This window comes from Xanthomonas sp. SS, from assembly GCF_014236835.1.
Lineage (GTDB): Bacteria > Pseudomonadota > Gammaproteobacteria > Xanthomonadales > Xanthomonadaceae > Xanthomonas_A.
Window position 1 is genome coordinate 1,027,619 of the sequence record NZ_CP051190.1, and the last position, 56,710, is coordinate 1,084,328.

At 69.3% G+C, this 56,710-nt stretch carries 49 protein-coding genes and 1 other RNA gene (2 of these 50 cut by a window edge); 23 read left to right on the forward strand and 27 right to left on the reverse strand.

All coding sequences use genetic code 11. The features are described 5' to 3' along the window. Window positions 1–494 carry the 3' portion of an LON peptidase substrate-binding domain-containing protein gene (locus HEP74_RS04335; RefSeq protein WP_185815348.1) on the forward strand. 88 nt of this gene lie to the left of the window's left edge, so only the last 494 of its 582 coding nucleotides appear in the window; its start codon lies off the left edge, out of view; it ends in the stop codon at window positions 492–494. Window positions 495–796: 302 nt separating this feature from the next. On the opposite strand, the gene HEP74_RS04340 is transcribed toward HEP74_RS04335, so the two are convergent. Then, window positions 797–2,812 carry a bifunctional DedA family/phosphatase PAP2 family protein gene (locus HEP74_RS04340; RefSeq protein WP_185815349.1) on the reverse strand — a complete coding sequence of 672 codons (2,016 nt, stop codon included), beginning with the start codon at window positions 2,810–2,812 and terminating at the stop codon, window positions 797–799. A gap of 49 nt (window positions 2,813–2,861) precedes the next feature. Here HEP74_RS04340 and HEP74_RS04345 point away from each other — a divergent pair, with 49 nt between their 5' ends. From HEP74_RS04345 to HEP74_RS04360, 4 genes are all read left to right on the forward strand, one after another. Beyond that, window positions 2,862–3,536 carry a serine/threonine-protein kinase gene (locus HEP74_RS04345; protein ID WP_185815350.1) on the forward strand — a complete coding sequence of 225 codons (675 nt, stop codon included), beginning with the start codon at window positions 2,862–2,864 and terminating at the stop codon, window positions 3,534–3,536. 125 nt (window positions 3,537–3,661) lie between these two features. Beyond that, a complete protein-coding gene (locus tag HEP74_RS04350) occupies window positions 3,662–4,477 on the forward strand; it encodes an SDR family oxidoreductase (RefSeq protein WP_185815351.1) in 816 nt (271 codons plus the stop codon). 316 nt (window positions 4,478–4,793) lie between these two features. Next, window positions 4,794–5,954 (forward strand): ROK family transcriptional regulator, encoded by a 1,161-nt coding sequence (locus tag HEP74_RS04355; protein ID WP_524540763.1) that lies wholly within the window; start codon window positions 4,794–4,796, stop codon window positions 5,952–5,954. 166 nt (window positions 5,955–6,120) lie between these two features. After that, window positions 6,121–6,543 (forward strand): VOC family protein, encoded by a 423-nt coding sequence (locus HEP74_RS04360; RefSeq protein WP_185815352.1) that lies wholly within the window; start codon window positions 6,121–6,123, stop codon window positions 6,541–6,543. A 4-nt stretch (window positions 6,544–6,547) separates the two neighbouring features. Here HEP74_RS04360 and HEP74_RS04365 read toward each other — a convergent pair whose 3' ends face one another. Further along, window positions 6,548–7,417, reverse strand: a complete 870-nt coding sequence (locus HEP74_RS04365) for an ion transporter (RefSeq protein WP_185815353.1) — start codon at window positions 7,415–7,417, stop codon at window positions 6,548–6,550. A gap of 241 nt (window positions 7,418–7,658) precedes the next feature. Between HEP74_RS04365 and HEP74_RS04370 the strand changes: the two genes are divergently transcribed. Further along, a complete protein-coding gene (locus HEP74_RS04370; RefSeq protein ID WP_185815354.1) occupies window positions 7,659–8,891 on the forward strand; it encodes an acetylornithine transaminase in 1,233 nt (410 codons plus the stop codon). Between the two features lie 464 nt (window positions 8,892–9,355). Here HEP74_RS04370 and HEP74_RS04375 read toward each other — a convergent pair whose 3' ends face one another. Further along, entirely contained in the window at window positions 9,356–9,973 is a 618-nt protein-coding gene (locus HEP74_RS04375) for an HAD-IA family hydrolase (RefSeq protein ID WP_255427947.1), read from the reverse strand. Between the two features lie 288 nt (window positions 9,974–10,261). Here HEP74_RS04375 and HEP74_RS04380 point away from each other — a divergent pair, with 288 nt between their 5' ends. The 6 genes from HEP74_RS04380 to azu all read left to right on the forward strand — a co-directional run bounded on the left by HEP74_RS04380 (window position 10,262) and on the right by azu (window position 17,573). Continuing rightward, on the forward strand, window positions 10,262–12,958 hold the full coding sequence (locus tag HEP74_RS04380; RefSeq protein WP_185815356.1) for a TonB-dependent receptor plug domain-containing protein: 2,697 nt from the start codon (window positions 10,262–10,264) through the stop codon (window positions 12,956–12,958). 224 nt (window positions 12,959–13,182) lie between these two features. After that, window positions 13,183–14,757: an NAD(P)/FAD-dependent oxidoreductase gene (locus HEP74_RS04385; protein ID WP_185815357.1), complete on the forward strand. Its 1,575-nt coding sequence runs from the start codon at window positions 13,183–13,185 to the stop codon at window positions 14,755–14,757. Then, window positions 14,754–15,182 (forward strand): c-type cytochrome, encoded by a 429-nt coding sequence (locus HEP74_RS04390; protein WP_185815358.1) that lies wholly within the window; start codon window positions 14,754–14,756, stop codon window positions 15,180–15,182. Before HEP74_RS04385 ends, HEP74_RS04390 begins: the two co-directional genes overlap by 4 nt. 43 nt (window positions 15,183–15,225) lie before the next feature. Then, window positions 15,226–15,735 (forward strand): RidA family protein, encoded by a 510-nt coding sequence (locus HEP74_RS04395; protein ID WP_185815359.1) that lies wholly within the window; start codon window positions 15,226–15,228, stop codon window positions 15,733–15,735. A gap of 31 nt (window positions 15,736–15,766) precedes the next feature. Next, window positions 15,767–16,966 carry a pyridoxal phosphate-dependent aminotransferase gene (locus tag HEP74_RS04400; protein ID WP_185815360.1) on the forward strand — a complete coding sequence of 400 codons (1,200 nt, stop codon included), beginning with the start codon at window positions 15,767–15,769 and terminating at the stop codon, window positions 16,964–16,966. Between the two features lie 166 nt (window positions 16,967–17,132). Beyond that, a complete protein-coding gene (gene azu, locus HEP74_RS04405; RefSeq protein WP_185816500.1) occupies window positions 17,133–17,573 on the forward strand; it encodes an azurin in 441 nt (146 codons plus the stop codon). Window positions 17,574–17,776: 203 nt separating this feature from the next. Here azu and HEP74_RS04410 read toward each other — a convergent pair whose 3' ends face one another. Both HEP74_RS04410 and hemL read right to left on the reverse strand, forming a co-directional pair. Then, window positions 17,777–20,551: a winged helix-turn-helix domain-containing protein gene (locus HEP74_RS04410; protein WP_185815361.1), complete on the reverse strand. Its 2,775-nt coding sequence runs from the start codon at window positions 20,549–20,551 to the stop codon at window positions 17,777–17,779. Between the two features lie 221 nt (window positions 20,552–20,772). Continuing rightward, entirely contained in the window at window positions 20,773–22,065 is a 1,293-nt protein-coding gene (hemL, locus tag HEP74_RS04415; RefSeq protein WP_185815362.1) for a glutamate-1-semialdehyde 2,1-aminomutase, read from the reverse strand. 334 nt (window positions 22,066–22,399) lie between these two features. On the opposite strand from hemL, the gene HEP74_RS04420 reads away from it, so the two are divergent. After that, window positions 22,400–25,561 (forward strand): TonB-dependent receptor, encoded by a 3,162-nt coding sequence (locus tag HEP74_RS04420; RefSeq protein ID WP_185815363.1) that lies wholly within the window; start codon window positions 22,400–22,402, stop codon window positions 25,559–25,561. Between the two features lie 293 nt (window positions 25,562–25,854). Here the strand turns inward: HEP74_RS04420 and thiE are convergent, their stop codons facing one another. Beyond that, on the reverse strand, window positions 25,855–26,478 hold the full coding sequence (gene thiE, locus HEP74_RS04425; RefSeq protein ID WP_185815364.1) for a thiamine phosphate synthase: 624 nt from the start codon (window positions 26,476–26,478) through the stop codon (window positions 25,855–25,857). 74 nt (window positions 26,479–26,552) lie between these two features. On the opposite strand from thiE, the gene HEP74_RS04430 reads away from it, so the two are divergent. Then, window positions 26,553–26,744, forward strand: a complete 192-nt coding sequence (locus tag HEP74_RS04430) for a rubredoxin (RefSeq protein WP_185815365.1) — start codon at window positions 26,553–26,555, stop codon at window positions 26,742–26,744. Window positions 26,745–26,959: 215 nt separating this feature from the next. Here the strand turns inward: HEP74_RS04430 and HEP74_RS04435 are convergent, their stop codons facing one another. From HEP74_RS04435 to HEP74_RS04480, 10 genes are all read right to left on the reverse strand, one after another. Then, a complete protein-coding gene (locus HEP74_RS04435) occupies window positions 26,960–27,874 on the reverse strand; it encodes a SirB1 family protein (RefSeq protein WP_524540786.1) in 915 nt (304 codons plus the stop codon). 38 nt (window positions 27,875–27,912) lie between these two features. Beyond that, window positions 27,913–28,362, reverse strand: a complete 450-nt coding sequence (locus tag HEP74_RS04440) for a DUF192 domain-containing protein (protein WP_185815367.1) — start codon at window positions 28,360–28,362, stop codon at window positions 27,913–27,915. Window positions 28,363–28,557: 195 nt separating this feature from the next. Beyond that, window positions 28,558–29,205, reverse strand: a complete 648-nt coding sequence (gene rpiA / locus HEP74_RS04445; protein ID WP_185815368.1) for a ribose-5-phosphate isomerase RpiA — start codon at window positions 29,203–29,205, stop codon at window positions 28,558–28,560. 100 nt (window positions 29,206–29,305) lie between these two features. Then, window positions 29,306–29,776 (reverse strand): EVE domain-containing protein, encoded by a 471-nt coding sequence (locus tag HEP74_RS04450; protein ID WP_185815369.1) that lies wholly within the window; start codon window positions 29,774–29,776, stop codon window positions 29,306–29,308. Continuing rightward, window positions 29,773–30,366, reverse strand: coding sequence for a 5-formyltetrahydrofolate cyclo-ligase (locus HEP74_RS04455; protein WP_185815370.1), 594 nt, complete (start codon window positions 30,364–30,366; stop codon window positions 29,773–29,775). Before HEP74_RS04455 ends, HEP74_RS04450 begins: the two co-directional genes overlap by 4 nt. Before the next feature lie 78 nt (window positions 30,367–30,444). Beyond that, complete coding sequence (locus HEP74_RS04460) at window positions 30,445–31,224, reverse strand: acyl-CoA thioesterase (RefSeq protein ID WP_185815371.1); 780 nt, start codon at window positions 31,222–31,224, stop codon at window positions 30,445–30,447. 177 nt (window positions 31,225–31,401) lie between these two features. Then, a non-coding RNA gene (ssrS, locus tag HEP74_RS04465) (6S RNA) lies at window positions 31,402–31,587 on the reverse strand. 98 nt (window positions 31,588–31,685) lie between these two features. Continuing rightward, complete coding sequence (locus HEP74_RS04470; protein ID WP_003471552.1) at window positions 31,686–31,979, reverse strand: cell division protein ZapA; 294 nt, start codon at window positions 31,977–31,979, stop codon at window positions 31,686–31,688. Further along, complete coding sequence (locus HEP74_RS04475) at window positions 31,976–32,197, reverse strand: TIGR02449 family protein (protein ID WP_053836518.1); 222 nt, start codon at window positions 32,195–32,197, stop codon at window positions 31,976–31,978. Before HEP74_RS04475 ends, HEP74_RS04470 begins: the two co-directional genes overlap by 4 nt. 67 nt (window positions 32,198–32,264) lie before the next feature. Further along, window positions 32,265–34,484, reverse strand: a complete 2,220-nt coding sequence (locus tag HEP74_RS04480; RefSeq protein WP_185815372.1) for a putative bifunctional diguanylate cyclase/phosphodiesterase — start codon at window positions 34,482–34,484, stop codon at window positions 32,265–32,267. A gap of 161 nt (window positions 34,485–34,645) precedes the next feature. Between HEP74_RS04480 and HEP74_RS04485 the strand changes: the two genes are divergently transcribed. Together HEP74_RS04485 and HEP74_RS04490 are read left to right on the forward strand one after the other, a co-directional pair. Continuing rightward, a complete protein-coding gene (locus tag HEP74_RS04485) occupies window positions 34,646–35,191 on the forward strand; it encodes a YecA/YgfB family protein (RefSeq protein WP_185815373.1) in 546 nt (181 codons plus the stop codon). A gap of 3 nt (window positions 35,192–35,194) precedes the next feature. Continuing rightward, window positions 35,195–36,526, forward strand: a complete 1,332-nt coding sequence (locus HEP74_RS04490) for an aminopeptidase P N-terminal domain-containing protein (protein WP_185815374.1) — start codon at window positions 35,195–35,197, stop codon at window positions 36,524–36,526. 108 nt (window positions 36,527–36,634) lie between these two features. Here HEP74_RS04490 and HEP74_RS04495 read toward each other — a convergent pair whose 3' ends face one another. Together HEP74_RS04495 and HEP74_RS04500 are read right to left on the reverse strand one after the other, a co-directional pair. Then, complete coding sequence (locus HEP74_RS04495) at window positions 36,635–39,793, reverse strand: multidrug efflux RND transporter permease subunit (protein ID WP_185815375.1); 3,159 nt, start codon at window positions 39,791–39,793, stop codon at window positions 36,635–36,637. 16 nt (window positions 39,794–39,809) lie between these two features. Then, window positions 39,810–40,964 carry an efflux RND transporter periplasmic adaptor subunit gene (locus HEP74_RS04500; protein WP_221893160.1) on the reverse strand — a complete coding sequence of 385 codons (1,155 nt, stop codon included), beginning with the start codon at window positions 40,962–40,964 and terminating at the stop codon, window positions 39,810–39,812. A gap of 160 nt (window positions 40,965–41,124) precedes the next feature. On the opposite strand from HEP74_RS04500, the gene HEP74_RS04505 reads away from it, so the two are divergent. Together HEP74_RS04505 and HEP74_RS04510 are read left to right on the forward strand one after the other, a co-directional pair. Beyond that, a complete protein-coding gene (locus HEP74_RS04505) occupies window positions 41,125–41,859 on the forward strand; it encodes a response regulator (RefSeq protein ID WP_185815377.1) in 735 nt (244 codons plus the stop codon). Then, entirely contained in the window at window positions 41,856–42,947 is a 1,092-nt protein-coding gene (locus HEP74_RS04510) for an ATP-binding protein (protein ID WP_185815378.1), read from the forward strand. Before HEP74_RS04505 ends, HEP74_RS04510 begins: the two co-directional genes overlap by 4 nt. A 36-nt stretch (window positions 42,948–42,983) precedes the next feature. Here the strand turns inward: HEP74_RS04510 and HEP74_RS04515 are convergent, their stop codons facing one another. From HEP74_RS04515 to rph, 9 genes are all read right to left on the reverse strand, one after another. Further along, a complete protein-coding gene (locus HEP74_RS04515) occupies window positions 42,984–43,619 on the reverse strand; it encodes a cytochrome b (RefSeq protein ID WP_185815379.1) in 636 nt (211 codons plus the stop codon). 36 nt (window positions 43,620–43,655) lie between these two features. After that, the gene (locus HEP74_RS04520; RefSeq protein ID WP_185815380.1) at window positions 43,656–44,249 is read right to left on the reverse strand and encodes a TetR/AcrR family transcriptional regulator; all 594 of its coding nucleotides are present in this window, start codon (window positions 44,247–44,249) and stop codon (window positions 43,656–43,658) included. Window positions 44,250–44,444: 195 nt separating this feature from the next. Further along, the gene (pepQ, locus tag HEP74_RS04525; RefSeq protein WP_185815381.1) at window positions 44,445–45,773 is read right to left on the reverse strand and encodes a Xaa-Pro dipeptidase; all 1,329 of its coding nucleotides are present in this window, start codon (window positions 45,771–45,773) and stop codon (window positions 44,445–44,447) included. A gap of 272 nt (window positions 45,774–46,045) precedes the next feature. Beyond that, complete coding sequence (locus HEP74_RS04530; protein ID WP_185815382.1) at window positions 46,046–46,387, reverse strand: PilZ domain-containing protein; 342 nt, start codon at window positions 46,385–46,387, stop codon at window positions 46,046–46,048. Then, window positions 46,384–48,873: a DUF1631 domain-containing protein gene (locus tag HEP74_RS04535; RefSeq protein WP_185815383.1), complete on the reverse strand. Its 2,490-nt coding sequence runs from the start codon at window positions 48,871–48,873 to the stop codon at window positions 46,384–46,386. The genes HEP74_RS04530 and HEP74_RS04535 overlap by 4 nt, the downstream gene beginning before the upstream one ends. 87 nt (window positions 48,874–48,960) lie before the next feature. Next, complete coding sequence (gene hemW, locus HEP74_RS04540) at window positions 48,961–50,118, reverse strand: radical SAM family heme chaperone HemW (protein ID WP_185815384.1); 1,158 nt, start codon at window positions 50,116–50,118, stop codon at window positions 48,961–48,963. A gap of 103 nt (window positions 50,119–50,221) precedes the next feature. After that, window positions 50,222–50,815 (reverse strand): RdgB/HAM1 family non-canonical purine NTP pyrophosphatase, encoded by a 594-nt coding sequence (gene rdgB / locus HEP74_RS04545; protein ID WP_185815385.1) that lies wholly within the window; start codon window positions 50,813–50,815, stop codon window positions 50,222–50,224. Further along, window positions 50,812–51,204 (reverse strand): VOC family protein, encoded by a 393-nt coding sequence (locus HEP74_RS04550; protein ID WP_185815386.1) that lies wholly within the window; start codon window positions 51,202–51,204, stop codon window positions 50,812–50,814. The genes rdgB and HEP74_RS04550 overlap by 4 nt, the downstream gene beginning before the upstream one ends. Then, window positions 51,201–51,926, reverse strand: coding sequence for a ribonuclease PH (rph, locus tag HEP74_RS04555; RefSeq protein WP_046981340.1), 726 nt, complete (start codon window positions 51,924–51,926; stop codon window positions 51,201–51,203). Before rph ends, HEP74_RS04550 begins: the two co-directional genes overlap by 4 nt. 109 nt (window positions 51,927–52,035) lie before the next feature. Here rph and HEP74_RS04560 point away from each other — a divergent pair, with 109 nt between their 5' ends. The 5 genes from HEP74_RS04560 to HEP74_RS04580 form a co-directional block, all read left to right on the forward strand. After that, complete coding sequence (locus tag HEP74_RS04560; RefSeq protein ID WP_185815387.1) at window positions 52,036–52,896, forward strand: YicC/YloC family endoribonuclease; 861 nt, start codon at window positions 52,036–52,038, stop codon at window positions 52,894–52,896. 110 nt (window positions 52,897–53,006) lie between these two features. Further along, window positions 53,007–53,636, forward strand: coding sequence for a guanylate kinase (gene gmk, locus HEP74_RS04565; protein WP_185815388.1), 630 nt, complete (start codon window positions 53,007–53,009; stop codon window positions 53,634–53,636). Window positions 53,637–53,748: 112 nt separating this feature from the next. Beyond that, complete coding sequence (gene rpoZ, locus HEP74_RS04570) at window positions 53,749–54,048, forward strand: DNA-directed RNA polymerase subunit omega (protein ID WP_003470812.1); 300 nt, start codon at window positions 53,749–53,751, stop codon at window positions 54,046–54,048. A gap of 101 nt (window positions 54,049–54,149) precedes the next feature. Then, complete coding sequence (locus tag HEP74_RS04575) at window positions 54,150–56,321, forward strand: RelA/SpoT family protein (protein WP_185815389.1); 2,172 nt, start codon at window positions 54,150–54,152, stop codon at window positions 56,319–56,321. Between the two features lie 323 nt (window positions 56,322–56,644). Beyond that, window positions 56,645–56,710: the 5' end (the start) of a RidA family protein gene (locus HEP74_RS04580; RefSeq protein WP_185815390.1), read on the forward strand. 318 nt of this gene lie beyond the right edge of the window; the window shows 66 of its 384 coding nt (coding positions 1–66); its start codon is at window positions 56,645–56,647; its stop codon lies beyond the right edge, outside the window.

Genomic DNA, 56,710 nt, shown 5'->3' on the forward strand with positions numbered 1-56,710 from the left:
GCCGCTACCTGGACATGGTGCGCGACTGCGGTCGCAGCGGCAGCGGCTTCGGCGTGTGCCTGATTCTGGAGGGCGCCGAGACCGGCGTCCCGGCCGTGCCGGCGGCGTACGGTACCGAGGCGCGCATCGTCGATTTCGATGTCGGCGCCGACGGCGTGCTGGTGCTGAGTCTGCGCGGCGAACGCCGCTTCCACGTGTTGCGCAGCCGGGTCCGCGACAACGGCCTGGTGGTCGGCGACGTGCACTGGCGCGAGCCGGACGAGGACGACGAGTTGCGGCCGCAGCACGCGCTGTTGTCGACGGTGCTGGACAGCATCCTGGACCAGGCCGCCGACGTATATCCGGTGGTCGGTCCGCGTCTGCTCGACCAGGCCGCCTGGGTCGGCTGGCGCCTGGCCGAACTGTTGCCGCTGGACGAGCGCCAGCGCCTGGCGCTGCTGCAGGAAGACGATCCGCACGAGCGGCTGGAGCAGTTGCTCGGCTGGATTCCCTGAGGGCCGGGTGGGATTCGCAATGGGTGTCGGCGTGGCATGTGCGGCGAATGGCCATGCGTCTGCTGGACGCGGATGCTCCAGGCATGATCGAGCGTTTGTAGGAGCGGCTTCAGCCGCGACCTGAGCCATCAGCGACGGGGCATCGTTCCGCAGCATGGCGCCAGACTGGTGGGCGCGATACGAGGTAGCCATGAACCATCGGTCGCGCCAGGTTTTGCCGGCAATGTCTGTTGCGACTGACGCACTCCTCCATTGCTCCGCTACACGTTCCGCTGGCGGTGAACAGCTGAAGTGAACTTGCGTTATTGGGCCGCGGCCGGTGCCTCGCCCTCGCTGCGCACCAGCAATACCGGCACATCCGACGGGCGATGCATGTCCTTGCGGGTGGGCAGTGCGCGCAGCGCGTCGGTGACCGCGTTGAGTGCGGGATCGGCGCCGCGCAGCGGGCGCCACAGGCCGATCAGGTTGAAGTGGCGTTCGTAGCGCAGGCTCTGCGCGCTGCCCAGCCACAGCGGCACGTTGCCCGGTTGCAGCCGCGCCGGGGCCGGCCACAGGCGCAAGGCATAGAGTTCGCCGGGGCGCGGGCCGCGGCGCAGCATCAACAGCGATTCCACTCGGGTGTCCAGCGTCGCCGGCAGCACCGGGACGCGTTCGGCCTGGGTCTTGTAGTCGAGCAACTGCAGCGCCTGCTGCCAGCCGGCCTGCGGCTGCACGCGCCAGCCGGCGGCTTCGAGCTGGCGCTGCAGCGGCGCCAGCGGTCCGGCCACCTGCAGGTCCAGCGGCCAGCGCTGGTCGTCGTCGAACTCGTTGCGCCGCGACGGCAGCAGCCGCCACTCGTCCTGCCACCACGCGCTGGCGGTCAGGTCCATCAGCACCGGCGGCGGCGGTTCGAACTTGGCCAGCTTGCGTTCCAGATCGCGCGGCGCGTACCACAGCGCCGCGGCCACGAAGCCGCCATAGAACAGCCAGGCCAGCGGCTTCATCCAGAACGCGCGGTTGAAGCGGCGGCGGTAGGCGATGCCCAGGACCAGCAGCCAGAAGATGCCGAACAGCATGCCGCCGACCACGTCGCTGAGCCAATGCGCGCCCAGGTACAGGCGGGCGAAGCCGATCAGGGTCACCACCACGCCCGACAGCAGGTATGGCCACACCCGCGAGCGCCCGGGCAGTTCGCGCGCGATCAGCACGGCGAAGAAGCCAAAGCTGATCGTGGCCATGGTCACCGCCACCGAGGGAAAGCCGAAGCCGCTGCTGGCCGCCGGCGGGCGCACCACGTGCACGGTGGTGCCGAGCAGCTTGGTCAGGGCCAGGCCGAAGGCCAGTGCCGCCAGCCAGTGCGCCGCGGCCATCCAGCGCTGGCGCCAGATCAGGTAGACCAGGCCCAGCGTGGTGGCCGGCACCAATACCTGCCAGTCGCCGAGCGAGGCCAGCGCGGTCATCGGGTAGTCGGCCAGCGGATTGCGCAGCGCCAGCATCAGGTCGTGCACCGCCAGGTCCAGCCGCAGCGGCTCGCCGTGGCCGACCACCACCATAAGCAGCGCGAACCAGCCCCAGCCCAGCGCCAGCAGCATCACCGCCAGCATCGCCAGCGGCACCGACTCGCGCCGTTGCGGGTCGAACACCGCGATCGAGTAGCGGCCCAGCACCGGGTGCCGGCGCGACCAGTCCAGGCCGCGCGCCAGCAGCGCATCCATGTGCCCGGCCGACCAGCGATAGCCGTACAGCACGATCGCCCACACCAGGCCCAGCGCCAGCACCAGCAGGCCCAGCACCAGGAACAGGCGCCCGGCGACCGCGGCCACCGCGTCGTAGGCCTGGCCGAGCAGCCAGCCCGGGCCCAGGAACAGCAGCGCCCAGGTCACCGCGGCGACGCCGCTGGCGACGAAGTAGCGGCGCAGCGGCATCTTCATCATGCCCGCCACGGCCGGCACGAACGGGCGGATCGCGCCGACGTAGCGCGCCACCAGGATGCTCTTGAAGGCATTGCGGCGGAACATCGCCTCGCCGCGGTCCAGCAGCTGCGGATAGCGCCGGAACGGCCAGTAGTTGCGCAGCTGGTGGCCCCAGCGATGGCCGACCCAGTAGCTGAGCGCGTCGCCAGCCAGCGCGCCGAGGGCGGCGCTGACCACGGCGTACGGGCCGGAGATCTGGCCCAGCCCGATCAGCACGCCGATCGCGAACAGCAGCGGCAGCGCCGGCACGATGGTGCCCAGCACGATGACCGCGTCGCAGAACGCGATGCCGAAGATGACCGCGCCGGCCAGGAGGGGATGTGCTGCGACCCACTCCAGCGTGGCGTCGATCCAGGATGAATTCATGGGAAGGATTATAGGTGGGCAAGGATGGCGATCCGCTTAAACTGGCGTGATGACACGCGCGCCGGCCGCTACCACCCAGATCCTCAAGTCCGACAGCTTCGGCCGCATCCTGCTGGTACGCGAGGCCGAGGGCCACGGCGAGCGCGTGTTCGTGCGCCGCGACCTGACCGCCGCGCCATGGTGGCTGCGCCTGCCGGCCTGGTGGCTGGCGCGGCGCGAGGCGCTGGCGTTGCGGCAGCTTGCGGGCATGGCGGCGACGCCGCAGCTGCGCGGCTGGGACGGCACCTTCCTGGACCGCAGCTACCTGGCCGGCGATGCGATGTACCAGCGTCCGCCGCGCGGCGACCTGGCCTACTTCCGCGCCGCACGGCGCCTGCTGCAGCAGGTGCACCGGCGCGGCGTGGCGCACAACGATCTGGCCAAGGAAGCGAATTGGCTGGTGCTGGAGGACGGCAGTCCGGCGTTGATCGACTTCCAGCTGGCGGTGCGCGGCGCGCCGCGTTCGCGCTGGATGCGGCTGCTGGCGCGCGAGGACCTGCGCCACCTGCTCAAGCACAAGCGCATGTACTGCCGGCAGGCGCTGACCCCGGTCGAACTGCGCCTGCTCAAGCGCCACTCCTGGGTGCGCGAACTGTGGTTCGCCACCGGCAAGCCGGTCTACCGCTTCGTGACCCGGCGCATTCTGAAGTGGGAAGACAACGAGGGGCAGGGGCCGAAGCCCTGAGAGGCCGGGATTCGGGATTGGGGATTCGGGATTGGTAAGGCGCATGGCTGTGTCTGGGGCTGTCCTGGCGGGGACGACAAAGGCGCTAAGCTGCGGCGAATCTCCAATCCCGAATCCCCAATCCCATGACGTTGCAAGGCAAAACCCTGTTCATCACCGGCGCCTCGCGCGGGATCGGTCTGGCGATCGCGCTGCGTGCGGCGCGCGACGGCGCCAATGTGGCGATCGCGGCCAAGTCGGCGGTGCCCAATCCGAAGTTGCCCGGCACCATCCACAGCGCGGCGGCGGCGGTCGAGGCGGTCGGCGGCCGCGCGCTCGCGCTGAAGTGCGACATCCGCGAGGAGGAGCAGGTGCGCGCGGCGGTGGCGGCGACGGTCGATGCGTTCGGCGGCATCGACATCCTGGTCAACAACGCCAGCGCGATCTGGCTGCGCGGCGCGCTGGACACGCCGATGAAGCGTTTCGACCTGATGCAGCAGGTCAATGCGCGCGGCAGTTTCCTGTGCGCGCAGGCCTGTCTGCCGCACCTGCTGCGCAGCGCCAATCCGCACATCCTGACCCTGGCGCCGCCGCCGTCGCTGGATCCGAAGTGGTGGGCGCCGCATACCGGCTACACGCTGGCGAAGATGGGCATGAGCTTCGTGACCCTGGGCCTGGCCGGCGAATTCGGCCCGCAGGGCGTGGCGGTCAATGCGCTGTGGCCGCGCACGCTGATCGCCACCGAAGCGCTGAACATGATCCCAGGCGTCGATGCGGGCAACGGCCGGCGTCCGGAGATCATGGCCGATGCGGCGCATGCGGTGCTGACGCGCACCGCGGCCGGGTTCCATGGCCAGTTCCTGATCGACGACGAAGTGCTGGCCGCGACCGGAGTGATCGACCTGTCCGGCTACGCGCTGGATCCGGCGCAGCCGTTGTTGCCGGATCTGTTCCTGGATTGAGCGGGGCAGGCGCCGGCCGGTGCAGCGACAGTGCGTCCGTCGCGCCGCCTGCTTCAGGAGGGGCTTCAGCTCCGAACCTGACCGCAGACTGGAAACTTTCATTGGTCGCGGCAGGCTGATTTCTCTGCAGGATGTGCGGCCGAGGATTGGGCGCAACGTGGAGGTTTGATGCGAAAACGCTGCTGTCTTCTGGATGTTGGCAACTCCACACAGCAGCGATCTTCCGTAGCAATGGCGGAAATTTAATAACTAAAGGTGAATTAAATATTTCACCATTGCCCGCTATGCTTTCCCGACCTTCCTCCGACCCTCGCTCATGCCCGCTCCCGTCGCCGTCTCGCTGCCGCGCGCTTCCCGCTCCGTCCATGCCACGCATGCCGATCTGAGCGACAACGAGCGGCGCATGCTCGACAGCCTGCGCCTGTTCGGCACCGTCACCCGCGCCGACCTCAGCCGCATCACCGGATTGACCGTGCAATCGGCGGTGCGCCTGATCGACGGCCTGGCCGAACGCGGGCTGGTGCTGATCGGCGCCTCGCTGGCGCATGGCGGCCGCGGCAAGCCGGGTGCGGCGATCGCGCTCAATCCCGCGCACGGTCATACCGTCGGCTACTCGATCGCCACCGACGCGCTGTCGCTGGCGCTGCTGGATTTCAGCGGCCAGGTTCGCGCCACCGCCGAGCACCGATTGCGTTCGACCGAGCCGGCGGCCTTGCTGGCGCAGTTGCGCGAGGCCGACGCGGCGCTGCTGGCCGCGGCCGGGCGCGGACTCGGGCCGCGGCTGGGCGCGGGCGTGGCGATGACCGGCTTCTTCGTCGAGGGTGCCGAGCGCATGAATCCGCCCGATCCGCTGCGCGCGCTGGGCGAGCTGTCGATCGGCGACTGGCTGGCTGACGCGCTGGGCCTGCCGGTGTGGGTGGACAACGACGGCAGCGTCGCCGCGGTCGGCGAGAGCCTGCTCGGGGTCGGCCGCCAGTACCGCGATTTCGCCTATCTGTATTTCAGCTACGGTCTCGGCGGCGGCGTGGTGATCGACGGCGCCGTCCTGCGCGGTGCGCACGGCAATGCCGGCGAGTTCGCCGGCATGCTGCCGGGGCCGGGCCTGGAGCGCGGCACGCTGGAACTGCTGCGGCAGATGTTGATCGAGGATGGGGTGATGCTGGCCGACGTCAGCGCGCTGGTGGCGGCCTACGATCCGTCCTGGCCGACGATCGAGCGCTGGATCGCGCGCGCGGTGCCGGGCCTGTCGCTGATCGTCTCGGCGATCAGTGCGGTCTTCGATCCGCAGGCGGTGGTGTTCGGCGGGCGCCTGCCGCGCGATCTGGCGTTGCGCCTGATCCCGCAGCTGCGCGTCGACAACCAGCCGCGGCGCGGCCAGGCGCGGCCGTTGCCGGTGCTGCTGCCGGCCGCGGCGATGGCCGACGCAAGCGCGGTTGGCGCGGCCACGCTGCCGTTGAAGGCCTGTTATTTCCGCTGAAAGGCGTGGTGCACGGCGGCCGTGCCTGCGGCTTGCCCGCGTCTGCACGCGGCGGGCGCTACCCTATGCGCCTGTACAAGGACTTCGCTGTCGCGCCCCGTGTGGCGGCAGCGGCCGCGAGTCGCGGCGGTCCTGCCCGTTTCCCCCATCCATTGGAGTTGTCGCGATGAAATACCTGCATGCCATGATCCGCGTCCACGATCTGGAGAAGACCAGCAAATTCTTCACCGAAGGCCTTGGCCTGAGCGAGACCCGGCGCATCGAGAACGAAGCCGGCAAGTTCACACTGGTGTACTTCGGCGCGCCGCAGAACCCGGAGGCCGAAGTCGAGCTGACCTACAACTGGGGCTCGGACGAGGACTACGGCAGCGCCCGCAACTTCGGCCACCTGGCGTTCGAGGTCGACGACATCTATGCGCTGTGCGCGCATCTGCAAGCACAGGGCATCGTCATCAACCGACCGCCGCGCGACGGGCGCATGGCCTTCGTGCGCAGCCCGGACCTGATCTCGATCGAGCTGCTGCAGAAGGGCGAGGCGCTGGCCCCGGCCGAGCCGTGGGCATCGATGCCCAATACCGGCGTGTGGTGAGGAATCAAGGCGCGGTATCGGGCAACGCCTGGCCGCAGCCCCGGCAATAGCCGGCGCTGCGGTCATGGCCTTGCAGGCCGCAGCGCGCGCAGCTGCGTTGATCCGGCGCGCGGCTGCGGTCGACGTCGCGCAGGCTGTTGGCCAGTTCGGCGGTATAGATGCCGGTGGGCACGGCGATGATGCTGTAGCCGATCAGGATCAGCACCGAGGTGATGGCGCGGCCCAGCGGCGTGAGCGGCGCGATGTCGCCGAAACCGACCGTGGCCATGGTCACGACCGCCCAGTACATAGCGGTAGGGATGCTGGTGAAACCGTTGGCCGGCCCTTCCACCACGTACATCAGCGCACCGAAGATCACCACCAGGGTGATCACGGTGAACAGGAACACGAATACCTTGCGCCGGCTGCGCCATAGCGCGTCGACCAGCAGGCTGCTTTCCTCCACGTAGCGGGTCAGCTTGAGGATGCGGAACAGCCGCAGCACCCGCAGCACGCGCACCACCAAGAGCGTCTGCGCGCCGGGCAGCAGGAACGAGATGTAGGTGGGCAGGGTCGAGAGCAGGTCGATCACGCCCCAGAAGCTCAGCGCATAGCGCAGCGGCCGCTTCACCGTCATCAGTCGCAACGCGTACTCGGCGGTGAACAGCGCAGTGAACGCCCATTCCAGCACGTACATGGAGCCGGCGTAGCGCGCATGCAGCGCCGGCACGCTGTCGGCCATGATCACCGCGACGCTGGCCACGATCGCCGCGACCAGCAGCAGATCGAAATTGCGCGAAGGCCGGGTGTCGTGCCGATAGATGATGTCGAACCAGCGCCGCCGCCAGCCGTGCTCGGTCGCCGGGGCGAGTTGGGGATCCAGGAAAAGTCGCATCCGCGCATGCTAACCCGCCCTTGTTTCGGCGGGCGCGTGCTTGCGCGCGCTGGCGAAGGACCTGGGGCGTCTGCCGAGCGTCGCCCCCGATCGATCCTGCTGCGGCTGGTAGTGCGCTGGTGGATTCGTGTTCCTGGCCGTGCGCCGCCGCGGCGGCTGCGCGCGTGGGTCCGTTCGCGCCGGCCGCCACGCCGCGCAGCGGTCTTATACTCGTGTGCTGTCCCCCCCAGGAATCCTTTCGATGACCGCTTCCTCCGCCGCGGATCTGATGGCCCTCGGCCAGCACTATTACCTGCCGATCTACCGTCCGCGCCAACTGGTGCTGGAGCGGGGCCAGGGCGCCAAGGTGTGGGACAGCGAAGGCCGCGACTACATCGACCTGTCCGCCGGCATCGCGGTGTGCGGGCTCGGCCACAACGATCCTGACCTGACGGCGGCGCTGATCGAGCAGGCCGGCAAGCTGTGGCACACCAGCAACGTGTTCTACAGCGAGCCGCCGCTGCGCCTGGCCGAGGAACTGGTCGCCGCCTCGCGCTTCGCGCGCAAGGTGTTCCTGTGCAACTCCGGCAGCGAGGCCAACGAGGCGGCGATCAAGCTGGTACGCAAGTGGGCCGCCAGCCAGGGCCGCGCGCCGGACCGGCGGGTCATCGTCACCTTCCGCGGCAGCTTCCACGGCCGCACCCTGGCCGCGGTCACCGCCACCGCGCAGCCCAAGTACCAGGAAGGCTACGAGCCGCTGCCCGGCGGTTTCCGCTATGTGGATTTCAACGACATCGTGCAGCTGGAAACGGCGATGGCCGCCGGCGACGTGGCCGCGGTGATGCTCGAGCCGGTGCAGGGCGAGGGCGGGGTGATGCCGGCCGCGCCGGGGTTCCTGGCGCAGGTGCGCGCGCTGTGCGACCACCATGGCGCGCTGCTGCTGCTGGACGAGATCCAGTGCGGCATGGGCCGCACCGGCACGCTGTTCGCGCACTGGCAGGACGAGGTGACGCCGGACATCGTGACGCTGGCCAAGGCGCTGGGCGGCGGTTTCCCGATCGGCGCGCTGCTGGCCGGGCCGAAGGTGGCCGAGACGATGCAGTTCGGTGCGCATGGCAGTACGTTCGGCGGCAATCCGCTGGCCGCGGCGGTGGCGCGGGTGGCGCTGCGCAAGCTGGGGTCGGCGCCGATCGCGGCGAACGTGTCGCGGCAGGCGGCGGCGCTGCGGCAGGGGTTGGCCGCGCTCAACGATGAGTTCGCGCTGTTTTCGCAGGTGCGTGGGCGTGGCTTGATGCTGGGCGCGGTGTTGAATCAGGCGCATGCGGGGCAGGCTGGGGCGATCCTCGATCATGCCGCTGCGCAGGGGTTGTTGACGTTGCAGGCCGGGCCGGATGTGTTGCGCTTCGTGCCTTCGTTGAATATTACGGATCAGGAAGTGGGTGAGGGGTTGAAGCGGTTGCGGGTGGCGTTGCAGGCTTATGTCGGTAAGCGTTGAGGCGAATTGCTGTGTGGGTGTCGGTTGGCTTTTGATGCAACGGCAACGGCAACGGCAACGGCAATAGCAGAAGCAAAAGGCAATAACAGAAGCAAAGCTTTCGCCTTGCGGCGAGTTACTTTTCTTTGCTTGTGCAAAGAAAAGTAACCAAAAGAAAACACACCCTGCCTGCGCGCCCTCCGCGCTGCGCGCTCCGGGTCCGCGAATAGGCCGGGATTCGCGGAAGGGGCATCCTGCCCCTGCCGCGAACGGCGCACATCCATGTGCGCCGCCCCTTCGGGGTTTTTCCCGACCTATTCGCCGCTACGGAAGGGAACCCGGTAAAGCAAAGCCACGGCAACAGCAGAATCAACAGCAACAAGCGCAGCAACAACCGCAGCAACAGCAACAGCAACAGCAGGAATGGCCGCGAGCGTAGTGGCGGCTGCAGCGGACGCGGTTTCTGTCGGCGGTAGGCGCGTCGTCTAGCCCAGCCCGTGCCGCGCAAGTGCGCGGCGTAGGGCGCGTGCGCCGCTGGCGGTTTCGGCGGGCATGCCGATCGCGCGGGCGCCGCGGACGTTGACGAACAGGTCGTCGATGAACAAGGCGTGCCGCGCGGCGACGCCGAAATGGTCGAGCGCGCGGCGGTAGACCTCGGCCTGCGGTTTGCGTCCGCCGAGTGCGCCGCTGCACAGGACGCGCCCGCGCAGCAGCGGGAACAGGGTCGGCACGATCTGCGGGATCGCCTGGGCCATCAGTGCGCCGTTGTTGGTCAGCACGCCGATGTCGATCCTGTCGGCCAGCGCCAGCACGCGTTCGATCACGCCGGGATCGCCGCGACTGCCGGCCACGCGTGCGGCGATCCAGTCGGCTTCGTCCACATGCGCGCCCAACCCTTCGCCTAGCCGGTGCAGATAGGCGGCGGTGGCGATGTCGCCGCCGTCGTAGGCGGTTTCCAGTCCGGAGGCGAACAGGGCCTCCCGTACCCGCGCCGGATCGCAGCCGCAGTGGGCGGCCAGGTGTGCGATGCGTGCCGTCCGCGAGTAGGTCGCCAGCACGCCGTCGAAGTCGAGCAGCAGCAATGTCGGGACAGGATGGATCAACGCGGCCACCGCGTCTGGCGCTGCACGCAACGGCGCGGATGGGGCATGGGTCGGGTCCGAAGTGTCGGCGGCCGAGATTAACCCACTCGCCGCGGCGATGAGCGCCACTACCCGCGCCGTGATGCCCGTCCGCTCGCGCCCACCCGCTCGCTGCGCACCTACCCGTCGGATCCGGCCGCCTGGCGTCGTGCGCTGGCTATGGTCCCTGCACGCCGCGATCGCGGCGCCGCCGGTCGGGGAGCCGGTGCGCATCCGCGCCACATCCACGTCATCTCGGGGGTCTTGGACATGAGCAAGCGTTTGAACGCCGATGGTCTGGCGGAATCGGTATGCAGGGGATTGCGCAACGCACGTCACGGCCACGGGCTGGCCACGCTGACACTGCTGCTGGCCGGTGCGCAGGCGCTGCCGACGCTGGCGGAAGAGCCGGGTGGCGAGGCCAAGACGCTGGACGCGATCACCGTCATCTCCACCGGCACGCGCAAGACCAACATGGCGGTGACCGACAGCCCGGCGCCGATCCAGTTGGTGAGCGCGGACATGCTCAAGCAGTCGGCCGCGCCCGACCTGATCAACGCCATCGCCAACCAGGTGCCGTCGTACAACGCCAACCAGACCGGCAACGACATGGCGAGCCAGACGCTCACCGCGAGCCTGCGCAACCTGTCGCCCAACCACACGCTGGTGCTGGTCAACGGCAAGCGCCGCCACATCACCTCCAACGTCAACACCACCACCGGTGCGGCTTCGGCCGATCTGTCGTTCATCCCGGCCGCGGCGATCGATCACGTCGAAGTGCTGACCGACGGCGCCGCCGCGCTGTACGGTTCGGACGCGATCGCCGGCGTCATCAACATCATCCTCAAGAAGAACCACGACGGCGGCGAAGTGGACGCCGGTTACGCAGGCTACAAGGATGGCGGCGGCGGCACCGATGCGTGGGGCGCCAATATCGGCTTCGGCAGCGACGCGGCGTATTTCAGCCTCAGCGCCGAGGTCGAGAACCGCAAGACCGTGTACCGGCTCGGCTCGTACAGCTACGCCGACTGCGTGGCCAACTACGCCGACTGCTCGGCGGTGAATCCGGACATGGCCGATTTCCTGGCCGACGACGTCGAGGGCATGACCCTCAACGGGCGCTTCCCCAACGTCAACGCCTGGCTCAATCCGCCGGAAGTGCACCGCAAGGCGCTGTTCTTCAATTCGGGTGTGGTGCTCAGCGACACCCTGGAGTTCTACGCGTTCGGCAGCTACGGCAAGAAGACCGCGCAGTCGGAGGAGAACTACCGCCGTCCCAGCCAGGACGGCGGCTACGTCGATCCGGCGAGCGGCGAGGTCAGCCACAAGTATCCGCTGGGCTTTAATCCGTCCGAGGCCTCCGACGAGGTGGACTACGAGCTGAGCGCCGGGCTGAAGGGCGTGCTGGCCGATTGGTCCTGGGATTTCTCCAGCAGCTACGGCAAGAACGAGATGGACGTGTACACGCTGAACTCGATGAATTTCAGCCTGTGGCAGGACTACGGTTATTCGCCGGAGGATTTCTACGACGGCAGTTTCTGGGCCAGCCAGTGGACCACCAACGTCAACGCCACGCACGATTTCGACATCGGCCTGTCGCAGCCGCTGACCTTCAACGCCGGCGTCGAATACCGCCGCGACCAGTACGGCATCGATCCGGGCGATCCGACCTCGTACTACGGCGCCGGCGCGTCCTCGTTCCCCGGCTACAACCCGTTGTTCAACACCGGCTCCTACAGCCGCCACAGCTACGCCGCGTACGCCGACGTGGTGTTCAATCCGACCGAGAAGTGGCTGCTGGACGTGGCCGGGCGCTACGAGGACTACAGCGACTTCGGCAGCAAGGTGGTGGGCAAGCTGACCACGCGCTTCGACCTCACCGACACGTTCGCGGTACGCGGCACCGCCAGCACCGGGTTCCGCGCGCCGACCCTGCAGGAAGGCTATTACTCGGCGGTGCAGGTCGGCCCGACCAGCGCCACCCCGACCCTGCAGCCCAACAGCGCGGCGGCGGCGGCGCTTGGCTTCGGCAGCCTGAAGCCGGAGACCAGCACCAACTACAGCCTCGGCTTCGTGTTCCGGCCGATGCCCAACTTCGACAGCACGCTGGATTTCTACCGCATCACCATTTCCGACCGCATCGGCGTCGGCACCTTCGAATATTCCAAGGCCGGCCAGCCGGGCGACACCAACGGCGACGGCACGCCCGACGCCGCCTACAACGCCGCGCTGGGCCAGGCGCTGGTCGATTTCGGCTACCTCGGCGGCATCGATCCGGCCGCGCCGGGCGGCTCGCTCGACGCCAGCGCGCGGCAGGACATCTCGGTGGCGATCTTCAACAATGCGCTCAAGACCCGCAGCACCGGCGTGGACTGGGTGACCAACTACATCACCGAGTTCGACTGGGGCTCGATCGACTGGATGCTGGCGGCCAACTACAACAAGACCGAGGTGCTCAGCGCCAAGCCGGCACCGGAGGTGCTCGGCGGCGCCACCATGTACAGCGCGGCGACGCTGATCAACCTGGAGAACAACGCGCCCAAGTACCGGGTCAACCTGGGCGCCACGTTCAACGTCGGCAAGTTCAGCCTGCGCGTGACCGAGGCGGTCTACGGCCCGCAATACCAACTGGTGGCGCCGTACGACGAGTGGAACGGCGACATCTTCCCCGACAGCGTGCTGAGCCAGCTCGACGTGGTCGACGTCAACGGTGCGCCGTACTACAAGCACAAGATCGGCACGATGGCGCTGACCAATGTCGAACTGACGTTCCGGCCCACCGAGCAGCTGACCGTCAGCGTCGGCGGCGACAACGTGTTCAACAAATACCCCGACAAGGTGCCGGCAGCGGCGTACGACTACCTGGAGAAGAACTATCTCAGCTACTACAACTCGCCGTACCTGACCGGCAGCCCGGTCGGCTACTTCGGCGCGCGCTACTACGCCAAGCTGACCTACCGCTTCTGAGCTGTCGAGCCCCTCTCCCCCCCGGGAGAGGGGTTGGGGTGAGGGTCCGTCCGCTCGCGCTGCACGATGCCCACAGATCGAACCGTGCATCGCAACGGCCGCGCTCCTACCCGCTCCATCGCGACCTACCCGCCGCACGCAGCCTGCGCCGCCGTCGCGGCGGCTATGGTCGATCCGCAATCCGTGAGGCGATATCGACGATGCAAGCACCAACCAGGGCCGCCATGACCCGCCGCCAATTGCTCGCCAGGATCGGCTTGGCCGGTGGCGGCGCGATGATGTACCAGGCGATGCACAGCCTGGGCATGGCCGCCGAATCGCGTTTCAACGGCGTGCCGCGGCTGGACGGCGACGCCAAGGGCGCCTCGGTGCTGGTGCTCGGCGCCGGCCTGGCCGGGATGACCGCCGCCTACGAATTACGCAAGGCCGGCTATCGCGTGCAGGTGATCGAGTACAACGCGCGTCCCGGCGGCCGCAACTGGACGCTGCGCGGCGGCGATCGCTACACCGAGCTGGGCGGCTTCGAGCAGCAGTGCGGGTTCGACGAGGGTATGTACCTCAATCCCGGCCCGTGGCGCATCCCGCACCATCACAAGGCGGTGCTGTCCTACTGCAAGCAATTCGGGGTGGCGCTGGAACCGTTCGTGCAGGTCAATTTCAACGCCTTGCTGCACAGCCGCGCCGGGTTCGGCGGCAAGCCGCAGCGCTTCCGCGACATCGACGCCGACTACAAGGGGCACGTGGCCGAACTGCTGGCCAAGAGCACCCGGCAGGGTGCGCTGGACGCGCAGGTGCAGCGCGAGGACCAGGAGATCCTGCTCGAGTCGCTGCGCAACTGGGGCGCGCTGGACAAGGACTTCGGCTACGTCAAGGGCCGTGAGAGCAGCGAACGCCGCGGCTTCGCCAAATATCCCGGCGGCGGCCTGTCCGGCAAGCCGCAATTCTCCGAACCGTTCAGCACCCAGGACATCCTGCGCTCGCGGCTGTGGGCCACGCTGGCGGCGGGCAACAACTACGAAATGCAGACCGCGATGTTCCAGCCGGTCGGCGGCATGGACCAGATCGGCAAGGCGTTCGCGCGCGAACTCGGCGACGCGATCCGCTACAACGCGCGGGTCACCCGCATCGACCAGGACGCGCACGGGGTCAGCGTCGCCTACCAGGACGGCGACGGCGCCGAGCAACTGGCGAAAGCCGACTGGTGCGTGTGCACGATCCCGTTGTCGATCCTCAGCCGCATTCCGCTCGCGGTAGGCGAGAAGATGGCCACCGCGATCGGCCAGGTGCCGTACGCGGCGTCGGTGAAGGTGGGGCTGCAATTCAAGCGCCGTTTCTGGGAAGAGGACGAGGCGATCTACGGCGGCATCAGCTACACCGACCTGCCAATCACCCTGATCAGCTATCCGAGCACCGGCTTCCAGAGCGCCGGCAAGGGCGTGCTGCTCGGCGCCTACGTGTGGGGACTGGAGGCGTTCGAGTTCACCTCGATGACGCCGCAGCAGCGCGTGGCCAAGGCGGTGGAGTACGGCACGCACTTGCATCCGCAGTATCCGCGCGAATTCGACAACGGCATCGCTGTGGGCTGGCACCGGGTGCCGTTCACCCATGGCTGCTTCGGCATGTGGAGCGACGCCGCGCGCGCCGAGCATTACGAAAACCTGTGCCAGATCGATGGCCGCATCGCACTCGCCGGCGAACACGCCTCGTACATTCCGGCCTGGCAGGAAGGGGCCATCACCTCGGCGCTGGATGCGATCGAGCGCCTGCATCGCCGCGTCGTCAATGGAGCCCGCGTATGAAGCTCGATCGTCATTGGGTGCTCGCCGCAGCGGTCGCTGCCGGGGTGCTGGCACTGATGCTGCCGCCGGCGATCGGCCCGGCCGCGGCGCAGAGTTCCGATGCCACGCCGCTGTATCCGCAGGCCGCGTTCGCCACCGCCTCCGGCGCCACCGTGTACGCGGCGATCTGCCAGAGCTGCCACATGCCCGGCGGGCAGGGCGCGCGCGGCGGCGGCGAGTATCCGCCGCTGGCCGGCAACCCCAAGGTGGCGGCGGCGCCGTACGTGGCGATGATGGTGCTCGACGGCCGCGGCGGCATGCCCGGTTTCGCCGGCATGCTCAACGACCAGCAGGTCGCCGAGGTCGTGCACTACGTGCGCAGCCAGTTCGGCAACGACTATCCCGGCAAGCTCAGCGCCGACGAGGTGCGCACGCTGCGGCACTGAGCCGGTACCGTTTCACTCTCTTTTCGACCGCGAGGAGTTTCGCATGCGCCGTTCGTTCGTTTCCCGCCCGCTCCGTGCCGGCCTGTGCGCCGCGCTGTGGTTGCCCGCCCTGGCCGGCGCCGCCGAGATCGTGCGCCACAAGATTCCCAACAGCGATTTTCCGATTTCCGCGGCGGTGGAGATCCCGGCCGGCAAGACCACGGTCTATCTCAGCGGCGCGGTGCCGCGGCCGATCGATGCCAGCGCGCCGAAGGATTCGCCTGCCGCCTACGGCGACACCAAGGCGCAGACCGTCAGCGTGCTGTCGCAGATCGAGGCGCAGCTGCAAGGCATGGGTCTGGGCATGCGCGACGTGGTCAAGATGCAGGCGTTCCTGGTCGGCGATCCGGCGCTGGGCGGGAAGATGGATTTCGCCGGTTTCATGGAGGGCTACCGGCAGTTCTTCGGCACGCCCGCGCAGCCCAATCTGCCGTCGCGCTCGGCGTTCCAGATCGCCGCGCTGGGCAATCCGCTGTACCGCATCGAGATCGAAGTGGTCGCGGTGCGTCCGTAGGTTCTTCGCCCTGTCTTCCAAGGAGTCCGTCATGCAGCAGCCGTCGCGTTCGCGCCGCACGTTCCTCAAGGATTCGGCGCTGGTCGCCGCGGCCGGCCTCGGCGCGCCGTGGTTGGCGCAGGCCGCGCCCGGCGCGGTGCAGGCGACCAATGCCGAGCTGGCGCCGGTGCTGATCAACGCCAACGAATATCCCGGCGGCCCGTCGCCGGCCGCGCAGCGCGCGATCGCGGCGATCGCGTCCAGCGGCGGCCGCTACCTGGGCGAGCTGCAGCTGGAATTGCTGCAGACCCTGGCCGACCAGCTCGGCGTGGGCATCGATCACCTGATGGCCTACGCCGGTTCCACCGAGCCGCTGGACTACAGCATGCTGGCGTTCACCTCGCCCAGCGCGTCGCTGGTCACCGCCGATCCCACCTTCGAATCCGGCTGGCGCGCCGCTGCGCGCAACGGCGCCAAGGTGATCAAGGTGATCAAGGTGCCGCTGCGCACGGACGACGCGCACGACGTGCAGGCGATGTGCGCCGCCGACGCCAACGCCGGGGTGCTCTACATCTGCAACCCGAACAATCCCACAGGTTCGGTGACCGCACGCAAGGACCTGGACTACGCGCTGGCGCACAAGCCCAAGGGCAGCGTGCTGGTGGTCGACGAGGCGTATCTGCATTTTTCCGACAGCGCCAGCAGCATGGTCGATCGCGTCGCCGCCGGCGACGACGTGATCGTGCTGCGCACCTTCTCCAAGCTCTACGGCATGGCCGGTATCCGCCTGGGCTATGCGGTGGCACGGCCGGAGCTGTTGGCCAAGCTCAAGTTCTACAGCGTCAACAGCCTGCCGGTGACCGCGGTCGCCGCCGGCCTTGCCAGCCTGCGCGATCCGGCGCTGGTGCCGCAGCGGCGCGCGCTCAACAGCGCCATCCGCGACGACGTGGTGCGCTGGCTCGGCGCGCAGGGCCATGCGTGCACGGCGTCGGAAAGCAATTGCTTCATGGTCGACGTGAAGCGCCCGGCGCAGGAGTTCATGGACGCGATGGCGACCTGGGGCGTGTTCGTCGGCCGCAGCTGGAAATTGTGGCCGAACCGTTCGCGCATCACCATCGGTACCGCGGCGGAGATGGCACGGTTCAAGCGCGCGTTCGCGCAGGTTGCCGCCGGCAAGCGCGGGCCGTTGCCGGTGCCGCCGCCACGGATGGCGCTGCACGATCCGTTGCACGGATTCTTCCGCAACGCCTAGCGCTGCCTGCGCCGGATGCTGCAGTGCACGAGGGCTTGTCGTTGACAAACATTTGCGCAAAGGCAGACAGTCATGGCGACGCCGCTGCGCGCGTAGCGCGTGCTGGCGAGGTTCGCGTTGCTGTGCCATCCCCATTGCCAAGGAGTCCGTCTTGAAAGCGAAGTCGCTGTCCCCCTTACTGGTCCTCGCCGCGCTCGCGTTCGCGCCGGCTGCCTGGGCCAAGACCTGTGCGGTGACCATCACCGGCACCGACCAGATGTCCTTCGACCAGCCGCAGATCAAGGTCGCCGCCGACTGCACCGAAGTGGCGCTGACGCTCAAGCACAGCGGCAAGCTCACGGCCGCGGTGATGGGCCACAACTGGGTGCTGGCCAAGACACCGGACTTCCAGGCGGTGGCCAATGCCGGCACCAGTTCCAGCCTGGCCGACAACTACCTGCCGAAGAACGACGCGCGGATCATCGCGCACACCAAGGTGATCGGCGCCGGGCAGTCGGACACGGTCAAGTTCTCCACCGCCAAGCTGAGCAAGGGCGGCGACTACACGTTCTTCTGCTCGTTCCCGGGGCACTGGGCGATGATGAAGGGCAAGTTCGTGTTCGGCTGAGCGGCCGCGGTTGCGCTGCAGGTGGCGATCAGCGATCTGCAGCGCCTTTCGAACAGGATGGCGCCGCAGGCTTCGGCCTGCGTCAGCGCCGACTCAATTGTAGGAGCGGCTTCAGCCGCGACCTGGCTTTCCCGGTAAAACCCGGTCGCGGCTGAAGCCGCTCCTACAGGATCGCGAGGACGCTCGCGATTGCGGGATCGCACTCAGTCCAGTGCGGCATCCGGCGGCGCCATGCGCTGCAGCAGGCCGCGTTGCAGCGCGCTGGCCAGTGCGGCTTCGCGGGTGCCGGCTTCCAGTTTGCGGTACAGGTTCTTCAGGTGGAACTTGACCGTGTTTTCCGACAGCGCCAGGCGTCGCGCGATCTGCTTGTTCGCGTCGCCCTGCGCCAGCAGCGCCAGTACTTCCAGTTCGCGTTCGCTGAACAGGTCGGTGCCGCTGTCCTGGTCGTGGCGCAGCTTGTCCAGCAGCGCCTGGATGGTCATCGCCAGCGTGGTGTTCGGCGCGGCCTGCGGATCCTGCTGGCGCGCCATGCGCAGCAGCGCCTTGCCCGGCACGCCCAGTTCCAGCAGGCATTGCCAGGCCTGGGTGCTGGCCACGTGCTGCAGCGCGTGGCGCAGATAGGGCAGGGCGGCGGCGGATTCGCCGCGGTCGTGCAGCACCAGCGCGATGCGCGCGCGCACCCGCGCCAGCTGCACCTGGTTGTCGGCGGCCATGCAGGCCGCCTCCACGCCTTGCAGTACCGCCAGCGCGGCGCGGGTGCGTCCGCCCAGGCGGTGCCAGCGGGCCAGGGCGAAGCCGAGCGCGGCGAGAAAGCGCCAGTCCTGTGGCTGGCCCAGCGCGTGCGCGAACCGCGCTTCGCCGCCGGTGCGCGCGACCAGCACGTCGATCGCCGGCGACGGCGGCTGGTCGAGCAGCACGTGCAGCCGCCAGGCCAGCGCCAGGTCGGCGAGCCGGCCCAGGTGCCGCGCGTGCGCGATGCGGTCGATGTGGTCGAGCAGTTCCAGCGCTGCGCGGCCGCTGCGGTCGTGCTGCCGCGCCAGCACCAGCGCGGTCTCGTAGCCGGCGGCATAGATGTCTAGCCAGCCGTCGTGCTGCTCCAGGAAACCCAGCGCCGGCTGCAGGCAGTCGGCGGCCTCGTCGTAGCGGCCGTGTTCGCATTGCAGCTGCGCCAGCAGGCATTGGCTGACCGCCTGCAGGGTGGGATCGAGCTGCTGCTGGCGCTGGGCGATGGCCAGCGCCTGGCGGCAGGTGGCCTCGGCCCGCTCCAATTGGCCACGGTAGTAGTGGCTCTGCGCCAGGTGGATCAGCGCATAGCTGGCGCCGACCTCGCTGCCGCTGGCCTGCATCGCGCTGCCGGCCAGTTGCGCATAGCGCTCGGCGCCGGCGAAATCGGCGCGGCCCAGCGCGGTGGTGGCGCAGATACACCACAGCGTGCCGCGGCCCAGGCTGTCGTCCTCGTCCAGCGCCGCCGCCTGCGCGGCGATCTGCGCCAGTCCGCGCGGGTTGGCGCAGACCTGGTCGAGCAGGTCGCGCAGCAACGCCACCACCACCGTGTAGTCGCGCTCGAACGGCGCGCGTACCTGCTCGGGAAAATCGCGGAAGCGTTCCAGCAGGGTCTGCGCGTGCGCGAACTCGCCCAGCTTCATGTGCAGGTAGGCCTGGGTCAGGTTCAGCGCCGGCCGCTCGCCGATGCTGCTGCGCGGGAAGCGGCGCAGCAGCGCGCGGATCGGCGCGGTGCCGTGGCGCAGCAGCAACTGCCAGGTGCCGGCGCGGGCGATGCAGTCGGCGGCGCTGTCGATCGCGCCGCCGCGCACCGCATGCCGCACCGCTTCGGGCAACTGCCCGTGCGCGTCGAACCAGTGCGCGGCGCGCCGGTGCAATTGCGGCGCCAGTCCGGGCGTGTCGCGCTCCAACTGCTGGTACAGATAATCGGCGAACAGCGGATGGAAGCGGAACCATTCGTGCTCGCCGTCCAGCGCCACCAGCAGGCCCTGGAAGTGCGCCAGCCGCTCCAGCAGGCGGCCGCTGTCGTCGCGCTCGCGCACCGCGTCGGCGAGCGCGGCGTTGAACCGTTCCAGCGGAGAGAGCTGCAGCAGCAACGCACGCAAGGCCGGATCCAGGTCGTTGAGCACCTGCTCGGCCAGATAGGCCGCCAGCTCGGCGGTGCGTCCGGAGAACCGGCCCAGATCGTCGCGGCGGCGTTCGTCGCCGCCCAACCATAGCCCGGCCAGTTGCAGCGCGACCGCCCAGCCCTCTGTCTGCCGGCGCAGCTGGCGGGCCATCGCCGCCGGCACCTGCGGTCCCAGCAGCGCCAGCGTCTCGGCGTCGTCCAGCGCGAGTTCGCGGGCGCCGATGCGTTCCAGCTGGCCCTGCAGCGCCCAGCGCGCCAACGGCAGCGCCGGCGCGCGCCGGGTCGCCAGCAGCAGGTGCAATTGGCCGCCGGCGTGTTCGACCAACCGCGTCACCACCTCGTCGAGCGCGCTGGCGTGGCCGCGGTCGTAGTCGTCGAGGATCACCAGCAGGCGCCGCGGCGCGGCACGGATCGCGCGGATCAGCACCGGCAGCGTGCACGCCACCTCCAGGTCCTGGCCCTGCTGCTGCAGCGCGGCCTGCAAGGACGCGCCGAGGTCGATCCCGGCGCCGCGCGCGGCCAGCGCCAGGTAGGCGAGGAAGCGTCCGGGATCGGCGTCTTCCTCGTCCAGCGACAGCCACGCCACCGCGGCCTCGCCGCGCTCGCGCAGGCGCTGGTGCCATTGCCCGAGCAAGGTGGTCTTGCCGAAGCCGGGCGGCGCCAGCAACAGGGTCAGCGGCAGCTCGGCGGCGCGGTCCAGGTGCTGCAGCAAGGCCTCGCGCGGCACCGCGGCCACGCGCGAGCGCGGCGGCGCCAGTTTGTCGGCCAGCACCCAGTCGGGCATGGCGGGACTGTCGTGCACGGCCGCAGGAAAACGCGGATTCAACAGCGTGACAGGCTTAAGCATGTCGCCATGAGTGTCTGCAGCGGTCGCCCTCGCGCCCTCTGGCGGTTCGGGTGACGGTACGGAGTCGGACGCGTGCCGGCTTGCCACGCAGATCGCGGAAAGCTCGGGTGCGGCGCCGATTCCACGGGCCCCCGCCCTGATGCCGTCCGTTGGCCGTGAACGTTGAACTTATGACACGGCCGCGACAAAAGCAAAGTCGCGACCGGCTGCTCAGTTTTCGTTCAGCCGGCGGCGACCACGCCGAATGCCTCGCGCGCCGCGGCCAGTGTGGCTTCCAGCACGCCTTGGTCGTGCGCGCTGGACAGGAAGCCGGCCTCGTACGCCGACGGCGCCAGGAACACGCCGCGCTCCAGCATGGCGTGGAAGAAGCGGTTGAACGCGGCGGTGTCGCAGGCGGTGGCCTGGGCGTAGGTCTCCACCTTCTGCGTGGTGAAGAACAGCCCGAACATCGCCCCGACCCGGTTGGTGGTGACCGCCACGCCGGCGCTGGCGGCGGCCTGCTCCAGCCCGGCGCACAGCGCGGCGGTCGCCGCATCCAGGCGCTGGTGGAAGCCCGGCGCCTGCACCAGCTCCAGCATCGCCAGGCCGGCGGCCATCGCCACCGGATTGCCGCTGAGCGTGCCGGCCTGGTAGATCGGCCCGGACGGGGCGATCTGCCGCATCAGTTCGGCACGGCCGCCGTAGGCGCCGACCGGCATGCCGCCGCCGATGATCTTGCCGAAGGTGGTCAGGTCCGGCACCACGCCGTAGTGCGCCTGCGCGCCGCCCAGGGCGACGCGGAAACCGGTCATCACCTCGTCGAAGATCAGCAGCGCGCCATGCCGCGTGCACAGCGCACGCAGGTGCTGCAGGTAGCCGTCGCGCGGCGGGATGCAATTGGCGTTGCCGACCACCGGCTCGATGATGACCGCGGCGATCTCGCTGCCGATCTCGTCGAACAGCGCGGTGGCGCCGTCGAAGTCGTTGTAGCTCAGGGTGGCGGTGAGTTCGCTCAGGCCCGTCGGCACGCCCGGCGAGGTCGGCACGCCCAGGGTCAGCATGCCGCTGCCGGCCTTGACCAGGAACGAGTCGCCGTGGCCGTGGTAGCAGCCTTCGAACTTGACGATGCGGCTGCGCCCGGTGGCGCCGCGCGCCAGGCGCACCGCCGACAGCGTGGCCTCGGTACCGGAATTGACCATGCGCACCATCTCGCACGAGGGCACCAGGCGGGTGATGGTCTCGGCCATCGTCACCTCGGCTGGGCACGGCGCGCCGAACGACAGGCCGTCGCCGATCGCGCGCTGCACCGCCTCGCGCACCGCCGGGTGGTTGTGCCCGGCGATCATCGGGCCCCACGAGCCGACATAGTCGATGTAGCGGTTGCCGTCCACGTCGTACAGGTAGGGGCCGTCGGCGCGCTGCACGAAGAACGGTTCGCCGCCCACCGACTTGAAGGCGCGGACCGGCGAGTTGACGCCGCCGGGGATCAGCGATTGCGCCTGGGCGAAGAGGGCGTGCGAGCGGGCATGGTGCATGGGCGGGAATCCTTGGCGGGCTGGCCGGGCCGGTGGGCCGGGCGCGAAGCGATGCCGCCTATTGTCGCGGCTGCCGCCTGCACGTGCCATGTCGCCCGGGCTTGGGCCGCGTACCTACCCGCCCGCCGCGCACCTACCCGCCGCGACCGGCTCCGCCGTGTGATCCGCTGCCTAGTATCGGAACGTCCAGGGGCGCACGGCCCGATCGCCGACAGCGAGCGGCCGTGCGATGGGCGGAGTTTGCACAGGGTTCGCGGGGCGCGCCATCGGCCATTGGCGTCGCACCTGCATTTTTCGTTGGGTTGCCAACGATCTTCATCTTCGGGGAGAGAGCATGCACCGTACGATCCGCAAGAGCGCCTTGGCGCTCGCGTTGGCGCTTGCCGCCGGCAATGGCTATGCGCAGTCCACCACCGGCAGCATCGTCGGCAGCGTGCCGCCCGGCGCCGGCGAAAGCAGCGTGCTGATCACCAACACCAGCGGCTTCAGCCGCGAGGTCAAGGTGGACGAACGCGGCCGCTACGCGCAGGGCAATCTGCCGCTGGGCACCTACACGGTCACGCTCAAGCGCGACGGCCAGGTGGTGGAGACGCGCGAGAACATCAGCCTGGTGGTCGGCGCCGGCACCGAAGTCGGCTTCGGCGGCCCAGCGCAGACGCTGGATGCGGTGAACGTGGTGGCCGGCAACGTGGCCAGGATCGACGTGGCCAGCGTCGACAGCCGCACCGTGATCACCGCCGAGCAACTGGCGGTGCTGCCGCTGGGCCGCAGCGCCGAGGCCATCGCCTTGCTGGCGCCGGGCGTGGTCGCCAACAGCGGCGGCTACGACAACGGCCCGCTCGGCGGTTCGCTGGCCAGCTTCGGCGGCTCGGCGGCGAGCGAGAACGCGTATTACCTCAACGGCTTCAACACCACCGATCCGGCCAGCAGCCTGGGCGGGCTGACCCTGCCGTACGGCGCGATCGACCAGCAGGAAATCTTCACCGGCGGCTACGGCGCGCAATACGGCCGTTCCAACGGCGGCGTGATCAGCCAGGTCGGCAAGCGCGGCAGCAACGACTGGCACTTCGGCGCGGCGGTGATCTGGCAGCCGGACAGCCTCAGCGCCCGGCAGAGCGACCTGTATTTCCGCAAGGACAGCGTGTACTGGGATCCGAACAACGCCAAGTACACCGCCGGCAACTACATGCCGCTGAGCGAGACCAAGGCCGATCAGACCACCTACAGCGCCTACCTCGGCGGCCCGCTGGTGCAGGACCGGTTGTTCTTCTTCCTGGCGCTGGAGCAGGTCGATTCCAGCGGCACCCGCGTCGCCGATGCGCGCGTCACCTCCGGCGGCATCTCCGGTTCGCCGTGGACCCGCTACGACTACAAGCAGACCCGCGCCTACGCCAAGATCGACTGGCAGATCAGCGACAACCACCTGCTCGAATTCACCGGCGCGCAGGACAAGGCGCGCACCAACGGCAACATCTACGGCTACGACTACGTCAACCGCGAGGTCGGCAGCTACAAGGGCCGCGAAGGCAAGAACGAGTTCGGCCCGACCCTGTTTCTGGGCAAGTACACCGGCTATTTCGGCGACAACCTCACCTTGACCGCGCTGTACGGCAAGGAGCGCCTGCCCAACAAGCTCACCGCGATCGGCTACGACGCCGGCAACGGTCCGTTCCTCAACAGTGTCGCCAACCAGAATCCGGCCTATACCGGCGGCACCGCGATCGGCAATGCGCAGACGGTGGTCTCGATCACCGATCCGGACCGCGAGTACAAGAAGGACAACCTGCGCCTGAATCTCAACTGGCGGCTCGGCGCGCACAGCATCGATGTCGGCATCGACAACCAGAAGAGCGAGGCGATCAACATCGGCTCGTACAAGTCCGGCCCAGGCTATGCCTGGACCTACGGCTACACCCCGGACCCGTACGGCCTCAACAGCGGCGGCCAGGTCAGCGGCTCGGTGGCCGAGGACGGCAGCATCGGCGTGCCCAGCCCGGGCCTGGCCGATCCCACCTACGGCAGCGGCGGCTACTACGTCACCCAGGACATCGACACCAACCTGTATTCCTACGACGCCAAGCAGACCGCGTACTACGTCGAAGACCATTGGCAGGCCACCGACAGATTGATGCTCTCGCTCGGCGTGCGCAACGACAGCTTCACCAACTACACCCCGTTCGGCCAGGCCTACATCGAGCTGAAGAACCAGTGGGCGCCGCGGCTGGGCTTCAGCTGGGACGTCCACGGCGATTCCAGCCTGAAGGTGTACGGCAACATCGGCCGCTACTACCTCGGCCTGCCGCTGTCGCCGGCGGGCCTGTTCACCCCCGCGGTGTCCACCAGCACCTACTACACCTACAGCGGCATCAACACCGACGGCACGCCGATCCTGGCCACCCAGCTGGCACCGCCGGTGTCGGCCAATTCGCGCTTCGGCCGCCTCGCCGACGTGCGCACCGCGGTGGTCGAGGACATCAAGGGGGAGAACCAGGACGAGGTCATTCTCGGCTTCACCACGGTGTTGCCGAACGACTGGGTGTTCGGCGTGCGGGGCACCCACCGCCGGCTCAACGACGGCATCGACGACACCAACCTGGACAACTCCAACGCGGGCCTGGTGGCGGCGGCGGCCGCGGCGGGCGTGGACATCGACTGGACCAAGAACGCCAGCGCGGCGCTGGTCAATCCGGGCAAGACCAATACCTACCGGGTGGTCGGGACCGACGGCCAGGTGCACGCGTTGACCGTGACCCGCGAGCAGGGCGGCTACCCCGAATTCAAGCGCCGCTATTCGGCGCTGGAATTCAACCTGGAGCGTCCGTTCGACGGCCGCTGGTACACCAAGATGAGCTACGTGTGGTCGCACAGTTACGGCACCACCGAAGGCCAGCTGCGTTCGGACCTGTGGCGCACCGGCGGCGCGCTGGGCAGCTACCAGGGCCAGGCGGCGACCTCGACCACGCAGAGCTGGGACCATGCGGCGCTGATGGAGAACTTCAACGGCAACCAGTCCAACGACCGCCGCCATCAGCTGAAGGCGTACGGCTTCTATCAGCTGACCGAGGAGTGGGGCACGTCCGCGAACCTGAGCCTGATTTCCGGCGCGCCACGGCCGTGCCTGGGCTATTACTACGGCAGCAACTACGACGCCGGCGACCGCGATCCGGCCGGCTATGCCAATCCCAGTATCACCGGCGGTCCGTACCACTTCTGCTACAACCCGGCCACCGGCACCGGCGAGGCGTCGCCGCCGGGATCGCACGGCAATCTGAGCTGGGTGGCGCAGCTCGACCTGGGCCTGACCTACAAGCCGAAGTTCGCCGAAGGCAAACTGGCGCTGAGCCTGGACGTGTTCAACGTCACCAACCGGCAAACGGTGACCAACGTCTATCCGTTCTCCGAATTGAACCCGGGCGAAGTCAATCCGCTATGGAACCAGGCGGTGGCCTACCAAGCGCCGCGCTCGGCCCGGGTGACGCTGAGCTACGACTTCTGAGCGCGCATGGTTCTAAAGCCCCTCTCCCATCGGGAGAGGGGTTGGGGTGAGGGTACGGCGCGAAGCGCCTCGCGGAGTTTGGTGCACGAGGCTTCGCCCGTACCCTCATCCGCCCCTGCGGGGCACCTTCTCCCGATGGGAGAAGGGAAGAGCCGCTAGCCCCTCTCCCACCGGGAGAGGGGTTGGGGTGAGGGTACGGCGCGAAGCGCCTCGCGGAGTTTGGGGCACGAGGCTTTGCCGTACCCTCATCCGGCCCTGCGGGCCACCTTCTCCCGAGGGGAAACAGCCGCGGCTCAGTCGAAGCAGGCGCGGTAGGCGGCCAGTGCTGCGCGCGGATCCTCGGCGTCGAACACGCCGCTGATCACCGCCAGCAGGTCGGCGCCGGCGGCGACCAGGGCGTGGCCGTTGTCGGGGGTCACCCCGCCGATCGCCACCCGTGGCAATCCCAGCGCCGCGGCATCGCGCAGCAGGCCGGGGTCGGCGCGGCGCGTGGTCACTTTGCTGCGGGTGGGGAAGAACGCGCCGAAGGCAACATAGCTGGCGCCGGCCGCAGCGGCGGCGCGGGCCAGGGCGAGGTCGTCGTAGCACGAGGCGCCGATCAGTGCGTCGGCACCAAGCGCTGCGCGTGCGGCAGCCAGGTCGCCGTCGTCTTCGCCCAGGTGCACGCCGGCGGCGCCGACCGCCTGCGCCAGGGCTACATCGTCGTTGACGATCAGCGGCACCCCGGCCTGCGCGCACAGTGCCTGCAGCGCCGTCGCCTGGGCCAGGCGCTGCGCCGCGTTGGCGCGCTTGTTGCGGTACTGCAGCCAGGTCGGGCCGTAGCCGAGCAGCGGCGCCACGCGCGCCAGCAGGCGCGCGCCGTCGGCCTCGTCGGGCGTGATCAGGTAGACGCCGCGGGGCGGCGGTGATGCATTCATGGAGGAGCCTTCCGGTGTGCAGGCGACGGTGGGACAATGCCCCTCCGTTCGGCCCGTAGACCCGCGATTATCCAATGAGCGATGCCACTGCCACCACCTACCGCGCCTGGATGTGCGTCGTCTGCGGCTTCATCTACAAGGAAATCGACGGCCTGCCGGAAGAGGGCATCGCCCCCGGCACCCGCTGGGAAGACGTGCCCGACACCTGGACCTGCCCGGACTGCGGCGTGACCAAGGACGATTTCGAGATGGTGGAGATGGACTGATTGAAGGCCGGGATTTGGGATTCGGCATTGGGGATTCGCAAAAGCGGCCTCGGCGGTTATCCGGCGATTGCTTCGGCCTGTAGGAGTGGCTTTAGTTCCGGCGCATGCCGATAAACCAGGTCGGAGTTGAACCGTCCCACAGGACGCGGCGAATCCGCAGCCACCGCCGAACCGGCTTTTGCGAATCCCTAATCCCAAATCCCCAATCCCAGCCCTCAATGCATCCGCTGCGCGCGCGCGCTCAGTTCCACCAGGCGTTCGCGGATCGGCAGCACGTCGTTGGCTTCCGGGTTCAGTTGCAGGTAGCGGCCCAGGTCGCGGCGCGCGCCGGGGACGTAGTCCATCTGCAGGTAGGCCAGGCCGCGGTCGCGCAGGGCTTCGGGCTGGTCGGGCATCAGTTTGAGTACGCGGTCGGCGCTGCGGGCGGCGCGGTCCCATTCGTCGCGTTCGGCGTAGACGCCGTGCAGGTTGCGCAGCACCCGGGTCAGGATCGCGCGGTGCGGCGCCGGGTCCAGGATCTGCAGCAGCGCGCGATCGTCCGGGGTCTCGCCGCCCAGGTGTGGACGCGCGCGTTCGCGCAGCTCTTCCACCGCCAGCGGGCGGCCGCCGTTGAACGGGTCCATCACCAGCAGGCCGTCGTCCACCGGCAGGCGCACCAGGAAGTGCCCGGGGAAGGACACGCCGTCGAGCGGGATGTCCAGCCGCCGCGCCACTTCCATCTGCACCAGCGCCAGCGAGATCGGATTGCCGAGGCGGCGCTCGAAGACCTCGTTCATGTAGCTGTTGCGCGGGTCGTAGTACTCGTCGTGGTTGCCGCTGTAGCCGAGTTCTTCGAACAGGTGGCGGTTGATCGCGGCCATCTTCAGCGGCCACGGCTCGACCATCGCCACTTCGTGGCGCAGGTGCTCGGCGTGGTTCTGCGCCAGCGTGTCGTAGTGCTCGGCATCCAGTTCCGGATACTCGTCGCGGGCGATCAGCAGCGCGGTGGCCAGCAGCGGCAGCGCATCGTCGTCCAGCGCGGCCAGGGTGTTCCAGCTCGGCAATGTCAGTCGGTCGACCATGACCCAAGACTGGCCGCAAAGTGCGACGCGATCAAGTCCGGGGGTTCCCGACAGCGGTGTCGGGTTCAGCGCCACAGCGGCGGCGCTTTTCCCGACGCCGGCGCGGTTCAGCGGGCCTTGGGAATGCCCGGGTCGAAGCTCAGTTCGGCGCCGTCCTGCAGCTTGAGCTGCGCGGCCTGGCCGGCGTTGAGTTCCAGCACGTAGCGCGCCGGGGCGTTGCTGGGATACGGCGGGCAGGCGTTGCCGGCCGAGCACGGCGGCACGTCGCGCTGCTGCGCCACCAGCTTGCGCTGGGTGTCGAAGTACAGGATGTCCAGCGCGATCTTGGTGTTCTTCATCCAGTACGCCTGCGGTTCCTCGCGGTCGTGGATGAACAGCATGCCGTGGTCGGCGTCCATCTGGTCGCGGAACATCAGCCCGCGCGCGCGGGTCGCATCGTCCTGGGCCAGCTCGACCTGGTAGCGGTGCCCGGCCAGTTCCACCCAATGGCCACCGGCGCTGGCGCAGCCGCTGAGGGTCAGCAGGACGAGGACGAACAGGGCGCGGAACAGGGACATGGCGGTGCCGGGGAAGGTGGGATCAGCGCGCACCTTGTTGCATGGTGGGTGGCGAGTCAATAGAGCCGGGATTCGGGATTGGGGATTGGGGATTCGTAAGAGCGGGAAGCTGCGGCCGGAGGTGCTTTCGGCTTTTGCGAATCCCCAATCCCGGCTCAACAGCCGAAGGCTGTTCATCCCGAATCCCCGCGCGTCCTACAGGATGCGCGGCGGCTCGCCACCGACGATCACCACGTCGGCCGGGCGGCGCGCGAACAGGCCGACGCAGACCACGCCGGGGATCTGGTTCAGTTCGCGCTCCAGCGCCACCGGATCGGTGATGCTGAGGTTGTGTACGTCGAGCACCACGTTGCCGTTGTCGGTGACCACGCCGTCGCGCCAGACCGGCTGGCCGCCGGTGCGCGCCAGGATCTCGCGCGCGACCAGGCTGCGCGCCATCGGGATCACCTCGATCGGCAGCGGGAACGCGCCCAGCGTCCGCACCTGCTTGCTCGGGTCGATGATGCACACGAAGCGCTCGCTGGCCTCGGCGATGATCTTCTCGCGGGTCAGCGCGGCGCCGCCGCCCTTGATCAGGCAGCGGTTCGGATCGCACTCGTCGGCGCCGTCCACGTACAGCGACAGGTTGCCGGTGTGGTTCAGTTCCAGCACCTCGATGCCGTGCTGGCGCAAGCGCGCGCTGCTCTGCTCGGAGCTGGACACCGCGCCCTTGATGCGATGGCCGATGCGGCCCAGCGCATCGATGAAGTAGGCCACGGTGGAGCCGGTGCCGACGCCGACGATCATGCCGTCTTCGACGTATTCGATGGCTTTTTCGGCGGCCAGGCGCTTGCTTTCGGACATTGGTAAGGGCTCGGGATTGGTGATTCGGGATTGGAGATTCGTGAAAAACAGGGCGGGCAGGGCAGGAGACGAATCCCCAATGCCCAATCCCAAATCCCGGCTACTCAAGCGCCAACAGCAGCTTCCACTGCGCGGCGCTGACCGGGAACACCGACAGGCGGTTGCCGCGCGCGGTCAGCGGGAAGCCGTCGCCGAGCGCGTCGGCATGCTGCTTGATCTCGTCCAGCGCGATGGTGCGCGCGAGCTTGCGCTCGAAGGCGACGTCCACCAGATACCAGCGCGGCTGTTCGCGGGTGGCTTTGGGGTCGTGGTAGTCGGATTTGGGGTCGAACTGGGTCATGTCCGGATACGCTGCGCTGGCCACCGTGGCCGTGCCGACGATGCCGGGCACCTTGCAGTTGGAGTGATAGAACAGGATGCCGTCGCCGAGCTTCATGCCGTCGCGCATGAAGTTGCGCGCCTGGTAGTTGCGCACCCCGTTCCAGGGTTCGCTGCCGACCCGCTGCAGGTCGTCGATCGAGAAGGCGTCCGGTTCGGACTTCATCAGCCAGTAGCGCTTGCGTGCGGTCATGCGGGGAGATCGGTCGCGGTCAGGAGAGTGAGGGAGTCGGTGCAGACCGCATCCAGCGCCACGTCCCAGGCGGCGATGGGCAGCGCGTCGACCTGCTGCACGGCGAACGCGGCGCCGACCAGCCAGGGCGGAGGCGTTTGCCGCTGGCGAAATGCGAAGCTGCGATCATACCAGCCGCCCCCCATGCCCAGGCGTCCGCCGCCGGCGTCGAAGCCGACCAGCGGCGCCACCACCAGCGCCATCTGCTCCGGCGCCAGCGTCGCCTCGGCGGCGACGTCGGGTTCGGGAATGCCGTAGCGGTTGGCGGTCAGCGGCTGCCCCGGGCGCCACGGCGCGAAACGCAGGGTCTTGCCGCTGAGCACCGGCAGGCAGTACTGCACGCTGGCCGGCAGGCTCAATTGCCAGCGGTGCAGCGCGATCTCCCCGTCCATCGCCCAATAGCCGGCGACGTGGCCGTGCCGTGGCGCGAACGGCAAGTCCAGCAAGCGCTGCGCCAGCGCATCGGCGGCGGCCAGGCGCGCGGCTGCGGGGAGCGCGCGGCGGCGCGCGCGCAGTTGCTGGCGCAGGAGGTCGCGGTCGTCGGGAGTCATCGGGCAGGCGCGGGAAGGGACGGCGCTATTGTCGGTGCCGGCGCGTGGACTGGCTAGGGCGTTGCCGCCGAAGCGGCGTCACGCGTAGATCGCCACCGTCTGCCGGCCCGACAGCACCAGTTGCCCGGCTTCGTCCCAGATCTGCATGTCCTGCAGCGAGTAGCCGTCGGCGGCGTGCTGGCTGGCCGAGCGCAGCAGGAACCAGTCGCCGGCCGCGGCCGGCTGCGGGAAATCCAGGGTCCAGGTCATCGAGCTGACCGGCGCCGGTTCGGTGAAGCAGGCCATCGCCGCCGGCGGCAGGCTGTCGCCGAGCGCGACCAGGGCCAGGCTCGGATCCACGCCCGCGCTATCAAGATGGCGCACCCAGACCATCAGTTCCGGGCTGGCGGCGCCGGACACCGGCAGGGCGCCGCCGGCCAGGCGCATCTCGAAGTTGCCTACGAACGCCGGAGTAATCGCACTGGTGGCGATCGGCACTGCGGCATCCGGCCCGCACACCGCGGGCCGTGCAGGCATGAAGTCGTGGGCGATGCGGCTGGGGCGCGGCTGCGCGAACAGCAGCGCCGCGCGCAGCGCGAGCTGCGTGCCGGCCAGGCAATCGACCGCGATCGAGGTGGCGGACTTGCCCTGGCGCAGCGGCTGCGCTTGGAAACGCAAGGTGGCGTCGGTGGGGCCGACGAACCAGATATGCGCCGACTTCAGCGGCGGCAGCGCGGACGGCGCGGCGCGCAGCGCGGTCTGCAGCGCCAGCGCCGCGGACAGGCCACCGAAGGCGGTGCGTCCCTGCAACCAGCTGGCAGGCACGTCGAACCCGGCGTTCGGGTCGAAGCGGTCGATGATCTGGGCGAGCGAGGGCATGCGGCGTCTCCTGGAAGGGCGCGACAGTATCCCAGGCTTGCGCCGGCGGCTGGTCGGTGCAGGGTTGCGTGCGCTGCATGGAGGCCAGCGGCGGCGCGGATGCAATGCGTCGTCGGGCGCGGCGCACGCGGACGCACAAAAGGAAACGGCGCCTTGCGGCGCCGTTTCCGGGATATTGCATTCTCCGCCGTAGACGATGCGTGCGAAACGACCTTGAACCCGGGGTTCAAGTGGGATAGCTGGGGAACCATCGGGCTTCCCGCTACAAGGCGGACCTGCACACCCGATTCCGTCGCCATCCCGTGGTCGTAATTAAGGGACAAGGCGAATGTTTGCACACGCTGTCGTTTACAGCAGAGAACGCAAACGAAGTATAGCGCCGTCGCCGCGCTTGGCTAGTCCGTTCGTCGGTCGCGCGGTACGGCGCAATTCACGTTGATGATCGAAATGCGAGGCGGGTATCAACGCGCCGTATCGACCACGCCGTCGAGCCGGCGATTGAGGTCGGCGAGCGTGCGCGCCATCTCATGATCGCGCCGCGCCTGCTCGTCGCGCAGTTGCTGCAGTTCGTGCGCCAGGTTCAGCGCGGCCAGCACCGCGACCCGGTCCACCGCAGCCATGCGGTTGCTGCCGCGTACCTCGCGCATCTTCGCGTCGAGCAGGCGCGCGGCGGCGAGCAGGCTGTCGCGTTCTTCGGCCTCGACGCCGACGGTGTATTCGCGGTCCAGGATGCGGACGCTGACCGGTTCGCTCACGTGTGCTGCTCCAGCGACTTGAGCCGGGTGATCATCGCCTCGACCCGCGAGCGCGCCTGCTCGTTCTTGGTCAGCAACTGCGAGCGCTCGCCGATCAACTGCTCCTGCTGCTGGCGCAGGCTGCGGTTCTCGTCGGTGAGGCGCTGGCAACGCTCGACCAGCGTCTCCACGCGTGTGGCGAGGGTGCGAAGCTGGGCGAGGGCGTCGGGGCTGTCCATGGCGCCCACGATAGGCATGCGTCCGAGCGGCGGTCAAGACGCCAGCGGAGGGCGCGACGGCCGCCGCTCAGGCGGGCAGCAGCAGCGGCTGCCGCAGCAACTGCAGGCAGGCGTCCGGTTCCAGTGCCGGCGCGACCAGATGGCCCTGGATCTCGTCGCAGCCGTGCTGGCGCAGGAACGCCAGCTGGCCGGGCAGCTCCACGCCTTCGGCGACCACTTTCAGGGTCAGCGAGTGGCCCATCGCGATGATGGTGCTGGTGATCGCCTCGTCGTCCGGATCGCGGGTCAGGTCGCCGATGAATTCCTGGTCGATCTTCAAGGTATTGATCGGCAAGCGCTTCAGGTAGGCCAGCGACGAATAGCCGGTGCCGAAGTCGTCGATCGCCAGGGCCAGGCCCAGGGCGCGGCAGGCATGCAGGGTGGCGGCGTTCTTGCCGACCTGCGACATCACCACGCTTTCGGTGAGTTCCAGCTCGACGTTGGCGGCCGGGACCCCGGTCTCGGCCAGGATCCGCGCCATCAACGCCGGCAGGTCGCCGCGCTCGAGCTGGATCGCCGAGACGTTGACCGACATGCACAGGTCGGTCAGGCCCAGCTGGCGCCAGTCGCGCAGCGTGCTGCAGGCCTGGCGCAGCACCCATTCGCCGATCTCCAGGATCAGCCCGGTTTCTTCGGCCAGGGGGATGAACTGGCTCGGCGAGACCGTGCCGAAATCGGCGCTGTGCCAGCGCAGCAGCGCTTCCACGCCGACCACGCGCTGCTCGCGCAGCGAATAGCGCGGCTGGTAGACCAGCTTCAGCTCCTGGTCGAACGGGATCTTGCGCAGGCTGCTGGCCAGCGTGGCGCGGTGGCGGGTGGCCTCGTCCATGCGCGCCGAATAGACCTGCACGTTGCGGCGCCCGGCGGCCTTGGCCTGGTACATCGCGGTGTCGGCGTGCTTGAGCAGTTCGCTGGGCAGCAATGCGTGCTGCGGGAACAGCGAGATGCCGATCGACGAGGAGATCGCCACTTCGCGGCGGTCCTCCAGTTGCAGCGGCGCATCGAACGCGGCCAGCACGCGCGTGGCGACGGCTTCGGCCTCGGCCTGATCGGCGATGTCCTCCACCACCACGGTGAATTCGTCGCCGGCCAGGCGCGCGACCGTGTGCTGCGGGCCCACCGCCTGCTGCAGGCGTTCGGCGACCGCGCGCAGCACCCGGTCGCCGACCGCGTGGCCGAGCGAATCGTTGATGTCCTTGAACCGGTCCAGGTCCAGGAACAGCACCGCCACCGAACTGCCCTGGCGCCGCGCACGCACGATCGAACGCGCCAGCCGCTCGGACAGCAGTGCGCGGTTGGGCAGGCTGGTCAGCGTGTCGTAGTTGGCCAGGTAGCGCAGTTCCTGCTCGGCGCGCTTCTGGTCGGTGATGTCTTCCAGCACCACCACGTGGAAGCTGTGCCGGCCGTCGGCGTCGCCGACCGTGTTGCGGCGCACGTGGCAGAGGATTTCCAGGCCGTCCTTGCGCCGTTTCCAGGCATCGCCGCGCCAGGAGCGGCCGTGCTCGAGCGACGGCGCGGCGGGCACGTCGGGCGCATGGTCGAGCAGGGTCATCGGCTGGCCCAGCACCTCGCGTTCGCTGTAGCCGGTGATGCGGGTGAAGGCCGGATTGACCGAGATGAAGCGCAGGTCTTCGTCCAGCACCGCGACCGCCTCGCTCATGCTGCGCAGCACTTCGCTGGCGATGCGCCGTTCCAGGTCGGCCTGGCGGTGCGAGGTGATGTCGCGCGCGGTGCCGGCGAGCCGGCGCGGCTTGCCGGCGGCGTCGTAGTCGACCACGCGGCCGCGCACCCGCGCCCACAGCCACACGCCGTCGCCGGCCAGGTCCACCCGGTACTCGGCCACGTAGACCGGTGTCAGGCCCTGCAGGTGTTCGCGCAGCGCGCGCTCGGCCTGCGGCACGTCGTCGGGGTGGATGCGCAGCGGATCGTCCTCGCGGATCACCATGGTGATCTCCTGCGCGTGCGGCGCCGCTTCGTCGGCGCGCATGCGGCGCAGCTTGCGTTGCTGCAGGTCGTAGTCCCAGAAGTGCTCGCCGGAGGCCCACAGCGCCAGCTTCAGGTGGCGGTCGCGCTGCTGCAACTGCTGCTGGCGTTTCTGCTGTTGCTGCATGCGCCGCCGCCAGTGCAGCGCCTGCAGCGCGGAAACCACCGCGGCCACCGCCAGGATCGCCGCTGCGGCGGCCCAGCCCCAGCGCCAGTCCGTTCCGGCATATCCGGCAATTCCCGCAGCGACGTGCTCGATCGACATGGCGGGAAGAGGGCTTCGGTCAGGAAAGGGGGTGGTGGAGTGTAGGCGCCCGCCGGAAGCCTTAACAAGCAGCGCGACACATGCGGATTGCTACACTGCGCAGTCCCGCTCCGCCGCTGGCCCCGACTCTCGGTGGCGAGCGCACAACAGGCCTTGCGTCCATGATCGAACTTCCTAGCGCCGACGACGTCACCCAAGCCAGCCAGCAACTGGGCCTGGCCGCGTCGGCGGCCGAACTCCACGGTGCGTTGTGCGGCTGGCTGGCCGGTGGCGGCGCCGACCTGGCAGCGTGGCCGGCCGCGGTGCTGGCCGATGCCGGCATCGCCACGCCGCGCAGCGGCGACGTGCTCGACCGGCTGCGCGAGGCCACCGCCGCGCAGCTGGAGGACCGAGATTTCGCCTTCGACCTGGTCCTGGCCGATGCCGGCGCGCCGCTGTCCGAGCGCGCCGATGCCCTGTTCGACTGGTGCCGCGGCTTTCTCGGCGGTTTCGGCCTGGCCGCCGGGGCCAAGCCGCCGTTGTCGGAAGAAGGCGAAGAATCGCTGCAGGACCTGGCGCGGCTGGCCCAGGCCAGCACCGACGATTTCGACAGCGCCGACGAGGACGAGGACGCGCTGGCCGAGATCGAGGAATTCGTGCGCGTGGCCGCGCTGCTGCTGCACAGCGACTGCGTGCTCGGCCCGCGCCATCGGCAACGCCTGAACTGAGCGATGAAGCGACTCACCGGCATCGGCGCGGGCGAATACGCGCGTCGGCGCAAACAGTTGATGGACATGGCTGGCGACCACGCCATCCTGGTGCTGCCGAGCGCACCGGAGCGGGTGCGCAGCCACGACACCCATTACCCGTACCGGCAGGATTCGGACTTTTGGTACCTGTGCGGTTTCCCCGAGCCGGAGGCGGTGCTGGTGCTGGTGCCTGGGCGCAAGCACGGCGAGGCGCTGCTGTTCTGCCGCGAGCGCGATCCCGAGCGCGAGGCCTGGGACGGCCCGCGCGAAGGCCAGGAAGGCGCGGTGGAACGCTACGGCATGGACGATGCGTACCCGATCGAGGACCTCGACGAGATCCTGCCGGGGCTGCTGGAAGGCCGCTCGCGGGTCTACTACCACTTCGGCCGCGACGTCGATTTCGACCTCAAGCTGATCGGCTGGGTCAATCGGGTGCGCGAGCAGGTGCGGCATGGCGCGCAGCCGCCGCACGAGTTCCTGGAACTGGGCCACCTGCTGCACGAGCAGCGCCTGTTCAAGTCGCGCGACGAGATCGCGCTGATGCAGGTCGCCGCCGACCTCAGCGTGGCTGCGCATCGCGCGGCGATGCGGCTGGCACGGCCGGGCATCCACGAATACCAGTTGCAAGCCGAGATCGAACGCGAGTTCCGCGCCGGCGACGCCTGGCCCGCCTACGGCAGCATCGTCGGCAGCGGCGCCAACGCCTGCGTGCTGCATTACCGCGCCAACGCCGCGCGCCTGCGCGACGGCGACCTGGTGCTGGTCGACGCCGGCGCCGAGTACCGCGGCTACGCCGCCGACATCACCCGCACCTTCCCGGTCAGCGGCCGCTTCAGCGCCGAGCAGCGCGCGCTGCACGAGCTGGTCGGCGCCGCGCATGCGGCGGCGCTGGCGCAGGCGCGGCCGGGCGTGGCCTACGAGGCCGGGCACCTGGCGGCGGTGCAGACCCTCACCGAAGGCCTGCTGCGGCTGGGCCTGCTCAAGGGCACGCTGGAGCAGAACCTGGCCGATGGCGACTACCGGCGTTTCTATCGGCACAAAACCGGGCACTGGCTCGGCCTGGACGTGCACGACGTCGGCGACTACAAGCTGGCCGGCGCCTCGCGCCTGCTCGAGCCGGGCATGGTCTTCACCATCGAACCGGGGCTGTACATCGCCGCCGACGACAAACAGGTGGAGCCGCGCTGGCGCGGCATCGGCATCCGCACCGAAGACGACGTGCTGATCACCGACGACGGCCACCGCGTGCTGACCGCCGCGCTGGCGCGCAGCGCCGAGGAGATCGAGGCGGTGATGGCGGGGAATGGGGAGTAGCCCACCGGGATCGAGAAGGACAACGGCGACAGGCCGCGTGTGATGGCCGCCAACCCGCGAATGCCGCAGGCGATCGCGATGGCCTGTACGGGCGCGGTGCGCGATCGCCTACTCCTGATTCCCGGCGCCTTTCGCGCTTCCCGTTCTCGTCTTCGCGGTTGCGGATCGCGTGCGCCAGGCCGAGAAACGTTCCTGCATGCCGATCACGAACACGAAGAACGCCGGCACGAAGAACACCGCCAGCAAGGTGCCGCTGACCATGCCGCCGAATACGCCGGTGCCGATCGCATGCTGCGTTTCGGCGCTGGCGCCCGAGGCCAGCATCAGCGGCACCACGCCCAGCGCGAATGCCAGCGAGGTCATCAGGATCGGGCGCAGGCGCAGGCGCGCGGCATTCACCACCGCCTCGGCCAGGCCCTGGCCCCCGACGTGCAACTGCCGGGCGAACTCCACGATCAGGATCGCGTTCTTGGCCGACAGGCCGATGATGGTGATCATGCCGACCTTGAAGAACACATCGTTCGGCAGGCCGCGCAGCATGACCGCCGCCACCGTGCCGAGCAGCCCGAGCGGCACCACCAGCATCACCGACAGCGGAATCGACCAGCTCTCGTACAGCGCCGCCAGCACCAGGAACACCACCAGCGCCGACAGCAGGGTCAGCATCGGCGCCTGCGTCGCCGACTGGCGTTCCTGCAGGGATTGACCGGTCCAGGCCACGGCGAAACCCGGCGGCAGCTGCGCCGCCAGGCGTTCCATCTCGGCCATCGCGTCGCCGCTGGAGACGCCGGGTGCCGCGCCGCCGGCGATGCGCACAGCGGGAAAGCCCTGGAAGCGCATCAGTTGCTGCGGCGAGTCGATCCACGACGGCGCCACCACTTCGCGCAGCGGCAGCATGCCGCCGGAGGCGGTGCGCACGCGCAGCGCCAGCACGTCGTCCAGCTGCATGCGCGCCGGCGCGTCGGCCTGCACGATCACCTGCTGCATGCGCCCGGCGTTGGGGAAGTCGTTGACGTACAGCGAGCCCATCGCCGCCGACAGGGTCGCGCTGACCGTGCCGAACGACAGGCCCATCGCTTCGGCCTTGTGCCGGTCGATCTGCAGCTGGATGCTCTTTCCCGGCGGCATGCCGTCGGGATAGACGTCGCCGACCAGCTTGCTGCGCGCGGCCAGTTCCAGCAGCCGCGCCTGCGCGGCCATGAGCGCGGCGTCGCCGCGGTTGCCGCGGTCCTGCAGGAACAGGGTGAAGCCCGAGGACGTGCCCAGTTCGTCGATCGCCGGTGGCATCAGGCTCATCACCGTGCCTTCGGCGATGCCGTGCATGGCCTGCTGGGCCAGCGCCGCTTCCTGGTTCGCGCTGGCGCCGCCGCGTTCGTCCCAGTCCTTGAGCATGGTGAAGGCCATTGCCGCGTTCGGCCCCGCGCCGGCGAAGCTGAAGCCCTGGATGACCAGGTTCGAGGCCAGCGCCGGGCGCGTTGCGACATGCGCCTCGAAGGCCTTCACCACATCGAGCGTGCGCTCGCTGGTGGCGCCGGTTGGCAGTTGGATGGAGGTCATGAAATAGCCCTGGTCCTCTTCCGGCAGGAACGAAGACGGCAGCTGGCGCGCCGCGAACACCAGCGCGACGCAGACCACGCAGAACGCCGCCATCATGCGTCCGCTGTGCCGGATCATACGCGCCACACGCGCCGCGTAACCGCAGGTCAGGCGCTCGAAGCGGCAATTGAAGGCGCCGAAGAAGCCGCGTTTCTCGTGGTGGCCGGGCTGCGGCGGACGCAGCAGCGTCGCGCATAGCGCCGGGGTCAGGGTCAGCGCCAGGAACGCCGAGAACAGGATCGAGACCGCCATCGACAAGGTGAACTGCTTGTAGATCACGCCGACCGAGCCGGCCGCGAACGCCATTGGAATGAACACCGCGGTCAGCACCAGGGTGATGCCGACCACCGCGCCGGTGATCTCCCGCATCGCCTTGGACGTGGCGTCCCTGGGCGAGAGCCCTTCGCTGGCCATCAGCCGTTCGACGTTCTCCACCACCACGATGGCATCGTCGACGATGATGCCGATCGCCAGCACCATGCCGAACATGGTCAGCACGTTGATGGAGAACCCGGCCAGCAGCAACACTGCGAACGTGCCGAGCAGCGCGATGGGCGCGACGATCGCCGGAATCAGCGTATAGCGGACGTTCTGCAGGAACAGGTACATCACCAGGAACACCAGCAGCATCGCTTCGAGCAGCGTGTGCAGCACCTTCTCGATAGAGATCTTCACGAACGGCGCGGTGTTGAACGGGATAGAGTAGGCCATCCCGGTCGGCATGCTGGCGGACAGTTCGTCGAGCCTGTCCTGTACCGCCTGCGCGGTCCGCACCGCGTTGGCGCCGGGCGAAAGCTGGATGGCGGCGCTGGTCGCAGCCGCGCCGTTCTCACGGTTGGAGAACGCGTAGGATTGCGCGCCCAGTTCCACGCGCGCCACATCGCCGAGCACGACCCTGGCGCCGTCGGCGCTGGCGCGCAGCACGATCGCGGCGAACTGCTCCGGCGTGGACAGCTGCCCGACGACGGTCAGCGGCACGGTCAGGCGCTGGCCGGGCAGGGTCGGTTCGTCGCCGATGCGGCCCGGCGCGATCTGCGCGTTCTGCTGTTCGATCGCTTGCGCCAGGTCGGTCATCGCCAGCCCGTAGGCGACCAGCTTGTCCGGATCCACCCACACGCGCATGGCCTGCTCGGCGCCGAACAGCTGCACGCGGCCGACGCCGTCGATCCGGCGCAGCTCCTGCACGATGTTGCGCGCCATGTAGTCGTTGAGCGCGACCTCGTCGTAGCGGCCGTCGCGCGAGGTCATGCCGATCAGCATCAGGAAGCCGGAGGCGGCCGACTCCACCTGCAGGCCGCTTTGCCGCACCGCCTGCGGTAGGCGCGGCTCCACCGCCTTGATCCGGTTCTGCACGTCCACCTGCGCCAGCTCCGGATCGGTGCCCGGTTTGAAGGTCGCGGTGATCTGCGCGGTGCCGGAGGTATCCACCGAGGACTCGAAGTACAGCAGATTCTTGACCCCGGCCAGTTCGCGTTCGACCAGGCCGACCACCGAGTCGTTCATCGTCTGCGGCGTGGCGCCGGGATAGCTCGCGTACAAGGTCACCGACGGCGGCGCCACCGAGGGATAGCGCGCGACCGGCAGTTGCCCGATGGCGATGGCGCCGAACAGCACGATGAACAACGCGATCACCCACGCGAACACCGGACGCTCGATGAAGAACTGGGGCATGCTCGGTTCCTCCCGCTCAGCGCGCGCTTGCGGCGGTGGCCGCGCTGGCCGGACCACGCCATGGGCGGGCGGTGACCGCCGCTCCGGCGCTCAGGCGTTCGATGCCCTCGATGACCACCCGCTGCCCCGCGTGCAGGCCGGAGGCGATGCGGTAGCGGCGTTCGACCAGTTCACCCAGTTCGACCGAGGCGCTGTGTGCGCGTCCGTGCGCATCCACGATCCACACGTACGCCTGCGCGCCGATCCGGGTGACCGCCTGCTGGGGAACGGTGAGCGCCTGCGCATAGCTGGCCCGCGGCACCCGCGCGCGCACGTACATCCCGGGCAGCAACCGCCGCTGCGGGTTGTCGACCAGGATGCGCAACAGCACGTCGCCGGTGCTGGCGTCGACGTCGATGCCGGAGAACAGCACGCGCCCGCTCACGCCGGAGGGCCGCCCGCTGCGATCGAGGATCTGCGCGGGCAGGCCGTGGTCGCCGGCCGCCTGCGCGCCCGGCGCGTCGCCAAGCGGGTCCAGCGCGGTCGCCGGCTGGCGCACGTCGACGTAGACCTGGTCGATCTGCTGGACCACGGCCAGCGGCGCACTGTCGGTCGGCGCGACCAGCGCGCCCTCGGTGAGCAGCGCCTGGTCGATGCGCCCGGAGATCGGCGCATCGACCCGCGCGAACGCCAGGTCCAGGCGCCGCCGCGCCAGCGTCGCGCGCGCTTCGGCCACGTCGGCCGCGGCCTGGTCGCGTTGCGCCACCGCGTCGTCGTACGTCTGCCGGCTGACCATGTCGGATTGCACCAGGCGCTCGAGCCGTGCGACCTGCCCGCTGGCGCGCGCTAGCGCGGCCTGCGTGCGTTGCAGCGCCGCCGCAGCGCTGTCGACCTCGGCCTTGAACGGGGCCGGGTTGATCTGGAACAGCGCCTCGCCGCGTTTCACTTCTGCGCCCTGTTCGAAGAAACGCCTTTGCACGATGCCGCCGACCTGCGGCCGGATCTGTGCGCTGCGCACCGCGGAGATCCGCCCCGGCAGGTCCACGCTCGCGGTCACCTGCTCCGGGCGCAGGGTCAGCACCGTGACCTGCGCCGGAGGCGGTGCGGCCGCGTCCTGCCCATCCGTTCCGCAGCCGGCCAGCGCCAGCGCGGCCAGGCCGGCCGTCGCCAGGTTTCGGTACCACTGTCGCATGCACATGCCTCACGAGCCTCGATGGTGTCGCCGCGCCGCGCGTGCGGCGGAAGTGCGAAGCGAGGAGCGTGACAGGCGATGGTTGCGGCGTTTTCGATGCAGTGTGGAGATATGATGGAGACCCATCGACCATCCAGCGTCGAAGCATTCCAGCGTCCACATGTCCGCCTCCGCCTCAGGCCCGTCTCCGGTGCCCGCGTCTGCCGCTCTCGTCCTGATCGCCGAAGACGAGCGCGAGATCGCCGAGATCCTGGCGGCGTATCTCGCGCGCAGCGGGTTGCGCACGGCGCACGCGGCCGATGGCCGTGAAGCGCTTGCCATGCATCTGGCCCTGGATCCGGATCTGGTTCTGCTGGATGTGCAGATGCCCGGCGTGGACGGGTGGAAGGTGCTTGCGGAGTTGCGTCATCGCGGCCACACCCCGGTCATCATGCTCACCGCGCTCGACCACGACATCGACAAACTGATGGGCCTGCGCCTGGGCGCCGACGACTACGTCGTGAAGCCGTTCAATCCGGCCGAAGTGGTGGCGCGCGTGCAGGCGGTGCTGCGGCGGATCCAGGCCAGCGGCGCGCCCGAAGCGCGCGCGCTGCGGGTGGGTGCGTTCCATCTCGATCTGGACCAGCACGATGCCAGCGTGCGGGTCGGCGAGCGGCGCCACACGCTGGACCTGACCCTGACCGAGTTCAAGATCCTGAGCCGGCTGATGCGCGCGCCCAGGCGCGTGTTCAGTCGCGCCGAGCTGTTGAGCGCCTGTCTGCCCGAGGGCGACAGCCAGGAACGCACGGTCGACAGCCACATCAGCAAACTGCGCAAGAAACTCGAGGCCCTCGGCGTGCAGGGCACGCCGGTCAGCGTGCGCGGCGTCGGCTACCGGTTCGGGCACGGCGCGTGAGCCAGGAACCGGGGCTGCGCCGACAGGTCGTGCTGTCGCTGGGCGTGCTGGCGCTGGGGATCATCCTGCTGTCGGTGGTCGGCTCCTATGTGTTCTATGCGCTGGCCGTGGCGTATCTGCCGGGCAGCATTTCCGAAACCTGGATGCCGTCCCGGGTCGAGCTGGCATGGATCGTCTGCACCGCGGTGGCGGCGCTGGCGGTGGCCATGCTGGTGGCCGTGCGCCTGTCGCGCCGCATCCTGATGCCGCTGAACTCGGTGGCGCACAGCCTGCGCGAGATCGCCCAGGGCAACCTGCAGGCGCGCGCGGCGATGGACGAACATGCGCTGGGCGAGACCGCGCAACTGGTGCGCGACTTCAACACGATGGCCGAACGCCTGCAGCGCATGACCCGCGAACGCGAGTTCTGGAACGCGGCCATCGCCCATGAGCTGCGCACGCCGGTCACCATCCTGCGCGGGCGCCTGCAGGGCTTGGCGGAAGGGGTGTTCGTGCCCGAAGTGGAGACGTTCCAGGGGCTGCTGCGCCAGGTCGAGGGGTTGAGCAGGCTGATCGAGGATCTGCGTGTGCTCAGCCTCAACGACAGCGGCCATCTGGAACTGCACCTTGCGCCGGCCGACCTGGCGCAGGAACTGTCCGCCGTCGTCCACGCCTTCGCCGGCGGCCTGGCCGCGCGCGGCTTCGTGCTGCAGGTGGAGCTGGATCCGCGGATGCAGGTCGTGTGCGATGCGGTGCGCATCCGCCAGGCCTTGATGGCCTTGCTGCAGAACGCGCTCGCGTACGCCGAACCCGGCGCGTTGCGGGTGCGTGCAGGCAACCGAGGCGGCATGTGCGAGCTGAGCGTGGAGGACGACGGCCCCGGCATCGATGCGGACGTCGCTGCGCGCGTGTTCGAGGCCTTCCGCCGCGGCGATCCTTCGCGCTCGCGCAAGAGCGGCGGCAGCGGCCTGGGCCTGGCCGTGGTCAAGGCCATCGCCGTGGCGCATGGCGGCGATGCGATCTGCCGGCCCTCGGGCACCGGTGGCACCAACTTTCTGCTCCGCTGGCCGTTGCCGGCGGGCGAACCGGCCCCGCTGCCGGGCGTGTGATTCGCGCGGCAGGCCGGGGTCTGCGCGCGTCGCTGCTCAGGGTGCCGGAGTGCCGCTCTCGCCGACCGGTGCGGACGCAGGCGCAGTGCGCGCGGTCCGCCACGGCAGCATGCGCGCGAGCACGTCGTCGCGGCGCACCCAGTGGTGGAACAGCGCTGCGGCAACGTGCAGCGCGACCACCAGCCACGCGATCCATTTGCCGATGAAGTGATGCACGACATCGATGGGCGCCTCGAACGCTTCCCAGCTGAGCGCGAAGCGCTGGCTGATCCACGCGAACAGCCGGGTCTCGTTGAACCCGGTGACGCTGAACAGGCCGAAGTCGGTATCGGCGCCGGTGCCCACGTAGCCGGTCAGCGGCATGACGATCAGCAGGGCGTACAGGCCCCAGTGCGCCGCATGCGCGAGCCGGTGTTCCAGCGGCGATCCCGGCGGATCGTCCGGCTGCACGTCCAGCCAGCGCCACAGCAGCCGCGGCAGCACCAGGAAGCCGACCAGCAGGCCGAGCACCCAGTGCAGGTTGAGCACCGGCAAGGACGCGTCGGAGGTGTCGTCCATGAACCAGATGACGTAGTAGACGACCACGTAGGCGCCGATGAACGCGGCGGCGGTGGTCCAGTGGAACAGTTTGGCGACGAAGCCGAAGCGGTTTGCGGTGGTGCGCCATTGCATGAGGGGAATTCCTGGCAGCGTGCGGGATGCGATCGTTCAGCGGGCGAGCAGGCTGCCGAGCAGCCGTTCCAGGCTGTCGAGCGCGTCGGCCAGGCGCGCCTGCTGATCGCCCTCCGGTTCGGCGATCCAGAACGAGGCTTCGGTGATGGCGCCGTAGAGCATGCGCGCCATCACCCCGCCATGCAGCGGCGCCACCGTGCCGGCGGCGATCAGGGTCTCGATCGAGGCCTGCAATGCGTCGATCCCTACCGACTGGGCGGCCGGCGGGACGTCGCCGAACACGGCGCGCGCGTCCTGCAGGATGATGCGGCGGATCTCCGGTTCCAGCGCCAGTTCCAGATAGGTGCGGCAGCGGCGGCGAAACCCTTCCCACGGCGAGGGCGCCGCGTCCGACACGGCCTGCAGACGTTCGCCGACCTCGGCCTCGATCTGCTCGATGACGGCGGTCAGCAGGCCTTCCTTGCCATTGAAGTGGTGGTAGAGCGCCCCGCGGGTCAGGCCTACCGCGGCAGTGAAGTCGTCCATCGAGGTGTGCGCGAAACCTTGCGCGGCGAACGCGCGCCGCGCCGCCGTCAGCAGTTTGGCGCGGGTCTCCTCGATCATCTCGGTGCGGGAACGACGACGTTGCATGCGGTGGCCAGTTGACATACGCGACGCATGCTATTTTCATACGTCGCGTATGTCAATGCGGCTGCGCGCACGCCGCTAGCGGACCGGAAGCGGCGGTTCGAAGTGGCCAGGATGCGCGCTGATCCATGGCGCTGCGTGCCGCTCGCCATGGCTTTGGCAGCAGGCGTTGTTGCTAATCCCGAATCCCGGCTGCCGTCAGGCCGCCGCGGCGAACGCCGGCCGCGTCAGGTTCTCCGGTTCGCCGTCGGTGCAGGCCACCTCATCTTCGATGCGGATGCCGCCGTAGGGCTTGAACTGCTCGACCCGGTTCCAGTCCACGCTGGCGGCATGGCCGTTCTGCTTGACCTCGTCCAGCAGCATGTCGATGAAGTACACGCCCGGTTCGATCGTCACCACCATGCCTGGTTCGAGCACGCGGGTCATGCGCAGGTAGGGATGGCCGGCGGGGCGTTCGATGCGGCCGCCGCGGTCGCTGGCGGCGAAGCCGGCCACGTCATGCACCTGCAGGCCGATCGGATGGCCGAGGCCGTGCGGGAAGAACGCAGCGCTGACGCCGGTGGCCAGCGCGGCTTCCGGCGACACGGTGATCACGCCGAAGTCCTTGAGCACGCCCATCAGCGCCAGGTGCGCGTCGAGGTGCAATTGCTTGTAATCCACGCCGGCGCGCACGCCCTGGCCCATGCGGATCTGCGCGGCGTCGACCGCGTCGATCAGCGCCTGGAACTCGCTGCCGGTGTCGGCGGCGTAGCTGCGGGTGATGTCGCTGGCGTAGCCGTGCGCGGAGGCGCCGGCGTCGATCAGGAAACTGCGCCGCTGCGCCGGCGCCTGCCGATCCAGTTCGGTGTAGTGCAACACCGCGCCGTGCTCGTTCAGCGCAATGATGTTCCCGTACGGCAAGTCGTTGGCGTCCTGGCCCACCGCGCTGCAATACGCCATGTGGATTTCGAACTCGCTGCGGCCGTCGCGGAACGCGGCTTCGGCGGCGCGGTGGCCGCGCACCGCCAGGTGCTGCGCCTGGCGCATGAGCGCCAGTTCGTAGGCGGTCTTGTAGGCGCGGTGGTACTCCAGGTACTGAACCACCGCTTCGGGATTGTTCGGTACGTAGTCGCCCAGCGCGCTCTGCGCTTCGCCGAGGATCGCGCAGCGCGCGGCCGGTCCCGGCAGCAGCGCCAGCGCCTCTTCCGGGCTGCGGATGACGTGGATGTCGCAATGCTCGACCCACCAGCCGTTCGGTGCGGCCGGCACCACGTGCCAGTAGTCGCGCGGCTGGTGGAAGATCAGCTGCGGGCGGCGCCTCGGGGTGTAGACCAGCCAGCTGTTCGGCACCTTGGTCAGTGGCAGCCACGCCTTGAACTGCGGGTTCACCGCGTACGGATAGTCGCGATCGTCGAACAGCTGGTAGTGCAGGCTGCCGCTGGGCACGAGCAGATGGTCGAAGCCGCCGCGCGCCAGCGCCGTGTCGGCGCGTTGCGCCAGCGTGCGCAGGTGGTCGGCGTACAGGGCGCTGGGGTCTTGCTGGATCATGGCGGCGGCTCGGTCGGCGATGCGGAAAGGCAGGCGCCAAGTTTGCCGCAAACGGCACGCACGCGTTGACGCACCGCGTGCCTGTGCATGGCATGCGGCTATGCGCAGGCGTAGCCGAAAAGCGGCAGGCGTTGCCACGCCGGCCGATCTTCTTCTGTCTTGTGCAGGCGATGAAACTGTAGGAGCGGCTTCAGCCGCGACAGACTCCATCGAGAGTGTCTGTCGCGGCTGAAGCCGCTCCTACAGGGGGCGCCGGCGATGCTGCCGGCGCGCTACCCGGCCGGGCCGGCGTTGATCCATTGCCGCAGCAGCTCGCGATGCGCCGGCGAGATGGTCAGGAAGCGGAAGCCGGCCCAGGCCTGGCCCGGCGCCTGCGCGCGTTCGCTCCACAACAGGTGCACGCCGACGTCGATCTGCGCCTCGCGGCCGAGTTGCGGCAGCGCGAAGCGCAACTGGTACAGCGCGTCCTCGTGCAGCGGCACCGAGGCCAGCAGCAGCATGCCGCTCTCGGAGAGGTTGCCGAGCCGGCCGACCACCGCGTCTTCCATCATGTCCAGCACCGGCACCATGTCCGGGACCTGGCGGCGCGGCGAACGGCGGGCTTCGGCGATCATGCGTCCTCCAGGGTGTCGGCGGGGACCGGCGCGCCGGCGAGAGTGCGCAAGGCGCGCACGGTGGCATGCCAGGCGCGGTCGATCAGGCGCGCGCGGTCCTCGGTGACGATCCGCGCCTGGCTCTGCGCCAGCAGCCGCGACAGCGCATCCAGCGAGTACTCGGCGGTCTTGTGTCCGCGCTGGTTGACGAACAGGGCGCGGTCGGTGATCGGGCTGTACCAGGACAGGCGCTGCCGTTTCAGGTCGCCCTGCTGGTTGGTCACGAATTCGAACCAGGTGCCGAACGGCAGGCTGCGCAGCCGCGCATAGGCCGCTTGCTCGGCTTCGTTGCGCGGCGCCAGCAGCGGCCGCTCGCCATCCTCGCCCTGGTCGCCGAGGCGGGTGCGCGCCTTCAATTTGGCGCTGAGTTCGGTGCGCGAGGTCAGCGTGTCGCCGCCGCCGGGGGTGGACAGGCGCCGCGCGATCGCCTCGGCTTCGTCCTGGTGGTAGCCCACCTGCAGCAGGGCGCTGCGCACTTCGCCGGCCAGGTCCGGATCGGGCTCGCCGCCGCTGGCGCGGCAGGTGACCTCGGCGATGCACTGGCTCAGCTGCTTGCGATCGCGCCATGCATCGGAGTCTTCGCCCTGGCGCAGCAGGGTCAGGGTCAGCACATCGGACCAGGCCTGGTTCAACAGCGCCTGCACGAACTTGGGCGGCTCCCAGGTCCGGCACAGCGCTTCCAGCGTGGAGCTGGCCAATTCCTTGGCCACCTCCAGCCGCTCCTTGCCGCGCGCGGCCTCGATATGGCGGCGCTCGGCGATCTCGGCCTTGTGCGCCAGTGCGCGGTACTGCGCCAGGATGTCCTGGTGGGCCTGCTCGAAGACCTGCTCGTCGCCCTCGTATTCCTCGACCACCCGGTCGACGGTCTGGTTCAACTTCAGCAGCAACTGCGGATCGGTGTCCTCTTCGCTGAGCCAGGTGGCGCCGGACTCGGCGACCGCATTGAGCAGCTCGCGCGCCGGGTGCTGGCTGCGCACGAAGAACGCGCTGTCCTGCAGCGCGGCGCGCACCAGCGGCACCTGCAGGCGCTCCAGCAGGTCGGCGGCTGGCGCATCGCTGCGCACTTCGCGTTCGATTTCCGCGTACAGCAGGCCGAGCAGGTCGAAGGTGTCGGCATCCTGCGGCGCCAGCGCCGCCTGCGGGCCATGTTCGCTGCGCAGCGTGGCCAGCAGCGCCGCCTGCACGTCGCGCATCTGGCGGCGCCCGCGCAGGCCGGCCAGGGCGCTATGCGCCGGCGGCTGCGCCTGCAGTTCGCCCAAGGCCTGCAGCAGCGATGCGGTGGGCACGGCGGGGGCATTGGCCTGGGCGGAGGCGCTCGCCGCGCCGCTTGCGGCGGCGCGCGGGGCCGGCATCGTGGCGTTGCCGGATGACGCAGGCATCGCTGTCGCTGCGGCAGCGTGGACGGCGCCTGCGGGAGCGGTACCGGTGGTCGCGGCCGGCGCCGTCGCACGGTCGCGTGCCGCAGCGAGCAGCTGGCGCAGCGTGGCCAGGTCGGTCGGTGCGTTGTCGGGCGCGGCCGATGCGGCGCTTGCTGCCGTTGCGGCGTTGGCCGCGGTCGGTGGCGGCAGCGGGGGCGCTGCGCTGGGCGGGGCTTCGCCGCCGGCGGCACCGGGGCCCGGGCCGGACCAGCCGCCGGGCGCCGCCTGTCCGGACCAACCGGTGGCCGGGCGCGTGGCCGAGGACGGGCGCGCCACGCCGCGGTTGCCGGCGGCCGCGGCGGGCGCGTTCGTCGGCCGCGCCACGTAGGGCAGGTAGACCAGGCCGGGCAGCACGCCGGCGTGCGCCAGCAGCACGTTGGCGCGTTCCACCATCTCGCCGTAGCGGACCAGCGCCTGGCGTTCGAAGGCGCGGTACAGGGTCAGCTGCGCGTCCAGCCCCAGGCGCAGTTCCTCGCCGGCCTCGCGCAGGATCCGGCACAGCAGGTGCGGCCCCAACGGCGTGTGCTCGGCTTCGAACGCCGGCCGCGCGGCGAGCACGCCGAAGCGCTGGCCGAGCAGTTGCAGCGGGGTGCTGGCCCGCGCCGCCTCGCGCCGGGCGATGTCGTGCAGGACGATGTCGCGGTCGATGTCCACGTCGGCGACCAGGGTCAGCATCTGCATCGCCGCGCTGGCCTTGTCCTGGCGCAGCAGGCCGACCGGGGCGAGCGGCAGCCGCAGCGTGGCCAGGGCCGCTTCCAGCTGCGCTTTGTAGAACGGCGCAAAGCGCTCGCGGCGCGCCCGCAGGCCCTGCAGTTCCTGGTAGATGTCCTCCTGCAGCTGGCTGTTGCGCGCGCGTTCGGCCTGGTCGAACAGCTCGCGTTCCAGCTCGCTCAGGGTCGACTGCAACGGCGCTTCCAGCGTCTGCCACACCAGGCCGGTCAGCGCCTCCAGGATGTCGCGCACGCGCGTGGGCAGGGCGGCGCTAGCGAGCGTCGCCGGGCTTGCCGACGGAATGGCAGACAATGACATCCTGTGATCGCCGTTTGATTTCCGGGGTCCGGTATGTAACACGTTTCTGGCGGCGCAACCATGTTGGCGGCGGCCTGGCGCAGCATTTCAGAGCATGAACAGGGCGACCACGTCGTTGGTGAAGCGCCGTCCCAGTTCGGTCGGCAGCGCATGCCCGGATTCCACCTGCAGCCAGCCCCGCGCCTGCGCCTGGGCCAGCGCCGGAGCGATCGTCTCCGGTTCCAGGCCGGTGCGCACGGCGAAGTCGCGCAACGCGAACCCCTGGTTCAGGCGCAGCGCATTGAGCATGTATTCGAACGGACGCCGCTCGGCGCCGATCCAGTCGTCGCCGCCGATCGCCGCCGGGGTGCCGGCGGCGGCCAGGAACGCCTGCGGATGCTTGGTCTTCCAGCGCCGCAGGATGCTCTGCTCGGCGCCGGAGCTGATCTTGCCGTGGGCGCCGGCGCCGATGCCCAGATAGTCGCCGAACTTCCAGTAGTTGAGGTTGTGCGCGCACTGGTAGCCGTCGCGGGCGTAGGCGCTGACTTCGTACTGGGCGTAGCCGGCCGCGGCCAGCAGCGCCTGGCAGTGCTCCTGCATGTCCCAGGCGTCGTCGTCCTCGGGAATGCCCTGCGGCGGGCGCGCGGCGAACACCGTGTTCGGTTCCAGGGTCAGCTGGTAATGGCTGATGTGGGTGGGCTGCAGCGCCAGCGCGCGCGCGATGTCGGTTTCCGCCCCGGCCAGGGTCTGCTGCGGCAGTGCGTACATCAGGTCCAGGTTGAGGTTGGCGTAGCCGGCGTCCTGCGCCAGCTTCACCGCGCGCTCGGCATCGGCGCTGTCGTGGATGCGGCCCAGGCGCTGCAGCGCGGCGTCGTCGAAGCTCTGGATGCCGAAGCTGAGCCGGTTGACCCCGGCCGCCAGGTAGCGGTCGAAGCGCCCGTGTTCGGCGGTGCCCGGGTTGGTCTCCAGGGTGATTTCCAGGTTCGGCGCGAAGCGCAGGCGCGCGCTGGCCGCCTGCAGAAAACGGTCGATCGCCTCGGCCGGGAACAGGCTGGGGGTGCCGCCGCCGAAGAACACGGTCTGTACGGTGCGGCCCCAGACCAGCGGCAGGTCCTGGTCCAGATCGCGGATCAGCGCGTCCACGTAGTCGTCGAACGGCAGCGCGCCCTTGGCCGCATGCGAGTTGAAATCGCAGTACGGGCATTTGCGCACGCACCAGGGCAGGTGCACGTACAGCGACAGCGGGGGCGGGATCAGCGGCGGCATCAGGCGGGCAGTGTAGGGCGGTGGGCTGGCGCGGCGGCGTATGCGCGCCGCTGTGGCGGGGACTGCGTCTTGAAAGCGACCGGCTGCGCCGGCGCAGCGGCCGCTACAGCGACGCCAGCCGCTGCTTCAGCAGCGCCAGCGCCTGGCCGCGGTGGCTGATCCGGTTCTTCAGCGCCAGCGGCATCTGCGCCGCGCTCTGGCCGTGGTCCGGATCGAAGAACACCGGATCGTAGCCATGGCCGCCGTCGCCGGCGCGCGCATGCAGGATGCGCCCGCGCCAGCTGCCTTCCACCAGCAGCGGTTGCGGGTCTTCGGCATGCCGCAGCAATACCAGCACGCAATAGAAATGCGCGGTGCGCTGCGCGTCGGGGACGTCGCGCAGTGCGTGCAGCAGCTTGTCGATGTTGGCCGCGGCATTGCCGTGTTCGCCGGCGTAGCGCGCCGAGTACAGCCCGGGCGCGCCGCGCAGCGCGTCCACGCAGATGCCCGAGTCGTCGGCCAGCGCCGGCAGGCCGGTGACCTGGGCGGCGTGGCGCGCCTTCAGCAGCGCGTTCTCGACGAAGGTCAGGCCGGTCTCGTCGGCATCGCGCACGCCGAGCGTGGACTGCGCGACCAGGTCGATGCCGGCGCCGTCGAGCAGCGCATGCAGTTCTTCGAGTTTGCCGGCATTGCTGCTGGCCAGGACCAGGGTCTTCATTGCTTGGGTTCCAGCAGGTCCCACTTGGTGCCGTACAGGTCGCGGAACACCGCGACCGTGCCATAGGGTTCCGCGCGCGGGGATTCGAGGAACTCCACGCCCTGCGCCAGCATTGCGGCGTGGTCGCGGGCGAAATCGTCGGTGTACAGGAAGTGGTCCACGCGCCCGCCGGTCTGGTCGCCGATCCGCGCGCGCTGCGCGGCGTCGCCGGGTTCGGCCAGCAGCAGCGCGGCATCGTCGCTGCCGCCCGGGCCGACCACCACCCAGCGCTTGCCGTCGCCGAGCGCCACGTCCTGCAGCAGGGCGAAGCCGAGCTTGCCGGTGTACCAGGCGATCGCCGCGTCGTAGTCGGCCACGACCAGCGTGGTCAGCGCGATCCGCCGCTTCACCGTGCCAGTGCCTCGCGCTGGGCGGCAAGCAGTTGGCCGATGCCGGTTTCGGCCAATGCCAGCAGCGCATCCAGTTCGTCGCGGCGGAACGCGTGGCCTTCGGCGGTGCCCTGGATTTCGATGAAGCCGCCACCGTCGTTCATCACCACGTTCATGTCGGTGTCGCAGTCGCTGTCCTCGGCGTAGTCCAGATCCAGCACCGGCGTGCCGCGGTAGACGCCGACCGAGACCGCGGCGACCGCGCCGAGCACCACCGGCTTCTTCAGGTCGCCGCGCTTCTGCAGCCAGTTCACCGCGTCCATCAGCGCCACGTAGGCGCCGGTGATGGCCGCGGTGCGGGTGCCGCCGTCGGCCTGCAGCACGTCGCAGTCCAGCGTGATGGTGCGCTCGCCCAGTGCATTGCGGTCCACGCAGGCGCGCAGCGCGCGCCCGATCAGGCGCTGGATTTCCAGCGTGCGCCCGCCCTGCTTGCCGCGCGCGGCCTCGCGGTCGGAGCGCGAATGGGTGGCGCGCGGCAGCATGCCGTATTCGGCGGTGACCCAGCCTTCGCCCTTGCCGCGCAGGAAGCCCGGCACCCGGTTCTCTACGCTGGCGGTGCAGAGCACGCGGGTGTCGCCGAAGCTGACCAGCACCGAGCCTTCGGCGTGACGGGTGAAGGCGCGTTCGATGCGCACCGGGCGCAGTTGATCGGCCGTGCGGCCACTGGGACGGGAAAAGGACATGGGGATCGATCCGGAGGTGTCGTGAGGGCCGGGCGCGGCAGCGGGCCGGGCCGTGGGAGCTGAGAGGCGCTAGGTTACCATTCGCGCTTTGCACGCACCGGAACAGCACATGATCCGCAGCATGACCGCCTTCGCCGGTGCCGAGCGCATCACTCCCTGGGGCACGCTGGGCTGCGAACTGCGCTCGGTCAACCACCGTTTCCTGGAAGTGGGCGTGCGCCTGCCGGAAGAGCTGCGCGCGCTGGAGCCGCAGTTGCGCGAGCGCCTGGCCGCCCGCGTCAGCCGCGGCAAGCTGGACCTGATGCTGCGCCTGCGCGCGCCCGACGCCGCGCAGTCGCTGGCGGTGAACGAGCCGCTGGTCGAGCAGCTGGCGGTGCTCGCGCAGCGGCTCGGCGCGCGCTTCCCGCAGCTGCAGGTGCAGTTCGCCGACCTGCTGCAGCTGCCCGGCGTGCTGCAGGGCCAGGCGGTCGATCCGGCCGCGCTGCAGGCGCAGGCGCTGGAGCTGCTGGATGAAGTGGTTTCCGAGTTCGTCGCCGCGCGCGAGCGCGAGGGCGGCAAGCTGGCCGCGGCCATCGTCGAGCGGGTCGATGCGGTCGAGCGCGTCGCCGCCGAGGTGAAGCAGCTGATCCCGGCCATCCGCGAGGGCCAGCGGACCAAGCTGGCCGCGCGCCTGGCCGACCTGCCGCATCCGGTCGATCCGGGCCGTGCCGAGCAGGAACTGGTGCTGTGGCTGCAGAAACTCGACGTGGACGAGGAACTGGACCGGCTCGACAGTCACATCAAGGAGATCCGCCGCGTGCTGCGCCAGCCCGAGCCGGCCGGCCGCCGCCTGGATTTCCTGATGCAGGAATTCAACCGCGAGGCCAACACCCTGGGCTCCAAGTCGGTGGACAGCCGCACCTCCAACGCGGCGGTGGAGCTGAAGGTGCTGATCGACCAAATCCGCGAGCAGGTGCAGAACCTGGAATAGCCGGGAACAGGGAATCGGGAATGGGGAATGGCCAAAGCGGTTACGATTCACCCGCGGCGCTGCTTGGCGCTGTTCCCATTCCCCATTCCCGGTTCTCCATTCCCACTCACATGCGCGGCACTCTCTATATCGTTGCGGCGCCTTCCGGCGCCGGCAAGAGCAGCATCGTCAACGCCACGTTGGCGCGCGATCCGCAGATCGCGCTGTCGATCTCGTTCACCTCGCGCGCGCCGCGGCCGGGCGAGCGCCATGCCGAGCACTACCACTTCGTGTCCGCCGACGAGTTCCAGGGCATGATCGATGCCGGCGACTTCTTCGAGTACGCCCGCGTCCACGGCGACTGGAAGGGCACCGCGCGGCAATCGGTGGAGCCGCAGCTGGCCGCCGGCCACGACGTGCTGCTGGAGATCGACTGGCAGGGCGCGCGCCAGGTGCGGGCCAAGGTGCCCGACGCGGTCAGCGTGTTCATCCTGCCGCCGTCGCGGGCGGCGCTGGAGCAGCGCATGCGCAAGCGCGGCCAGGACAGCGAGGCGGTGATCGCGCAGCGGCTGGCGGCGGCGCGCGAGGAGATGTCGCACTACGCCGACTTCGACTACGTGATCGTCAACGAGGACTTCGACACCGCGGTGGGCGAGATGTGCGCGATCTTCGTCGCCAGCCGCCTGCGGCGCCTGCCGCAACAGCAGCGGCATGCCGATCTGATCGCCGCGCTGCTCGATCAGGATCAGGCAACTGGCTGATTCCAAAGGAAACTGAATAACGGCCGGTTGATTTCAGCCGGCCCGCGCCCTACAATCGCTGCCCTTTCCCTCATTCGAGCGCGTGGCCGTCACCGGCCCGCCGGGAGCCCGCATGGCCCGCATCACCGTAGAAGATTGCCTGGAAGTCGTTAACAACCGTTTCGAACTGGTCATGATGGCGTCCAAGCGCGCCCGCCAGCTCGCCAACGGCGTGCAGGCCACCCTCGACAACACCGAATCGGCCGACAAGCCGACGGTGCTGGCGCTGCGCGAGATCGCCGCGCGCAAGATCGACAACGCGCTGATCGACGAAGTCGAGAAGTCCGAGCGCGAGCGTGCCGAGCGCGAAGCGCTGGAGTGGGCCGCGGCCGAGGTCGTCGCCGACGAAGACATGTCCAAGAACGACGACTGACCGCGTCACCGCGCTCGGAACGTCTGCCGAACAGCCCGCATCCGCGGGCTGTTTCGTTTTGCGGGTTTGCCGTCCTCGCGCCGCTGGCATAGTCTTCGCGCATGAACCCAGGCCCTTCTGCCCAGGTCGCCACCGCCGCGCCATCGCCGGCCAACGAGGCGATCCCCGACTACGTTCTGCAACTCGAACGCAGCGCCAGCTATCTGCCGGCCGAGCAGATCCCGCTGCTGCGGCGCGCGTGGGAAGTGGGCGCGGCCGCGCATGCCGGGCAGACCCGTAAGTCCGGCGAGCCCTACATCACCCATCCGGTGGCGGTGGCCGGCGTGCTGGCCGAGCTCGGCCTGGACGTGGAGGCGCTGATCGCGGCGATCCTGCACGACACCATCGAAGACACGCCACTGACCCGCGCCGAACTGGCCGCCGAATTCGGCGAGGCGGTGGCCGAACTGGTCGATGGCGTCACCAAGCTGGACAAGCTGAAGTTCCGCGACCGCCAGGAAGCGGCGGCCGAGAGCTTCCGCAAGATGCTGCTGGCGATGTCGCGCGACCTGCGCGTGATCATGATCAAGCTCGCCGACCGCCTGCACAACATGCGCACGCTCGGCGCGCAGAGCGCCGAGGCGCGCAGCCGCATCGCCCGCGAGACGCTGGAGATCTACGCGCCGATCGCGCAGCGCCTGGGCATGAGCCTGATGAAGTCCGAGCTGCAGAACCTCGGCTTCCGCGCGCTGCATCCGTGGCGCCACGCGATCATCGAAAAGCACATCCGCAGCCAGCCGGTGGTGCGCCGCGAATCGATGGCGCAGGTGGAGGTGCAGCTGTCGCAGCGGCTGGCCAAGGAAGGGCTGGAGCACCGCCTGGTCAGCCGGATCAAGACCCCGTGGAGCATCTACAACAAGATGCGCGACGAGAACAAATCCTTCGACCAGGTGATGGACGTGTTCGGCTTCCGCCTGGTGGTACGCGGGGTGCCGGACTGCTACCACGCGCTGGGCGCGGTGCACGCCACGTTCAAGCCGCTGGACGCGCGCTTCCGCGACTTCATCGCCATTCCCAAGGCCAACGGCTACCAGTCGCTGCACACGGTGCTGTTCGGTCCCTACGGCTCGCCCATCGAAGTGCAGATCCGCACCGAGGAAATGGACCTGATCGCCGAGCGCGGCGTGGCCGCGCACTGGACCTACAAGTTCGGCGGCGAGTCGCCCAACAGCGCGCAGAGCCGCGCGCATGCGTGGATCGTCGAATTGATCGAGTCGCAGCGCGCCGCCGGTTCGTCGCTGGAATTCCTCGACAACGTCAAGGTCGACCTGTTCCCGGACGAGGTCTACCTGTTCACACCCAAGGGCAAGATCCTGGCGCTGCCGCGCAATTCCACCGCGCTGGATTTCGCCTATGCGGTGCATACCGACGTCGGCAACCGCGCGGTGGCGTCGCGGGTGGACAAGAAGCTGGTGCCGCTGCGCACCAAGCTGGTCAGCGGGCAGACCGTGGAAGTGATTACCGCGCGTTCGGCCACGCCCAAGCCGCAGTGGCTGGAGTTCGTGGTCAGCAGCAAGGCGCGCACCGCGATCCGCCATCAGCTCAAGCAACTCGAGCACGAGGACGCGGTGCAGCTCGGCCACCGCATGCTCGACCGCGCGCTGGAGGCGATGGACAGTGCGCTGGAGCGGCTGCCGAAGGGGCGCCTGGACTCGTTCCTCAGCGAGCACCGCTATCCGCGTCTGGAGGCGCTGCTGGCCGACATCGCGCTGGGCAACTGGATGCCGAATCAGGCCGCGCAGGCGCTGATGGCCTATGCGGAACTGCGCGGCGGCGGCTTGTCCAAGCATTCGCAGGAAAAGATCCTGATCAACGGCACCGAGCGCGGCGTGGTCAGCTTCGCCAACTGCTGCCAGCCGATTCCCGGCGACGAGATCATGGGTTACCACACCGCCGGCAAGGGCATCGTCGTGCACCGGCTGGATTGCCCGAACCTGGCCGAACTGCGCAAGTCGCCGGAGCGCTGGGTGCCGATCGGCTGGGACACCAGCGTCATCGGCGACTACGACACCGCATTGGTGGTGGACGTGGAGAACCGCACCGGCGTGCTGGCGCAGCTGGCCGCGGCGATCGCGCAGAGCCAGTCCAACATCGAGCGGGTGGACTACCTGGATCGCGACTTCAACGCCGCGGTGCTGCGCTTCAACATCCAGGTGCGCGACCGCAACCACCTGGCCGAAGTGATGCGCCGGTTGCGGCGGTTGACGGCGGTGCAGAGTGTGCGGCGCCAGTAGTGGTGGGGCCGGGATTGGGGATTCGCAAGTGCGCGCCAGCTGCGCTTTTGTAGGAGGGGCTTCAGCCCCGACACCTTGCTGATAAAGCGTCGGGGCTGAAGTCCCTCCCGCAGAAAGCGTTTGCGCCGCAGCGCGCAAAAAGCGCCTTTTTGCATCAAGCCGCTTGACAGCGATTTGCCTCGGAGCAGCATCCTGCCGTCCCGAGTCCCGAGTCCCGAGTCCCGAGTCCCGAGTCCCGAGTCCCGAGTCCCGAGTCCCGAGTCCCGAGTCCCGAGTCCCGAGTCCCGAGTAAAATACCCATTCCCTTTTCCGTTGGAGCCGCCATGTCCCGCCAGATCATCCACACCGAGCAGGCGCCGGCCGCGATCGGCCCGTATTCGCAGGCGGTG

Excerpts from the sequence above, each read along its gene's own strand:
- HEP74_RS04350 (WP_185815351.1), top strand. The coding sequence starts at position 3,662 with ATGACGTTGCAAGGCAAAACCCTGTTCATCACCGGCGCCTCGCGCGGG.
- HEP74_RS04420 (WP_185815363.1), top strand. The coding sequence starts at position 22,400 with ATGCACCGTACGATCCGCAAGAGCGCCTTGGCGCTCGCGTTGGCGCTT.
- thiE (WP_185815364.1), bottom strand. The coding sequence starts at position 26,478 with ATGAATGCATCACCGCCGCCCCGCGGCGTCTACCTGATCACGCCCGAC.
- HEP74_RS04345 (WP_185815350.1), top strand. The coding sequence starts at position 2,862 with ATGACACGCGCGCCGGCCGCTACCACCCAGATCCTCAAGTCCGACAGC.
- HEP74_RS04505 (WP_185815377.1), top strand. The coding sequence starts at position 41,125 with ATGTCCGCCTCCGCCTCAGGCCCGTCTCCGGTGCCCGCGTCTGCCGCT.
- HEP74_RS04365 (WP_185815353.1), bottom strand. The coding sequence starts at position 7,417 with ATGCGACTTTTCCTGGATCCCCAACTCGCCCCGGCGACCGAGCACGGC.
- HEP74_RS04530 (WP_185815382.1), bottom strand. The coding sequence starts at position 46,387 with ATGATCGCCGAAGCCCGCCGTTCGCCGCGCCGCCAGGTCCCGGACATG.
- rdgB (WP_185815385.1), bottom strand. The coding sequence starts at position 50,815 with ATGAAGACCCTGGTCCTGGCCAGCAGCAATGCCGGCAAACTCGAAGAA.
- HEP74_RS04385 (WP_185815357.1), top strand. The coding sequence starts at position 13,183 with ATGACCCGCCGCCAATTGCTCGCCAGGATCGGCTTGGCCGGTGGCGGC.
- HEP74_RS04390 (WP_185815358.1), top strand. The coding sequence starts at position 14,754 with ATGAAGCTCGATCGTCATTGGGTGCTCGCCGCAGCGGTCGCTGCCGGG.
- HEP74_RS04485 (WP_185815373.1), top strand. The coding sequence starts at position 34,646 with ATGATCGAACTTCCTAGCGCCGACGACGTCACCCAAGCCAGCCAGCAA.
- HEP74_RS04410 (WP_185815361.1), bottom strand. The coding sequence starts at position 20,551 with ATGCTTAAGCCTGTCACGCTGTTGAATCCGCGTTTTCCTGCGGCCGTG.
- HEP74_RS04340 (WP_185815349.1), bottom strand. The coding sequence starts at position 2,812 with ATGAATTCATCCTGGATCGACGCCACGCTGGAGTGGGTCGCAGCACAT.
- HEP74_RS04450 (WP_185815369.1), bottom strand. The coding sequence starts at position 29,776 with ATGACCGCACGCAAGCGCTACTGGCTGATGAAGTCCGAACCGGACGCC.
- HEP74_RS04515 (WP_185815379.1), bottom strand. The coding sequence starts at position 43,619 with ATGCAATGGCGCACCACCGCAAACCGCTTCGGCTTCGTCGCCAAACTG.
- gmk (WP_185815388.1), top strand. The coding sequence starts at position 53,007 with ATGCGCGGCACTCTCTATATCGTTGCGGCGCCTTCCGGCGCCGGCAAG.
- HEP74_RS04380 (WP_185815356.1), top strand. The coding sequence starts at position 10,262 with ATGAGCAAGCGTTTGAACGCCGATGGTCTGGCGGAATCGGTATGCAGG.
- HEP74_RS04395 (WP_185815359.1), top strand. The coding sequence starts at position 15,226 with ATGCGCCGTTCGTTCGTTTCCCGCCCGCTCCGTGCCGGCCTGTGCGCC.
- HEP74_RS04430 (WP_185815365.1), top strand. The coding sequence starts at position 26,553 with ATGAGCGATGCCACTGCCACCACCTACCGCGCCTGGATGTGCGTCGTC.
- HEP74_RS04480 (WP_185815372.1), bottom strand. The coding sequence starts at position 34,484 with ATGTCGATCGAGCACGTCGCTGCGGGAATTGCCGGATATGCCGGAACG.
- HEP74_RS04490 (WP_185815374.1), top strand. The coding sequence starts at position 35,195 with ATGAAGCGACTCACCGGCATCGGCGCGGGCGAATACGCGCGTCGGCGC.
- HEP74_RS04355 (WP_524540763.1), top strand. The coding sequence starts at position 4,794 with ATGCCCGCTCCCGTCGCCGTCTCGCTGCCGCGCGCTTCCCGCTCCGTC.
- HEP74_RS04475 (WP_053836518.1), bottom strand. The coding sequence starts at position 32,197 with ATGGACAGCCCCGACGCCCTCGCCCAGCTTCGCACCCTCGCCACACGC.
- HEP74_RS04560 (WP_185815387.1), top strand. The coding sequence starts at position 52,036 with ATGATCCGCAGCATGACCGCCTTCGCCGGTGCCGAGCGCATCACTCCC.
- pepQ (WP_185815381.1), bottom strand. The coding sequence starts at position 45,773 with ATGATCCAGCAAGACCCCAGCGCCCTGTACGCCGACCACCTGCGCACG.
- rpoZ (WP_003470812.1), top strand. The coding sequence starts at position 53,749 with ATGGCCCGCATCACCGTAGAAGATTGCCTGGAAGTCGTTAACAACCGT.
- HEP74_RS04370 (WP_185815354.1), top strand. The coding sequence starts at position 7,659 with ATGACCGCTTCCTCCGCCGCGGATCTGATGGCCCTCGGCCAGCACTAT.
- HEP74_RS04460 (WP_185815371.1), bottom strand. The coding sequence starts at position 31,224 with ATGCCCTCGCTCGCCCAGATCATCGACCGCTTCGACCCGAACGCCGGG.
- HEP74_RS04495 (WP_185815375.1), bottom strand. The coding sequence starts at position 39,793 with ATGCCCCAGTTCTTCATCGAGCGTCCGGTGTTCGCGTGGGTGATCGCG.
- HEP74_RS04575 (WP_185815389.1), top strand. The coding sequence starts at position 54,150 with ATGAACCCAGGCCCTTCTGCCCAGGTCGCCACCGCCGCGCCATCGCCG.
- HEP74_RS04440 (WP_185815367.1), bottom strand. The coding sequence starts at position 28,362 with ATGTCCCTGTTCCGCGCCCTGTTCGTCCTCGTCCTGCTGACCCTCAGC.
- HEP74_RS04535 (WP_185815383.1), bottom strand. The coding sequence starts at position 48,873 with ATGTCATTGTCTGCCATTCCGTCGGCAAGCCCGGCGACGCTCGCTAGC.
- HEP74_RS04400 (WP_185815360.1), top strand. The coding sequence starts at position 15,767 with ATGCAGCAGCCGTCGCGTTCGCGCCGCACGTTCCTCAAGGATTCGGCG.
- HEP74_RS04360 (WP_185815352.1), top strand. The coding sequence starts at position 6,121 with ATGAAATACCTGCATGCCATGATCCGCGTCCACGATCTGGAGAAGACC.
- hemL (WP_185815362.1), bottom strand. The coding sequence starts at position 22,065 with ATGCACCATGCCCGCTCGCACGCCCTCTTCGCCCAGGCGCAATCGCTG.
- HEP74_RS04520 (WP_185815380.1), bottom strand. The coding sequence starts at position 44,249 with ATGCAACGTCGTCGTTCCCGCACCGAGATGATCGAGGAGACCCGCGCC.
- HEP74_RS04500 (WP_221893160.1), bottom strand. The coding sequence starts at position 40,964 with ATGCGACAGTGGTACCGAAACCTGGCGACGGCCGGCCTGGCCGCGCTG.
- rpiA (WP_185815368.1), bottom strand. The coding sequence starts at position 29,205 with ATGTCCGAAAGCAAGCGCCTGGCCGCCGAAAAAGCCATCGAATACGTC.
- HEP74_RS04455 (WP_185815370.1), bottom strand. The coding sequence starts at position 30,366 with ATGACTCCCGACGACCGCGACCTCCTGCGCCAGCAACTGCGCGCGCGC.
- hemW (WP_185815384.1), bottom strand. The coding sequence starts at position 50,118 with ATGCCGCCGCTGATCCCGCCCCCGCTGTCGCTGTACGTGCACCTGCCC.
- rph (WP_046981340.1), bottom strand. The coding sequence starts at position 51,926 with ATGTCCTTTTCCCGTCCCAGTGGCCGCACGGCCGATCAACTGCGCCCG.